This window comes from Streptomyces sp. NPDC047880, from assembly GCF_040706515.1.
Taxonomy (GTDB): domain Bacteria; phylum Actinomycetota; class Actinomycetes; order Streptomycetales; family Streptomycetaceae; genus Streptomyces.
The window spans coordinates 57,672-113,357 of record NZ_JBEZOK010000013.1; the positions used below are offsets into that span (position 1 = coordinate 57,672).

Below are 55,686 nucleotides of genomic sequence, written 5' to 3' on the forward strand. Positions count from 1 at the left end.
TCCGCCACCGGGCCCCGGGCACCCACACGGCCGCCGCACGCAGCCCGGCTACGACGAGCCCGATCAGCGCGACGCCTCCGACGGCCCCGACGAGCGGCCCGCCGGGAATCCCTGCCCGGGCCGCCTGCACGTCCACCCAGACCGCGGCCGATGCCGCCCACCCGGCGACCCCGGCGAGCCACCCGCCGCGCAGGGCCGCGCGGAAATCGGCGACGAACTCCCGCCAGCCACCGCCCTCGTGGGCGATACGGCGTCGCAAGTGCCGCGCCCCGGCGGCGAACGCGGCCGGGTAGGTGACGATTCCCAGCGAGGCCACCGCGATCCACACACCGGTCAGCAGGCACTCGGCGAACACCGCGAACCTTCCCCAGGCTCTCGACTCGGCTCGAGCAGGGGACGCCCCCATGGCCGGTGGCGACTCCCCCCGCGCCTTCACCTGTGTCCCGGCCATGCCCGCCTCAGCCCTTCAGGCCCGACGTGGCCATGCCGTCGATCAGATGGCGCTGGAAGGCGAGGAAGAAGGCCAGCACCGGCAGCAGCGCGACCAGCGACATCGCGATCATGCCACCGTAGTTGGCCAGGCCTTCCTGGTCGACGAACATCTTCAGGCCGAGCGAGACCGTGTACTTGTCGGGCTCGTTGAGGTAGATCAGCGGGCCCATGAAGTCGTTCCAGGAGTTGATGAAGGTGAAGATCGCGCTGGTGATCAGGGCCGGCCGGCTCAGCGGCAGCACGATCGACCAGTAGATCCGGAGGTGCCCGCCGCCGTCGAGGCGGGCCGCCTCGTCGAGTTCCCTGGGCATGCCGCGCATGAACTGCACCATCAGGAAGACGAAGAACGCCTCGGTGGCCAGGTACTTCCCGAGCAGCAGCGGCGTGTAGGTGTTGATCAGCTCCATGTTGCGGAACAGCACGTACTGCGGGATCAGCAGCACGTGGTACGGCAGCAGGAGTGTGCCGATCATCAGCGTGAACAGCAGATTGCGGCCCGCGAACCGGATCCTCGCGAAGGCGTAGGCCGTCAGTGAGCAGGACACCAGGACGCCGACGACCGAACCGACCGCGAGGAAGAGCGAGTTGAAGAAGAAGGTGGAGATCGGGATGTCGGCGATGCCGTCGGCGAGGCTCTTGTAGTTGCCGAGGACCGGGTCGCCCGGGAACAGGTCCAGGCTGCCGACGATGTCCTCGCTCTTCTTGAAGGACCCGCCGACGACCCAGATCACCGGGTAGAGGATCACCGCGAGGATCAGCAGGGACCCGATGTGCCAGGCGAGGGAGCCGGGCAGCTTGCGCCGGAGCGCCCCGGCCGCGGCGGAGGGCTTGATATCGGTAGCCTGCGCACTCATCGGGCGCCCTCCTCGTAGTGCACCCAGCGTTTCTGGGACCAGAACAGCACCGCCGTCACCAGGGCGACCGCGACCAGCAGCAGCCAGGCCATCGCGGAGGCCAGTCCCATGCGGCTGTTCTCGAAGCCCTGGACGTAGAGGTAGCAGGTGTAGACCATCGATCCGTCGGCGGGACCGCAGGCGTTGCCTCCGGCACCGCCGCCGACGATGTACGCCGAGCTGAAGATCTGGAAGGAGTGGATCGTCTCCAGCAGGACGTTGAAGAAGAGGACGGGGGAGATCATCGGCAGCGTGATGTTCCAGAACCGGCGGAACGTGCCCGCGCCGTCGACCTCGGCCGCCTCGTACAGCTCGCGCGGGACCTGCTTGAGGCCGGCCAGGAAGATGACCATGGGGGCGCCGAACTGCCACACGGTGAGCGCGACCAGGCTGTAGATGATCATGTCCGGGTCGCCGGTCCAGCCGCCGACCTCGACACCGAAGATCTTCTGGGTCCGGTCGACGATCGCGTCGTCCGAGAAGATCGCCTTCCAGACGACCGCGACGGACACGCTCGCGCCGATCAGTGACGGCGCGTAGAAGGCGGCCCGGTAGAAGGCCTGTCCGCGCCGGCTCTGGGCGAGCAGCAGGGCCACGCCGAGGGCGGCGATCAGCTTGAGCGGCGTGCCGACGGCCACGTACCAGAGCGTCACCCGCACCGAGTGACGCCAGCGCGGATCGCCGAACATCTCGGAGAAGTTGTCGAGGCCGATCCACCGCGGGGCGTCGAACAGGTTGTAGTCGGTGAAGGCGAAGTAGAGCGAGGCGCTCATCGGACCCGCCGTGAGCAGCAGGAACCCGGCGATCCACGGGGACATGAAGAGATAGCCGGCCAAGTTCTCCCGGCGCCGCCGCCGCTTGAGGGCGGCAGGGCGCGGGGGGTCCACCGGACCGTGCCGCGGCTCGGAGTCCTCGCCCCGGGGCAGGCCCTCCCTCGCGGGGGCGTGTGTCACGGTGGTTCCCATCAGGTACCGAGAGCCGTCTTCGACTCGGTGAAGAACTGCTTGACGGCCTCGCCCACCGAGCGCTTGCCCAGGCCGAGTTCCTCGCCGATGCGCAGGAAGGCGGCCTCGCAGACGTCCGCACCGTTCGGGTGCGGGGTGATCGGCTCCAGAACGCCCGCCTTGACGAGGGACTCCTCGTAGGCGGCGATCGCCTTGTTGACCTCGTCGGCCGGTTGGTACGCGTCGTACTGGGCCTGCGTCGCCGGCACGCCACGGTCGTAGCCCATGATCTCGGCGACCTCGGGGTCGTGCACCATGAAGTCGATGAACTGGGCGACCTCCTTGGGGTGCTGGGTGCGCTTGGACGCGCTCAGCATGAGAGAGCCGAGGTACTGGCCGGTCTTCTTGCCGTCCGTGGTCGGGATGGGGGCCAGGCCGTACTCGCTCCTGCCCTCGGAGGTGTAGCGGACGGTGAAGTTGTCCCAGGTGAACTCACCAGCGGAGATCTCCCCGGCGACCGCCGACTTGGGCTTGATCTGGGCAACCTTCTTCTGGTTGGCGTAGCTGCCGTCCTCGACGCCCCCCTCGGCCTTCGTCCACCAGTCCGTCAGATCCGCCTCGGTGAAGCCGAGCCCGTCCTCGGTGAAGAACGCCTTGCCGTTCTGGCGCAGGTAGAGGTCGTAGAGGTACATGACGTTGTACGGGCCGGTGTCACCGGCGCGCCCCGTCCGGTCGCGGATCTTCTTCATCGCCACGTGGTAGTCGTCCCAGGTCCAGCCCTGCTCCGGCTTCACCCCGGCCCGCGCGTATACAGGCTTGTCGATGACCAGGGCCATGGAGTTCGAACCGACCGGAACGCCGAGGAGCTTCCCGTCGATCTCGCCGAACTTCTCGAGTCCGGCGCGGAATCCGTCCATCCGGAGGTGGCCGGCCTCGGCCTGCTCGCTGAGATCGAGCAGCACGTTCTTCGCGTCGTATTTCCTGAGGAAACCGATCGCATTCTGGAACACGTCCGGCGGATTCCCGCCGGAGGCTTGGGTGTTGAACTTCTTCCAGAAGTCGAGATAAGGCTGGAAGTCCGTTTTCACCTTGATCTTCGGGTACTTCTTCTCGAACAAGGCGATGGTCTTGTTGATGCGCTGGGCACGGTCCTCCGCACCCCACCACGCGTAACGGATCGTCACCGTCCCGTCCGCGGAGGCCCCTCCGTCGCCCCCGCAGCCGGTCGTCGCGGCCAACCCCAACGTGGCTGCCGTGGCTCCGGCCGCCTTCAGGATCGTACGTCTCTCAACATTCCTGCCGTTCACCACGGTTGGGCCTCCCCGCACGTCGTTCCCGCTTGCATGAATCGTTTCAAGTAAGCGCTTGCTGGCACAAGGTACGGAGGGGCTGAGAGTGCGTCAATGATTCGGACAAGAATTTCTTGCCGGGGCAGTGGGTCACGGAGCGGGATGTGGAGGTGGGCCCAGGGGGCGGGGTCCGGCGACATCGCTGGTGACGATGACCTGACCGGGGTTGCCGAGCGGGGCGGGGTGAGCCGGACCGGATACCGACGTGACCGAAAAGCGACCCCGGGCGGCCGGGGAGGACGGTGGGGCCCAGGGGCGGGTTCCGGCCACGGGCCTGCCACAAGGGGGCGCTGCGGGTGCGGCGCCGACGGGGTCGAGGGCGACCGCGGGGCGACGGGGGGATGGACGAGGGCGAGCCGGGGCAGCGACGAGCCGAGCGGTGCTCGACACAGCGGGCGGGCTCGTGACGGCCGGCGCGAGGGCCGGGGCGGGCGCCATTCGGGCTTGGAGGACGTGAGAGCCCTCGACGGCGGAACGCGGCGTCACCGGTCGCCATGGGGATGCGCCGGCCATCGTCGCCGGCCGGCCGGCAGGGGCCACACTCGGGCCACTCGCCGGACGCTGGTGACCGCCGCGCGGGCTTCCCTCAGGAGGCCACGCGACCCCTGCCCCTAGCTGGGTACAACGACGGCGGCCCACCTGCGATGACGCAGGTGGGCCGCCGGTCCGGGTGGGCGATACTGGGTTCGAACCAGTGACCTCTTCGGTGTGAACGAAGCGCTCTCCCACTGAGCTAATCGCCCGGGCGCAGGAAGAACATTACCCCATGTCAGGGGGTGCCTGTGACGCTCACTGGTCCTTGATCTTCCACGGCATGGTGATGCCGAACTTCCACAGGTAGACGCCGACGAGGACGCCCACGATCACCAGCCCGACGGACGTCAGGATGATGTTGCGTCGCCGCACCTTGGGATCGAGGGCCCGCTGGGCCGCCTCCGTGACCTTCCGCTTGGTCCAGCGGAGCACCAGCTGGGCCCAGACGAACTCCGTCGCCCAGATCGCCATGCCGCCGAAGATCACGACCCAGCCCGGCCCGGGAAGGGGCAGCATGATGATGCCGGCCACGACGACCGCGAGCCCGATGACGAAGACCCCGACCTGCCAGCTCACGTGCAGCGCCCGACGGGCTTTGATGAACTCCGGCGCCCGCGAACCGAGCCCGCGGTCCTGCTCGCCGTGCACTTCGCCCGTCCCCGTCTCGTTCGATGCCACGGCCACCTCGCCCGGCTCGTCACTCCCCGTATTCATACGGCCAAACACTACCCGAGCGAAACCAGTCACCGGAATGGACGCACGACTCGAACGATCTCTCGGCCGGAAGAGTTACGTAAAGGCACGCAAAACACTCAGAGGGGTTTACAACGGCACCGTAGGTGGCATGTCGATTTCGCCGACGTGCGAATCCCCGAGCGCACACTGAGCGAAAGGCCCTGGCGCTTATGAACACCACGGTCAGCTGCGAGCTGCACCTGCGCCTCGTTGTGTCGAGCGAGTCCTCCCTGCCTGTCCCCGCAGGCCTGCGGTACGACACGGCCGACCCCTACGCCGTGCACGCCACCTTCCACACCGGAGCCGAGGAAACCGTCGAGTGGGTGTTCGCCCGCGACCTCCTCGCCGAGGGACTTCACCGCCCTACGGGCACCGGCGACGTCCGCGTCTGGCCGTCGCGCAGTCACGGTCAGGGCGTCGTGTGCATCGCCCTGAGCTCGCCGGAGGGCGAGGCCCTGCTGGAGGCCCCGGCACGGGCCCTGGAGTCCTTCCTGAAGCGGACCGACGCCGCCGTGCCGCCCGGCACGGAACACCGGCACTTCGACCTCGACCAGGAGCTCTCGCACATCCTGGCGGAAAGCTAGGGCGAAGCACCCACAAAGCCGCCCGGCGCCGTCGACTCGGGGAGACGGCTCGGGCCCGGACAACCGCATACGGCATGACACCGGCGCCGATACCGCGGCTCACGCGGTCCGGCGCCGGTTCGCGTGCGTACGCCCCCCCGGCCCGGCGCCCTCGCCCTCGCCCTCGCCCTCACACGCGGGAACCATGGCCGGTCCCCCGGCGTTGTATTCGAAGCCGTGTGCGGGCATGTGGGCGGTCCGGCGGTGGTGGAGCCGTTACCATCGGCCAGCATCGGCGGGCGCCCGCCCGACCCTCAGGCCAGGGAGCGAATCGTGCTGATCACCCACGACACCCGGTGCGCCCTCGACACCGTGGTCGATCTGGTGAACACCGCACCGGAGGACGACACGGCGGCGGACGGGCTGCCGGATGTGGTGACCCTCACGGACTTCGTGCGGAATCACGAGATCAGCGATGTCGGGGTGCTCTCGGAGAGCGACCTCTCCGCGGTGCGCAAGATCCGCTCACGCTTCGCCGCCGTCTTCGCCGCCCCCGACGCCCGGACCGCCGCCGGCCAGATCAACGACCTGGTCGCGGCCGCCGGCACCACACCCCGGCTCACGGACCACGACGGCTACGACTGGCATGTGCACTACTTCGCACCCGGTGCCTCCGTCGCCGACCACCTGGCCGCCGACTGCGGGATGGCCCTGGCGTTCTTCGTGGTCGCCGGCGAGCAGGAGCGGCTGCGGAGGTGCGAGGCGCCGGACTGCCGGCGTGCCTTCGTCGACCTCTCCCGCAATCGCTCGCGGCGCTACTGCGACAGCCGCACCTGCGGAAACCGTCTGCACGTGGCCGCGTACCGCGCGCGCCGCAAGGAGGCGGCGGGCTGACCGCCGTCCGGCCAGGGCCGCCGTCCGCCAGGGCCACCGGGCACGGAGGCCGTCGATGCGACGCGGCCCCGGCGGGTGGCGCCGGGTACCGCGGGTCAGGCTCACAGCAACAGCAGATCGTGCAACGAGGCCATGAGCAGCAGACTCCCGATGACCGCCAGGAAGATCATCAGCGGTGGCTGGGAGAGGGCGAAGAGGCAACCGCGCGGCTCGTCCTGCCGGGGACGTGGCTCGTCCCGTGGGAGAAGGGGCTCGTCCCGCGGAGGACGTACCTCGTCCTGCGGCGGTGCGGGGTGGCTCTGTTTCGTCGTGTGCGGCATCTCGCGGCGATGATGGCGCAGGCGCCCCGCCGAACGCGATCAGTGCCCTCGTAACGCGCGGGAGTGCGCCGATTGCGCGAGGTCCGGTTCGGGTTGTGATCACTTTCGCGCGGCGGCGGACCCACTGTGACGTTTCAGCCCCGGGCGGGGCTGCCGTCATATGCCGTGCTTCTTGAGGATGGCCTCGATGTCGCTGAAGTCGTCGTCACCCCGGGAGGCCGGCGCGGGCCGGGCCGCCGGGCGGGCGCCCTGGCCCAGGGAGGGCGCCGAGGCGGGTGCCACCGCGTCGGGCCCGCCGGCCGCGCGGGCCGCGGCCCTGCGCTCCTTGCGGGTGCCGCCGCGCCGCCGCTCCACGGCCCGTGTGGTCATGAAGAGCACCCAGGCCACGCCGAGCACCGCGAACCCGGCCCAGGCCGTCGGGCTGAACGCGGTGTCGGCCAGCCACTCGACGACGCCCGTCATCACCAGGCCGATCGGCACGAGGGAGTAGGCCGCGATACGGACCGCGGCGAGGTAGCGCTTGCGGTACGCGGTGACGACCGCGATGCCCAGGCCCGCCGCGGACACGGCGGAGCAGACGGTCTCGGCAATCATCCGGTCCTCCAGGCGTCACGCGGTCGGGGCGGGGCACTTCGTCCCTTCCATCCTGCACCCGCGGCACCCCGGCGGGCCATGCTCCGGGCCCGGCATCAGGGACATCTCCGGGTCTCCTCCTCCGCAGGTGCCGGTGCGGGCTGCGCCCCCGGCGGCACCTGCTGGAAGACTGTCGGTATGAGCGACTCCTCCTCCGACCGTTCCGCCGCCCCCGTCCTCGAGGTCTGGTGCGACCTCCAGTGCCCGGACTGCCGCACCGCGCTGGACGATCTCCGTGCCCTGCGTGCCCGCTACGGGGAGCGTCTGGAGCTGCGGCTGCGGCACTTCCCGCTGGAGAAGAACAAGCACGCCTTCGCCGCCGCCCAGGCCGCCGAGGAGGCGTGGGAGCAGGGCCGGGGGTGGCCGTACGTCGAGGCGCTGCTCGGCCGGGTCGAGGAGCTGGGACGTCAGGGAGAGTCCTTCCTGGTCGAGCTGGCCCGCGAACTGAACCTGGACGCCGAGGAGTTCGACACCGCGCTGATCGACGGCCGGCACATCCTGTTCGTGGACGCCGACCAGGCCGAGGGCAAGGCGATCGGCGTGACCGGCACCCCGACGTACGTCATCGGCGGTGAGCGGCTCGACGGCGGCAAGAGCCAGGAGGGGCTGCGGGAGCGGATCGAGGAGATCGCGGACCGGCTGCTGGCCGGGCAGGAACACTGACCTCCCGTTGCCCGGCCGTCGGCTCCCGGGCCGCTACAGCAGCGGCTTGTACATGGCGTACTGCGTGGTCGCGTAGCCGAGTGAGTCGTAGAGCCGCTCGGCCGGGGTGTTGCCGGCGAAGACGTTGAGACCGAGGGTCCGCCTGCCCTCGGTGATCGTCTGGGCCTCGGCGAGCAGCATGAGGGTGCGGCCGTGGCCCTTCCCCCGGTGGGCGGCGTCGGTCTCGACGTCGAAGACGAACGCGCTGCTCTCGCGCACCGCCAGCCACAGCGTGCCCACCGGTGTGCCCAGGTGCTCGACGACGCTGACGAGCATGCCGGAGGTGGCGAGCCCGTCGGGCAGGAGGGTGGCGTGGTCGCGCTCGGACTTGGCCCGGGCCTCGGCCTCCGGGACGCCCCGCTCCATCCAGCTGTGCGCGTAGTCCTCCGTGCCCTTCTCCAGCCAGGGGCCGAACTCCGCCTCGGTCATGGGCCGGGCGCGGCTGCCTTCCGGAAGATCCGGCGGGGTGTCGCCGAGGGCCTTCTCCATGCCGCGGTTGCGGACGACGTAGCCGAGTGCCGTGGCGGGCCGGAGCCCGGCCTCGGAGGCGGCCGGGACCGTGACTTCGATGCGGCGGCACCCCCAACCGCGCGCCACCTCCTCCGCGGCGAGCGCGGCGACCGTGGCCCGGCCCCGCCTGCGGTCCGGCTCCTCGATGTGCAGTTCCATGATCCGGGCCACCGCGTCGCCGAACACGGGATGCGTGCCGAGGTGTATCGCTCCCACGGGACGGCTGTTCACGCACACCTGGTAGCGGCGTGAGCGCGTCCCGTCGGCGTTCTGCTGAAGCGGCTCGGTCGGCCGCAGGGTCGTGGTCATCAGGGGTGTTCTACCCGCAACCACGGCCGTGGTCAGCCGAATTTGCGGGGGCTGTCAGGGGTCGAGGTCGTTCCCCGCCCGCTCCTCGAAGATCCGCATGGCCTTGGCGGTCACCGGGCCGGGCGCGCCCGGCAGCTCACGGCCGTCGACGCGGTGCACGGCCTGCACGTCCCGCAGGGTGGACGTCAGGAAGATCTCCTCGGCCCGTTCCAGGACGTCCAGCGGCAGGTCGGTCTCCTTCGCGCCGGTCCATTCGGCCGTCAGCGCGCGGGTGATGCCGGCGAGGCAGCCGGAGGCGAGCGGCGGCGTGTGGATCTCGCCGTCGAGGACGACGAAGACGTTCGACCCGGTGCCCTCGCACAGCTGCCCCACGGTGTTGGCGAACAGGGCCTCCGAGGCGCCCTGTTCGCGGGCACGGGCCAGAGCGACGACGTTCTCGGCGTACGAGGTGGTCTTCAGGCCGGTGAGCGCGCCGCGCTCGTTGCGGGTCCAGGGCACGGTGATCACGGCGGTGGAGTCGGGGCGCCGCGTCGTCTCGCCCAGGGCGACGACGAGGGTCGGGCCGTGGTCGCCACGGTCGGAGCCGAGGGGACCGTGGCCGCCGGTGTACGTGATGCGCAGCCGGCCGAGCGGTACGGGGCCGGCCTCCAGGACGGCGGCGCAGGCGCGGCGCACCTCGTCGTGGTCCGGGTCCGGCAGCCCGAGGCCGCGCGCGGAGCGGGTCAGCCGGTCGAGGTGCCGGGTGAGGGCGAACGGCAGGCCGTCCACGGCCTTCACGGTCTCGAAGACGCCGTCGCCCACGGTCAGCCCGTGGTCGAAGACGGAGACGCGGGCGGAGTCGATGTCCTGCAGTCCGCCGTCGAGCCAGATCTTCACGTCAGGTCCTCTCCACTCACCTCGTACGTTCCCGACGCTATCGCGAGCAGCCGGGACGCCTTGAGCTCGGTCTCCCGCCACTCCCCCTCGGGGTCGGAGCCCCAGGTGATGCCCGCTCCGGTACCGAAGCGCAGCATGCCGGCGGCCCGGTCGATCCAGAAGGTGCGGATGCCGACGGCGAGCTCGCCGGTCCCCCGGTCGGCGTCGACCCACCCGATCCCGCCGCAGTACGGGCCCCTGGGCGCCGTCTCCAGCGCGTCGATGATCCGCAGCGCGCTGGACTTGGGCGCGCCGGTGACCGAGCCGGGCGGGAAGGCGGCGCCGAGCAGCTCGGCCCAGCCCGCCCCGTCGGCCAGCTCGCCGCGGACCGTCGAGACGAGATGGACCAGCCCCGGGTGCTTCTCGACGGTGCACAGGTCGGGCACCGACACACTGCCCGTGGCGCACACCCGCCCGATGTCGTTGCGGACGAGGTCCACGATCATGACGTTCTCGGCGTAGTCCTTCTCCAGCAGGTCGGCCTCCGTCCTGCCGGTGCCCTTGATCGGTCCGGACTCGACGACCCGGCCGTCGCGCCGCAGGAACAGTTCGGGCGAGGCGGTGGCGATCTCCACGCCGTGCCGGGGCAGGCGGATCGTCCCCGCGTAGGGCGCCGGGTTGCCGCGGGCGAGCAGTGCGGTGAGGGCGTCCACGTCGGCGTGGGGCGGGACGGGCGCGGACAGCACCCGGCACAGGTTCGCCTGGTAGACCTCGCCGGCCGCGATGTGGTCACGGATCCTCCGTACCGCCGACGTGTACGCGGCGCGGTCGAGCGAGGACGTCCAGTCACCGGCGGCCGGGCCGTGCCATGCGCCGGGGACCGCAGCGGGCACGTCCGCCGTCCGGATCTGCGCGAAACGGGCGCAGGTCAGACGGCCTTCGAAGTCGGCGCAGACGGCCCAGAAGCCGCTGGACTCCAGGGCTTCGGGATCGTCGGTGACGTCGAGGAGCCCGGTGGCGACGCGGTAGCCGAAGCGGGCGAGAGGAGGGAGGTCGAGCACGCAGTCGAGTCTAGGGCGGGTGTCTCAAAGGTGACCGGGGGATGTCCCGTCGCGCGGCCCTGTGACCTCCCTGAGCAGGGGAGGCGCAGCACGCTGCACAAACGCGTTTTTGTACTGGCCCCGGAATCCGCTAGAGTTCAACACGTCGCCGGGCCGCGAGAGCGGACCGAAACGACAGGCGGACGTAGCTCAGTTGGTAGAGCGCAACCTTGCCAAGGTTGAGGTCGCGAGTTCGAACCTCGTCGTCCGCTCGAAGGAAGAGGGGGCTTCCCGGCCCCCTACACTCCTGGTGGAGTGGCCGAGAGGCGAGGCAACGGCCTGCAAAGCCGTCTACACGGGTTCAAATCCCGTCTCCACCTCCAAGGACGATTAGCTCAGCGGGAGAGCGCTTCCCTGACACGGAAGAGGTCACTGGTTCAATCCCAGTATCGTCCACTGGATCTTTCAAGATCCTTACCCGCGCGATTAGCTCAGCGGGAGAGCGCTTCCCTGACACGGAAGAGGTCACTGGTTCAATCCCAGTATCGCGCACGCAGTGCCCATGACCGGATGCAGTCCGTGTTCATGACCCCGAGGACGATTAGCTCAGCGGGAGAGCGCTTCCCTGACACGGAAGAGGTCACTGGTTCAATCCCAGTATCGTCCACATCACACAGGAGCCCCCGGCCGTTCGCGGCCGGGGGCTCCTGTCGTGCCATGACTCAGGACGAGAACAGCATGTGCCCGAAGCTCTTGTGACGGTGGTGTCCGTGGTGGCCGTGATGTCCGTGGCCTCCGTGCGGGGCGCCCCAGGCGGGGGCCGGCGGGGCGGGGTAGGCCTGCGGAGCGGGCGGGGGCGGCGGGGCGGCCTGGGACCACTGGGACTCCAGGCGGGTCAGGGACTCCAGTTCGCCGTAGTCGAGAAAGATGCCGCGGCAGCCGCTGCACTGCTCTATCTGTACGCCGTTGCGGTTGTACGTGTGCATCGGTGCGTGGCACTTCGGACACTGCATGGTCGTTCAACTCCTCGCCGGTCGGTCCTGCTTCAGGTGTCGCCAGGACAGACTCTGTCCCGCTGTGGTCGGTTGCACCCTACTTCGCGTGCTCCGGCGTCAACTGTGGCGGGACGGTAGCCATTCGGTCACAGGCGTCCACGACCGCCCGCTCCACCTCGTCCAGCGGCCGGCCGGCCTCGACCGCCTTGGTGACGGCCCGGGCCGCGGTCTGCGCGGTGAGGGCCCGGGCGGCGACATCGAGAGCGGGCCAGGGGTCGCCCTCGGCGGGTACGGCCGGGCCGCCGGCCTCGCGGTAGGCGGTGAGGAACCGGTCCCACTCCCCGGGCGGGAGCAGTCCGCAGGCGTACCAGGCGGCGGGGCGGGCGAGGTCCCAGGCGGGGACACCGGCTCCCAGGTCGTCCACGTCGATCAGCAGCCAGGGGCCGTCGGGCGCGGGGCGGCGTATGAGCTGGCCGAGGTGGAGGTCGCCGTGACAGAGGGCCCCGGAGCGCGGCATCGGCGCCTCTCCGCGGGCCCAGGGCGGGAGGGTGGCCCAGGCTCGCAGGACGGGGGCGGCGGCCGGATGCGGGCCGACGTCGCGGAGCCGGGCCATGGCCCGGGCCGCTTTGACGGGGCCGCGCATGGGGGGCAGGCCCTGCGGGACCGGGGTGCGGTGGAGGCGGGCGAGGAGGGTGGCGGCCGCTTCCCAGGGGGCGGCGTCCGGGTCGTCCGGGTCCACGGGAGTGCCGTACGGCCAGAACGTCACGACGCGGCCGCGCAGGGTGACCGGGGACGAGTCGAGCGGCGGCAGGAGGATGTCGGGAAGGCGGGCGGCCACACGGAGGCGGGCGCGCAGTTCGGCCGGGTCGCTGTCCGGCGGGTGTGCCTTGGCGACGGTGTCCGCGTGGCGCACGACGATGCCGTCCGGGCGGTCCGCGAGCGTGGCCGCGCCGCAGGGGCAGGCCGACGAGCGGGCGTGGGCGGCCGCTCGGGCCCGGAGGATGAGCGCGTGCACGAGGGGGGCGGGGGTCACGGGGTGAGAGTACGTGGGGCGGGGTGCGCGGTGTCAGGAACAACCGGAAGCGGGTTCCCGGCACGCCCGGACCGAGGAGCGGGTGAGGTGGGGGTGACCGGCTGCGGGAAGAGCAATGCCGGCGCAGCTCCCCAGCTGCGCCGGCATCTGTGCCGTCCGCCGCACCCCCGTCCCCACGGGGTTTCATGGGTGTGATGTCCCCGCCCGGACCGCTCTTCCGGGCCTGGGGTCGCCGCTCAGCGCCCCAGCATCTCGCCCACGGACGACGCCTGTGTGGCCACTGTCTCCCACCCGTCGAAGACGAGGAGGAGCAGGACCGCCAGGGGAAGGGCCATCAGCGTCGCCACCAGCGGGTGGCGGCGGCCCTGGCGGCGGGGGCGGAACGCGGCGGCGTGCGCCTTGCGTCCCTCCTCGCGGAGCAGTGTCCGCGGTGCCGTCTGGGCCATGGTCCCTCTCCTGACCGTTCTCAGTTGTCGTTGGCAGCGGCGGGCGTCTGACCTCGGGGGACGAGTGCTGCCACCCGCCGCTTGACCTCAAATCTAGGCGTCCGGCCCCTCCGCGGCGTCATGCCCTCGTACCGATTGCCGGGCCTCCCCGAGGATGAGCCGCGACCTGCGATGTACTCCCCTGGGTGGAGACGAGGGCGCGGGACTCGGGGTCTTCCCCGACGGGACGCCTGGATCACCCCACTTTGCCCGGGCCCTCCGCGCGCGGAACGGGCTGTTCCACCAGCGCGAGCACCCGATTCGCCATGAAGCGGACGGTGCGCACGACCGTCTCTCCCTCACTGCCTGAACGGTGCGGGGGACCCCCATCGGGTGACTTCGCTCACTTCCACGACGTCTCGGCGTACCGCCGTCTCCACCCTGCGGCCCGCTCTGCTCGCCGCGACCTCGTGGGTGCGCGTCGCGTCCCCCGCATCCCCGGCCATCTCCACGTGATCACCCTTCACAGGACCAATCCCCCTTCCGTGACGGGTGGTTGGGGTCACCCTTCACACGAAGTCCGCCTCTTCGCGCCCTCCCTGACCACTCTTCAAGTCTCCCGCCCACCACTGACAATCCATCACGCTGAGAGGGCGCGGCCTCTGCGCGCGGGCGGCCGTGGAAACGTAAGCTGTGGCTCGTCACAGGACCGGGCAGCGGGGATGAACATGGCGATGATGCGCCTGAGGCGCGAGGACCCGCGCGTCGTCGGCTCGTTCAAGCTTCACAGACGGCTCGGCGCGGGCGGGATGGGCGTGGTCTACCTGGGCTCCGACAAAAGGGGGCAGCGGGTCGCGCTCAAGGTCATCCGCCCCGACCTGGCGGAGGACCAGGAGTTCCGCTCCCGGTTCGCCCGTGAGGTCTCGGCGGCCCGGCGGATCCGCGGCGGTTGCACGGCCCGGCTGGTGGCGGCCGACCTCGACGCGGACCGCCCCTGGTTCGCCACGCAGTACGTGCCCGGCCCCTCCCTGCACGACAAGGTCGCGGCCGAGGGACCGCTCGGCGCGGCCGATGTCGCGGCCGTGGGTGCCGCCCTGTCGGAGGGCCTGGTCGCGGTGCACGAGGCCGGGGTGGTGCACCGGGACCTGAAGCCGTCCAACATCCTGCTGTCCCCGAAGGGGCCGCGGATCATCGACTTCGGCATCGCCTGGGCCACCGGCGCCTCCACACTCACCCATGTCGGCACGGCGGTCGGCTCGCCCGGCTTCCTCGCGCCGGAGCAGGTGCGCGGGGCCGCCGTCACCCCCGCCACGGACGTGTTCTCGCTCGGTGCCACGCTCGCGTACTCCTCGATGGGCGACTCGCCCTTCGGGCACGGCAGTTCCGAGGTGATGCTGTACCGCGTGGTGCACGAGGAGCCGCAGCTGCACGGTGTGCCCGACGCGCTGGCTCCGCTCGTGAGGGCGTGTCTGGCGAAGGACCCCGAGGAGCGGCCCACCACGCTCCAACTGTCGCTGCGTCTCAAGGAGATCGCGGCCCGGGAGTCACAGGATCTGGCCGGCGTGCGGCCGCCCGCGCCGCGCGGCGCCGAGGGCGACCGGCCCGTCGACACCTACCCCGAACGGGCCCGGCGTCCCCAGGGGCAGCACAGTTCCGGCACGTCCGGCGCCCAGCGGGGCAGGGGCACTCCCCCACCGCGGGGTTCCGCCCCCTCCCGGGACGGCCATGCGCCGGACGGTACGGCGTCCCAGAGCGGGTCCGGTACGCGGGGCGGGAACCGGTCGACGGGGAGCGGAAGCCGGAGCAGGACCCCGATGCGCGGGCCCGATGCCTCCCGGGGCGGCACCACGTCCCGGTCGGGGTCGCGGCCGACGCCCACCGGGCGTGACGGGACGCGGCCGGGCAGTGGACGCCCCGGCCCGCACAGCGGCACCGGGCGTCCGGCGTCCAGGAACACCGGGAGCCGGCTGCGACCCGCCAATCCGCGGTTGCTGCGGCAGCGGCTGTTCGTGTTCGTCGTGGTGACCTTGCTGGTGGCCGTCGGTATCGCCCTGGTGCAGGGCTGCCAGGGCCCGGCGCGGGGGCTCGGCGACGGGGGCGGCGTACGGCAGGAGCACGTCCAGCAGGTCGAACGCGCAGGGCACTTCGAGCCGTAGGAATCCGGGCCGCGCGACTGTGGCCGTGGGGCGAGGCCCTGCTTCAGCGGGGTGTCACAGCTGCGGCAGGATCCGTTCGAAGAACTCGCGGTCGCCGTCGAAGACCGGGTCCAGTGCCAGGAATTCGCGCGGGGTGACCCAGCGGGTCTCCGCCACCTCGCCCGGGTCGGGGAGCACGTCGCCCGAGTCCGCGCGGGCGGTCCACCAGTGGAGACGGAAACGATGGTCGTCGGTCTCCGACTCCCAGACCTTCGCCTCCGGTACTACGGTGAGGCCGACCTCCTCGTGGGCCTCCCGCACGACCGCCTGCTCCTGGGTCTCGTCCGGCTCGACCTTGCCGCTGACGGGCTGCCAGTAGCCGGGCCGGGCGACGGCCGGGCCGCGCCGGATCGCCAGGAGACGCTCTCCGCGCCGGAGTACGGCGACGATCGCGTCGCGCTGCTCCACGGCCGGCCCTAGACCGTGGGCCGGCCGGTGGCCACGGCGTAGAAGGCCACGGCGGCCGCCGCCCCCACGTTGAGGGAGTCGACGCCGTGGGACATGGGGATGCGGACCCACTCGTCGGCGGCGACCAGGGCCTGGGTGGACAGGCCGTCGCCCTCCGCCCCGAGCATGAGGGCCACACGGTCCATGGTGTGCGGAGCGGCCTCGTCGAGGGGCCGGGCCTTCTCGTCGGGGGTGAGGGCGAGCAGGGTGAAGCCCGCCTCCCGGACCGACTCCAGCCCCTTGGGCCAGGTGTCCAGACGGGCGTACGGGACGGAGAAGACGGCACCCATGGAGACCTTCACGCTGCGGCGGTAGAGCGGGTCGGCGCAGTCGGGCGACAGCAGGACGGCGTCCATGCCGAGGGCGGCGGCCGACCGGAAGATCGCGCCGATGTTGGTGTGGTCGTTGACCGACTCCATGATGACGACGCGGCGGGCGGTCCGCAGGAGGTCGGTGGCCGTGGGCAGGGGCTTGCGCTGCATGGAGGCGAGCGCGCCGCGGTGCACGTGGTAGCCGGTGACCTGCTCGGCGAGCTCCGGGCTGACGGCGTAGACCGGGGCGGGCAGTTCGTCGATGACGTCGCGCATGACGTCGACCCACTTGGCCGAGAGCAGCATGGACCGCATCTCGTAGCCGGCTTCCTTGGCCCTTCTGATGACCTTCTCGCCTTCGGCGATGAACAGGCCCTCCGCGGGTTCGCGCCTGCGGCGCAGCTCCACGTCGGTCAGGCCGGTGTAGTCGCGCAGACGCGGGTCGTCGGGATCCTCGACGGTGATGAGATCGGCCACAGGGTGATACTGCCTTGTCCTGGGTGTGGTGCCAACGGCTCTGGACGGGTTGGTTACCCGGGGTTACTCGCTTGTCGCGGGGGCCGGGGGGCCGACCTTCACGACATCGCCGATGACGATGACCGCCGGGGGCTTCACATCCTCGGTCCGTACGGTCTCCGCGACCGTCGCGAGGGTCGCGTTGACGCGGCGCTGGGCGGCGGTCGTGCCCTCCTGGACGAGGGCGACGGGGGTGCCGGCCGGCTTTCCGTGGGCGACCAGCGTCTCGGCGATCTTCCCGATCTTGTCGACGCCCATGAGGATCACCAGTGTGCCGGTCTGGTGGGCCAGGGACGGCCAGTCGACCAGGGACCGCTCGTCGTCGGGCGCGACATGGCCGCTGACGACGGTGAACTCGTGGGCGACGCCGCGGTGGGTGACCGGGATGCCGGCCGCGCCCGGGACCGAGATCGAGCTGGAGATGCCGGGGACGACCGTGCAGGGGATGCCGGCCTCGGCGAGGGCCTGGAGTTCCTCCATGCCACGGCCGAAGACGTACGGGTCGCCGCCCTTCAGCCGGACGACCGACTTGCCCTGCTTCGCGTGCTCGATCAGCGCGTTGTTGATGGCCTCCTGGGCCATGAAGCGGCCGTAGGGGATCTTCGCCGCGTCGATCACCTCGACGTGGGGCGGCAGTTCGGCGAGGAGGTCGCGCGGGCCGAGGCGGTCGGCGATGACCACGTCCGCCTCGGCGAGCAGGCGCCGGCCGCGCACGGTGATCAGGTCCGGGTCGCCGGGGCCGCCGCCGACCAGGGCGACTCCGGGGGTGCGGGTGCGGTAGTGCGGTGCGACGAGCGTGCCGTCCCGCAGGCCCTCGACGACCGCGTCACGGACGGCGGCGGTGTGGCGGGGGTCGCGTCCCTTGGCGTCGGTGGTGAGGACGGCGACCGTGACACCCTCGCTGTGGCCGGTGGCCGGGGTCCAGGCGGTCGCGAGGTCGGCGTCGTCGGACCGGACGCACCAGACGCGGTGGCGTTCCGCCTCGGCCGACGCCCTGTTGTTCGCTTCCGTGTCGCTGGTGGCGATCAGGGCGTACCAGGCGTCCGCGAGGTCGCCCTCCTGGTAGGGGCGCCTGTGCCAGGTGATCTCACCGGCGTCCGCCATGGCCTCGACCGACGGGGTGGCCTCCGGGGACACGAGGAGGAGGTCCGCGCCCGCCGCGATCAGTGCCGGAAGGCGGCGCTGGGCGACCTGGCCGCCGCCGAGGACGACCACACGACGGCCGGCGAGGCGGAGGCCTACGGGGTAGGCGGGGTGTTCGGCCATGAGGTGCGGCTCCTGTTGCGGCGGTGTTCAGTGCCCTGACGTGCGGATTTTAATGGGCGGGAGGGAGCGTGGCCCAGGTGGTCCAGTGGCTGGGCACCGGGGTGCCCCCCGACGGGCGTTTTGCGGGGTGTCGTGCAGGCCGGGCCGTGGGCGGCCTGGGGCGCGAGCCGGGGCCGGGCCATGAGGGTCCGTCGTGGTCCCCGGGGTGGGGATGCTTGGGGCGCAGGGTCCGCGGGGTGGGGGTCCTTGGCCGTGGGCGGGCGGCCCGGTCTGCGGAACGTCCGCCCACGGATCCACGGGGACGGCTGGAGCCCTACTTCTCCGTCACGCCAGCCGAATCGAACGTCGCCACCTCGTGCATCGCCCGGGCCGTGCTCTGGACCAGCGGGAGGGCGAGCAGTGCGCCGGTGCCCTCGCCGAGACGCAGGTCGAGGTCGACCAGGGGGCGCAGGCCCAGCTTGTTGAGCGCGGCGACGTGGCCCGGCTCGGCGCTGCGGTGGCCCGCGATGCACGCGGCCAGGACCTCGGGGGCGATCGCGCGGGCGACCAGGGCGGCGGCGCCGGCACTGACGCCGTCCAGGATCACCGGCGTGCGCAGGGAGGCGCCACCGAGGAGGAGACCGACGATGGCCGCGTGCTCGAAGCCGCCGATCGCGGCGAGCACGCCGATGGGGTCGGCCGGGTCCGGCTGGTGCAGTTCCAGGGCGCGGCGGACGACCTCGGTCTTGCGGGCGAGGGTCTCGTCGTTGATCCCGGTGCCCCGGCCCGTGACCTCCGCCGGGTCCGCACCCGTGAAGACGGAGATCAGAGCAGCGGACGCGGTGGTGTTCGCGATGCCCATCTCACCGGTCAGCAGGGCCTTGTTGCCGGCGGCGACCAGGTCGCGGGCGGTCTCGATGCCGACCTCGATGGCCTGCGTGGCCTCCTCGCGGGTCATCGCGGGGCCGGTCGTCAGGTCCGACGTGCCGGCACGGATCTTGCGGGGCAGCAGACCCGGGGTGGCCGGGAGGTCTGCGGCGACGCCCACGTCCACGATGCACACCTCGGCACCGACTTGGGTGGCGAAGGCGTTGCAGACGGCGCCGCCGCCCAGGAAGTTGGCCACCATCTGGGCCGTGACCTCCTGCGGCCAGGGGGTGACGCCCTGGGCGTGCACACCGTGGTCGCCCGCGAAGATGGCGACGGCCGCGGGCTCCGGGATGGGCGGCGGGCACTGGCGGGACAGGCCGGACAGCTGCGCGGAGATGATCTCCAGCATGCCCAGCGCACCGGCCGGCTTGGTCATACGCTTCTGGCGCTCCCACGCCTCGCCGAGCGCCTTGGCGTCCAGCGGGCGGATCTGCGCGACGGTCTCGGCGAGCAGGTCGTGGGGTTCCTCTCCGGGCAGGGCACGGCGGCCGTATGTCTCTTCGTGCACGACCCAGGACAAGGGGCGGCGCTTGGACCAGCCGGCCTGCAACAGCTCGGGCTCGTCCGGGAATTCGTCGACGTAGCCGACGCACAGGTAGGCGATGATCTCCAGGTGCTCGGGCAGGCCGAGGGCGCGGACCATCTCGCGCTCGTCGAAGAAGCTGACCCAGCCGACGCCGAGGCCTTCGGCACGAGCGGCGAGCCAGAGGTTCTCCACGGCCAGGGCCGCCGAGTAGGGGGCCATCTGGGGCTGGGTGTGACGGCCCAGGGTGTGACGGCCGCCGCGGGTCGGGTCGGCGGTGACCACGATGTTCACCGGCGTGTCGAGGATGGCCTCGATCTTCAGTTCCTTGAACTGCTTCGCCCGGCCCTTGGGGAGGGACTTCGCGTAGGCGTCACGCTGACGCATGGCGAGTTCGTGCATCGCCCGTCGGGTGTCGGCGGAGCGGATGACGACGAAGTCCCACGGCTGCGAGTGACCGACGGAGGGCGCGTGGTGGGCGGCCTCCAGGACACGGAGCAGCACCTCGTGCGGGATCGGGTCGCTGCGGAAGCCGTTGCGGATGTCGCGGCGTTCACGCATGACCTTCAGAACGGCCTCGCGCTCGGCCGGGTCGTAGCCGGGGGCCGCGGGGCCGGTGGACTGTCGGGCTTCTGCCACTGCGGCCGCGCTCTCTTCTCGGCGTTCCTGGTCGGCCAGGTCTTCCTGTTCGGCGCCCCGGGTGTCCAGGTCGTCGGCGTTCTGTGCGAGTTCGGCGTCGCCGTCGCGGGGTGCCGGGACGGCGATCGCGGGCGCGGGGGGCTCCGGCGTCCCGGGTGTGACCGGCTGCGACTGCTGCGGGCCCTGCACCGGCTGTTCGGGCTCTCCGGGCTGCCCCGGCTGCTCGTCCGCGGACGGGGCCGGGAGTACGACGGTGACGTCCTCGGGGGTGGGTGCCGGGGTGTCGGTGTCGGCCGCCTGGGGGGTCGGGTCGGACTCGACGGCTTCGGCGGCGGAGGTGGGAATGGGGGTGGGCACGGGTGCCTCGGGTGCCGGTGCGGGGGTTTCGGGTGCCTGTGCGGTGGGCTCAGGGGTCTCGGGGAGGGCCGTTGCGGGGCCGGGCTGAGCCGGTGCGGTCGCGTCCTGGACGGTGTCCGGGGCGGCCGGCACGGCGGGGTCGGCGGGGGCCGGTGCGTCGGCGGGCACGGCAGCCTGGGCCACAGGTTCCGGGGCCTGGGCCGGGTCCGGGGCGGCGACGGCCTCGGCGGCCGGAGTCGGCTCCGGGGCGGGGACCGCCTCGGCGGCCGGAACGGTTGCTTCCTGGCCGGCCGGTTCCGCGGCCTGGGCAGTCGCCTCCTGGCCGGCCGGTGCCGCGGCCGGGGCAGTCGCCTCCTGGCCGGCCGGTTCCGCGGTCGGGGCGACGGCTTCCTGCCCGGGCGCCTCAGGGGCCGGAGCGGTGGGTTGCGGCGCCGACGCCTCGGGTTCCTGCGCGGCTGGTACGGCGTCAGTTCTCGCCGGGGGCTGGGGCGCAGATGCTTCGGCCGTGACGTGCGGCTCCTGTGCGACGGGCCGGGGAGCGGGGGAAACGACGGCAGCCGGCGTGTGCGCAACCGCCTCCGGGGCGGGGGCTTCCTCGCTGACGGGCTGGGGCGCAGTGGCGGCGGCCTGCTCCGGGGCGGCGGCCTCGGGGAGCGGGACGGCCTCAGGGGCGTGGGCGGCCGCCGGGGCCGGGACCGCCTCAGGAGACGGGACCGCCTCAGGAGACGGGACCGCCTCAGGGGCCGGGACGACCTCATCGGACGGGACGACCTCAGCGGCCTGCCCGGCCTCAGCGGCAGGAGCCGGCGCCACGGCCTGTTCGGCGGCGGCCTCCGTGACCTGCTCATCGGCGGCCTCCGGCACGGAACCGTCAGGAGATCCAGCGGCCACCCCGGACTCACCACCCTGCACGGGGCTCTCCACGACCGGCCCGGCTTCCGAAGTGGGCTGCGCAGCCTGTTCCGGAGCGGCCACGGCCACGCTCTCGGCCGCGGTCACCGGGCCCGCGTCCGGACCGACGCCGGTCGCCGGAACCCCGTCCGGACCGACGCCGGTCACGACGGGGTCGCCCACGACGGCGGCGCCCTGCTCGGGGACCGGATACCCGACCACGGCCGCCCGGTCCTCGGCGACACCGGCGGGCTCACCGGCGGCGGCCAGTCCGGCCCGGGCAGCGCTCACCCGGCCCGCCGCCCCGTCCAGGCCCGGGTCCACGGCGTCTGCGCCCGCTGCGGGCATGACCTGCTCGGCGGCGACTTGAGCTCCGTCCGGGCCGGCACCCACAGCGGCGGGGTCACCCATCGGAGCCTGACCGGCGACGGCCTCGGCTGCCTGCGCCTGCGCCGACACCACGGCCTGGTCGACGGCAGGGGTCTGCACCGCCGGTGCCGGTGCCGCTGCGGGCGCCGACGCCGGAGCTTGCGGGGTCGCATGGCTCGGCTCCGTCGTCGCGGGGGTCGCGACCGCCGGGGCCGTGCCCATCGGTGCCGTCGCCGGAACAACCGTTTCCGCAGCCGCCGCCCCGGCGCCCACCGGGGCCGGGTGCGTGACCGGTGCCCAGGGCGCGGCGGGATACGTCTGCGTCTCGGGGGCGCGGGGGCCGTCGAGGTACTCGGGGCCCGCGGCGGCCGGCGCCGGCTGGCGTACCGGCGCGTCCGCGGGGCCGCGGTCGGCGAGGGAGCGGACCGGACTGGCCGAGCTGTCGGGCAGCGGCGGACCGAGGTGCAGGGGCCGGCGCGGAGTGATGGGCGGGATCGGCGGCGGGTCCGGCAGGCGGACACCGCCGAGGTCGACCGAGCCGCTGTCCCGGCCGGAGATCTCGTGCGGCCCGGGCTGGTGCACGGTCTCCTGGACCGGCTCCGGCGCGGGCGGGGGGACCTCGTTGCCCCAGGCGCCCTGGGCGCCCGGCAGCAGCAGCAGGTCGTCGTCCTCGGCGGGGGTCTCGGAGAGGTCGGCGTACGCACCGGGCGCGGGGGCGTCCGGCTGCTCCACCATGCCTGCGCTCTCCGGCAGCCCCTCGCCCGGGACCTGGCCGGTGTCGGTCATGCGTACCCCTCGCCCATCGGTTAGTGCTCCTACGACCAGCTCGCCCGGAACGGCGCACCGACCGCCCCGCAGTGAAGAACGAGCGTGCGTCCCCAGCGGCACGAACGGTCCGCCCGGAAAAGGCGACAAAGCCATTCACTGGCATTGTCGCGGTCGAACCACCCCCACGGCAGCTTGATCCGCGACGGTTCCGCTGTGGACTGCGCCACGTTGCGCGTCCTCCGGTTCTGCCGTACCACACACACCCCAAAACGGGCGGGTTTTCCGGACATTGACCGACGAAGCGCCGGGCGTCCTTGTGCGGTGCAGCGATCGGCCAGCCTACCGCGCGCAGTACGACAAACCGATCACGGGGACGGTCGTGGGGACGGACGCGGGGTCAGGCGCCGCGCTTCGGCAGGACGCCGCTGAGCAGGAACGCGACGCTCCGCTCCTTCTCCGTCCAGGCCTTGGTGTCGAGTTCGACGGACTGGAGCAGGGCGCACTCGACGTGGTAGCCGTGCTCGGTCAGGTCGCGGCCGATGAGTTCGGCGGCGTCGCGGGTGGCGGCGTGCGTGACGATGCGCTGCGGGCGGCGGTCGGCGACCGCCGAGACGACGGCCGCTCCCCCGCCGCCGACCCGGACGACATCCGGTTCGGGGAGGTTCTCCAGGACGTGCGGGGCGGTGCCGTGCACGATCTGGAGCTGGACACCGAGGCGGCGGGCCGTGGCGTCGGTGCGGGCGCAGGCGGTCCGGTCGCCGTCGACGGCGAGGACGGCCGCACCGGCACGGGCGGCCTCGACGGCGAAGGCGCCGCTGCCGCAGCCGATGTCCCAGACGAGGTCGCCGACGCGGGGCCCGAGGTGAGCCAGTTGGGAGGCGCGCAGCAACTGGGTCTCGCCCTCGCCGAGGTGCACGCCGTAGGCGTCGGCGGGCAGGGTCCAGCCGCGGGGTCCGGCGGACGGATCGCGGCCGGAGATCCAGCCGCCGGTCTCCCCCGCCGTGTCCGGCCGGGCCGGGCCGCCGAGGACGATGACGACGTTGGGGTCGCGCCAGGTGTGGTCGGCGGCCTTGTCGGAGGTGACGACGGAGACCCGCTCGCGGGCGGTGCCGAGTTCCTCGCAGATGACGAAGGAGCGGTGGACTCCTTCGAGGAGCAGGCCGAGTTCGGCGGGGCCTGCCCCGGGTGAGGTGAGAACCGCCACCTTGGTGTGGGCTCGGCATACGTTGACCGCCCGCCGCAGGGTGCGGGGGTGTGCGACGACCACCTGTGCGTCGTCCCAGGGCATGCCCGCGCGGGCGAAGGCGGCAGCGACGGAGGAGACGGCGGGGACGACCTCCACCTCGAGGCCGAACTCGGGGGCCCGGAGGGCGCGTACGACGCCGAAGAAGCCCGGGTCGCCGTCGGCGAGGACGACGGCCGTGCCGCGGTGGGCGGCGATGCGGCGGGCGGCGAGGGCGACACTGCCGAGGCGGATGCGCTCGGCGCCGGCGGGCACCTCGGGGAGCGCCAGGTGGTGGGCGGCGCCGGCCACGAGCGTGGCGGCGCCCAGGGCGGCCCTCGCCGCGGCGGTCAGCGGCGAACCGTCCCAGCCGATCACCGTGACCCGGTCGGCCATCGTCGTCAGTCTCCAGGGGTTTTCGCAGGTGGCCTGCGTGGCGTGGTGGGGAGCAGCCCGGGGGCGGGTTCCGTGAGGGTACCCGGTGGAGGTGTCGGAGGGAGCTTCGGTGTCGTCGTCACCGTCGTCCTCCGGGAGGTTCCGGTCAGTTCCAGTCGCCGAAGGACGTGAAGCCGTCGCGGAGCTGTTCGCCGACGCCTTCCAGGTCCTCGGGGAGCAGGCTCCAGACGATGAAGTCGGTGCGTACCTCGGTCCACGTGCCGTCCTCGGCACGGGCCCGGGCTATGCAGGCGTTGCGCAGCACGCCCTCGCTGATACAGCCGATCTTCTGAGCGACCTGCTGGGAGGCGGTGTTGTCGGCCGCCGTGCGCAGTTCGATGCGCTCGAACTTCTGGTCCGTGAAGAGCCACTGGGCGGTGACGAGGGCGGCCTCGGAGGCGTAACCCTCACCCCGCGCCCAGGGGGCGATGATGTACGACAGCTCGGTGGAGCGGACGTGCCAGTTGGTCTTGGTGAGCTGGATGACGCCGACCAGGCGCTGGGTGAGGAACTCGGTGACGGCGAAGTCGATGCCGTGTCCCTCGGTGCGCTGTGTGGGGGCGCAGTCGGTGATCCAGGTGCGGGCGCCGCTCTCCGTGAAGGGCTGGGGCACGGAGGTCCAGGCCGCCACCTGTTCGTCGTTCATCATCGCGGCCAGGGAGGCGACGTCGTCTTCGTCGAGGGGGCGCAGCACCAACCGCTCCGTGCTGATGGAGATGTTGGGGAAGGTGCTCGTCATGCGCCGCTCCGTAACCTTCGGTGAACCTTCAGGGCATGCTGAACTGCCCAGCATGCAGCATGAAAGCACTGATCCGCACCACGGGACCCTCCCCACCGAGTGGGGGGAAGGGCCCCGTGCGCGAGAGTGCCGGACGTGGGCTCAGAAGGACGCGAGCACGGAGCCGGCGTACTTGTCCTGGATGAACTTCTTGACCTCCGGCGAGGTGAGGAGCTTGGCGAGCTTCTTCACCCGCGGGTCGTCCTCGTTGCCCTTCTTCACGGCGAGGAAGTTGCCGTAGGGGTTGTTCTTCGGGGACTCCAGGACGAGGGCGTCCTTGGAGGGCTCGAGGTCGGACTCGATGGCGTAGTTGCCGTTGACCACGGCGGCGTCCACGTCGTCGAGGGAGCGGGGGGTCTGGGCCGCCTCCAGCTCCTTGAACTTGAGGTTCTTGGGGTTCTTGGTGACGTCGGAGGGGGTCGCCTCGTTGCCGACGCCCGCCTTGAGGGTGATGAGCCCGTCGGCGGCGAGGAGCTTGAGGGCGCGGGCCTCGTTGACCGTGTCGTTGGGGATGGCGACGGTCGCACCGCTCTTCAGGTCGTCGGCCTTCTTGACCTTGTGGGAGTACAGGCCGAGCGGCTCCAGGTGGACCGTGACGACGGGCACGATGTCGGTGCCGTTCTTCTTGTTGAAGTCGTCGAGGTACGGCTTGTTCTGGAAGTAGTTGGCGCCGACGGAGCCGTCCTGCGTCGCCGTGTTCGGCGTGACGTAGTCGGTGAACTCCTTGACCTGCAGGTCGAGGCCCTCCTTCTCCGCCAGGTTGTCCTTGACGAAGTTCAGGATCTCGGCGTGCGGGACGGGGCTGGCGGCGACGATCAGGGGGCCGTCGGTGTCGGAGCTGTCCGCGCCGCAGGCGCTGAGCCCGAGGGTGAGGGCTCCGGCGGCGAGGACGGCGGTGGTGATCTTGGCGGTGTTACGCACGAAAAGTGCCTTTCCTTATGACCTTGCGAGTGGTGCGACCCCGTCGTGGGTGGACGGGGGGTTCAGGAGGCGGCTTTGAGGAGCCGCAGTTTGGGGGCGGGGCCGGAGTGGGCGCCGCGGCGGTGCAGGGACCGGGCCGCGTAGTCGCCGGCGAACTGGATGCCCGAGATGACGACGGCGAGGATCGCGACGGTGATCCACATCAGCTGGGTCTCGAAGCGCTGGTAGCCGTAGCGGATGGCGATGTCTCCGAGTCCGCCGGCGCCGACCGTGCCCGCCATGGCCGAGTAGCCGATGAGGGCGACGATCGTGGTGGTGGTGCTGGAGATCAGCGACGGCAGGGACTCGGGGACGAGGACCTTGCGGACGATGGTCCAGGTGTTGCCGCCCATGGACTGCACGGCCTCGACGAGCCCGTGGTCCACTTCGCGGACGGCCGTCTCGACCAGGCGCGCGAAGAACGGGATGGCGCCGACGGCGAGCGGCACGATGGCGGCCTCGCGGCCGATGGTCGTCCCGGTGATCGAGCGGGTGAAGCCCATCAGCGCGACCATCAGGATGATGAAAGGCAGGGAGCGGGCGATGTTCACGACCTGCCCGATGACCTTGTTGGCGGCGAGGTTCTGCAGGAGGCCCCCACGGTCGGTGAGGACCAGCAGGACGCCGAGCGGCAGTCCGCCCACGACGGCGATGAGCGTGGACCAGCCGACCATGTAGAGGGTGTCCCAGCACGCCTGCTCCAGCAGGGGCTGCATCTCGGACCAGGTCACTTCGCACCTTCCTTCACCAGTTCGGACTCGTGGCCCGGGACGTCGATCTGGAGGCCCTGTTCACGCAGGAAGCCGATCGGCACGACGTTGTCCTCGTAACGGCCGGGCAGCTCGATGCGCATCCGGCCGACCTGGAGGCCGCCGACGGTGTCGATGGCGGCACCGAGGATCGATATGTCGATGTTGTAGGTGCGGGCGAGCTGTGAGATGACGGGCTGGGTGGCGCTCTCGCCCTGGAAGGTGACGTCGACGACCGTGCGGTCCTCGCCGGAGGCCTCGCCGTCGAGCGGGAACAGCGCGGCGGCCAGTTCGGAGCCCGGGGTCGCCAGCAGCTCGCTGACCGTGCCCGACTCGACGATGCGCCCGTTCTCCATGAGGGCGGCCGAGTCGCAGACCGACTTCACGACGTCCATCTCGTGGGTGATCAGCAGGACGGTCAGGCCGAGTTGCCGGTTCAGGTCGCGCAGCAGCGCCAGGATCGAGCGGGTGGTCTCCGGGTCGAGGGCGCTGGTGGCCTCGTCGGACAGCAGCACCTTGGGGTCGCCGGCGAGGGCGCGGGCGATGCCGACGCGCTGCTTCTGGCCACCGGAGAGCTGCGCCGGGTAGGACTTGGCCTTGTCGGCGAGACCGACCAGGTCGAGCAGCTCCAGCGCCTTGCGGGAGCGTTCCTGCCCGGACCTCCCGAGGATCTCCAGCGGCAGCTCGACGTTGTCCTGGACGGTCCGGGAGGACAACAGGTTGAAGTGCTGGAAGACCATGCCGATGCGGCTGCGCGCCTGCCGCAGTTCCCGGCCGGCGCGCGGGCCGCGGCCGGCCAGGGCGGTCAGGTCCTGCCCGGCGACGGTCACGGTGCCGGCGGTGGGTCGTTCCAGCAGGTTGACGCAGCGGATGAGCGAGGACTTGCCGGCGCCGGACTGGCCGATGACGCCGTACACCTCGCCTTCGCGGACGTGCAGGTCGACGCCGTCCAGGGCGGTGACCTCGCGGCCGCGTGCACGGTAGACCTTGGTCAGGCCCGAGGTGGTGATCACTGGGATTCCGTCACTGTCGAGTGCGCGGGCGTGGGTGTGCCCGGGCACAGGTGCATTCGGTCAGGGACGCGACACGGTTCTCGCTGGGGAGTGGAACCGGGAGAACATGTGCGCGGGGCGGCCTCGGGTCACGCAGCGCTCAGGGCGTGCGGACGGGCCGCGTCTCGCTTCGGGGCGCGAGCTCAGGGGTGGTGCAGGGGCCCTCTAGAAGGCGCACATTCGACACATACAACGAGCACCGGGCGTCAGGGTCGCCTCGGTCGCGGGGATGCGGTCGCTCGTCGTGGTCATGTCGTCAGTAAAACACGCGTACGGTCCTGACCAGCCCTCCGCTGTCCACATGCTGGACAGCGGTGGACGGAGTCCGGGCCATCAGTGGCGCACGGAGATCTCCACGCCCTGCTCGGTGACCAGTGCCGACAAGGCGGACAGGTTCTCGACGACCAGATCGGCCCGGAGTTCGTGGGCGTGGTGGGTTGTGGTCAACGCCACGGTGGTCATGCCGGCGGCGCGACCGGCCGCCAGACCCGCGGGGGCGTCCTCGAAGACGACGCAGTGGGCGGGGTCGACGCCGAGGGTGCGGGCGGCGAGCAGGTAGGGCTCCGGGTCGGGCTTGCCGCGGGTGATGTCGTCGGCGGCGACGAGCGTCTTGGGCAGGATGCCGACGGCGTCGAGCCGGGCCTCGGCGAGGCGCCGGGTGGCCGAGGTGACGACGGCCCAGCGTTCGGCGGGCAGCGCGTCGAGGAAGGCCCGGGTGCCCGGCAGCAGGTGCACACCGCCGTTGGGTACGTCCTCCACCTCCAGATCCTCGATCCGCGCGACGGCGGCCGGTACGACCTCGGCGGGCAGCAGGTCGGCGGCTATCTCGGCGGCCGGCCGCCCGTGCAGTTCGATGCGCGCGAACTGCTCGGCCGTGATCCCGTACTCCGCGGCCCACCGCGTCCAGCAGCGGTCCACCGAGGCGAGGGAGGAAACGAGGGTTCCGTCGTTGTCGAACAGCAGGGCCCGGGCGTGGATCGTCATGCCCTCGACCCTACGACGCAGGCCAGGGCCGGAAGCAGGGGGCCTTTTCGGCCGTAATAAGGTCGCTGCATGCTGAATGCCCTGACGCTGGTGACCGGCGTCGCCGCGCTGCTGCTCGCCGCCTGGTGCGGCTGGGCGGCCTACCGCGACCAGCCGACGAAGGACTGGCACTTCATCGGGATGGCCGTGGTCACAGTGCTGTCGCTGATCCAGCTGGCCGTGGGGATCGTGCTGCTCGCGCAGGGCGAGAAGCCGGAGCAGGGCACGACGATCTTCGTGGCGTATCTGCTCGGGGCGTTCGCGTGCGTCCCGGCGGCGGGGTTCATGTCGCTGGCCGAGCGGACCCGGTGGGGTTCGGTGACGGTGGCCGCCGGCGGTGTGGTGCTGGCGGTGCTGGAGGTGCGCCTCTATGACATCTGGGGAGGCTGAGGTGAGCCGGCGCCGGCTGATCAGCGGACCGGGCACGCTGCTGGTGTGGCTGTACGGCGTGATGGTCGTGGGGGCGGTGTCGCGGTCCGCGTATCAGATCGCGACGGAGTTCGACCGGGCGCCGCTGGCGTACTCACTGTCGGCCGTGGCCGGTGTCGTGTACGGGTTCATCACGTACACGCTGGTGCGGGGCGGGGAGGCGGCCCGGAGGGTCGCGCTGGCGTGCTGTGTCGCCGAGTTGGTGGGGGTGCTGACCGTGGGGACCTGGACCCTCGTCGAGCCGTCCGCCTTCCCGGACGCGACCGTGTGGTCGGACTTCGGGATGGGGTACCTCTTCATTCCCGTGCTCTTGCCGTTGTCCGCCATTTACTGGCTGCGGGCTTCGCGTCCGCGGGACGGGGATGCCGCCTGAGGTGATCAGGCGGCTGCGGGCCCTCTGCGGCTCGTCGCGCAGTTCCCCGCACCCCTAGAGAAGGCCGATCATCACGCCGTCGCCGCGTACGTGCTCGCCGGCTTCTCCAGGATGATCATCGGTACGCCGTCGGCGCCCTGGGACCTGCCCACCGTCTCGTAGCCGACCTTGCGGTAGAGGCGGAGGTTGCCCTCACTGCGGTGGCCCGTGTGGAGGCGGAAACGGGTGGCGCCATGATGGTCGGCGAGGGCCGACTCGGCCGCCCGGAGGAGACGGGCTCCGATGCCGTGACCCTGGAGGCGCGGGTGGACGCAGAGCTTGCCGATCGCCGCGGCGCCGTCCTCCGTGACGGAGCCGCGGACCGAGCCGACGACCTCCTCGCCGAGCCGGGCCACGAAGACGCAGTCGTGGGTGACCTCCTCGCGGACCGAGTCGAGGGTTTGGACGAGCGGGTCGATGCGGTAGTTCCCGTACAGCGCCGCCTCCGACTGGAAGCACAGGTACTGCAGTCTGAAGATCTGCTCCGCGTCCTGCTCGGTCGCCGCAGAGATGGTCACGCTCATGCCCATGTGCGCACGCCTCCCGCTCATCTGATCACCTGTCGTCCCCACTCCTATCCCCGTCCTCAGCAGGCCGCAACCTCCGGTGTCAGCAATCTCCTGAGACATCCCAGGCATCTGGAACGTTCCGGGCCAAGACTCCCCTGTGAGATACCCAACTCCCCTGCGATTTCCCGGTATGTCAGGTCCTCCGGCGAGAGCAGCGCTTCCATCAGCCGGGGGCAGCGACCCGGGAGGCGGCGCACGGCCTCGCGCAGGGCCCGGCCGCGGGCCATGGCGAGAGCGAGCTGTTCGGGGTCGCGCTCCTGGTCGTCGACCGGTTCTCCGGCGTACGGCCGTTCGATGCGGTGCCTGCGGCGGGTGCGGCGCACCTCGGAGCGGACGGCGCGGCGCAGCCACTGCTCGGGGTCGAGCGGCGGATCCTCCGCGTCGAGGCGCTCCAGCAGGCGGAGCCAGACCGCCTGCTCCAGGTCGCCCGGCTCGGTTCCGTTGGAATATGCCTCGGCGGAGGCCTCGGCGGTGAGCAGCGGGCGCAGGGCGGTGACCAGGTCGTGCGTCATATGCGAAGCGACGCGGCCGCCCGGGCGACGGGTTGCCCGGGCGGCCGAAGCTCACTCGACCGGGGGGTGCGGCCCCGGCTGTTGACGGGGGGTCAGCCGTTGAAGTCCTCGCGGGCCAGCAGGCCCGTGTCGGGCTGGTCGGTGAAGACGCCGTCGATGCCGGTCGCGAAGTACGCCTTGTAGGCGCCGAAGACGTCACCGTAGGCGTCCGCGTCCGTGCCCTTGCGGAAGTCGGCGGGCAGGAAGGGGTTCTCGTTGCGCATGGTGTACGGGTGCAGGACCAGACCGACCCGGTGCGCGTCGGAGACCAGGGTCGTCGGCTTGGTGAGTCTGCCCTGGGCGTCGCGCGGGATGACCAGGTCCAGGGTCGGGCCGATGCCCTGCGCGTAGGAGGCGATCTCGCGCAGGCCGGCCGGCTTGACCAGGTCGGCGACCGTGCGCGGGTCGCCGGTCTCGACGAAGTCCCAGGGGCGGGAGCCGGCCGAGGACAGCAGGACGACCAGCGGGTTGTCGACGATCTTGTGCAGGCGCTGGATGCTGGTCGGCTCGAAGGACTGGAGGATGACCGGGGAGGTACGCCGGTCCTTGCGGTACGTGCGCAGCAGCTTGGCGACCCGCTCCTCCAGGGGCAGGCCCTGCTTGCGGAAGTAGGTGGGGTGCTTCAGCTCGGGGTAGATCCACACCTGCCTGCCGCGCTTGCGGGTCTGCTCGTCCTGCCACCTGAGGACCTCTTCGAAGGTGGGGATCTCCCAGCGGCCGTTGTAGAGCGTGTTGTGCGGGCGGTTGGCCGGGATGCGCTCGACCGCGCGCAGGGTCTTCAGCTCGGCGAGCGTGAAGTCCTCGGTGAACCAGCCGGTGGTGGAGACGCCGTCGAGCAGCTTGGTCTTCCTGCGTCCGGCGAACTCGGGGTGGTCGGCAACGTCCGTGGTGCCGCCGATCTCCGGCTCGTGGCGGCAGACCAGGTGCCCGTCCCTGGTGGGCACCAGGTCGCCCGCCTCGACGATGTCGGCACCCAGGTCGAGGGCGAGCTGGTACGAACCGAAGGTGTGCTCGGGGCGGTAGCCGCTGGCACCGCGGTGGCCGATGATCGTCGGCTTGGGCAGGCCCTTGACGCCGCCGTGGCCGCCGCCGTGCCGGGCTCCGTCGGCGCGTGCCGTGCCGGCCATGCCGAGGACCGCTCCGCCGGCCCCGAGGACCGCGGCGCCGAGCAGGGCCCGCCGTCCCGTACCGCTCGTTTCTTCGTTCGACTCCTGTGTTCCCATGAGCGCCCTCCCTGCCGTCGCGGCTCGTCCGTGCGGGCCGATCGTAGGGGCGCGTACATGACCGTTGGGAGACCCGGGGTGGAACACGCGGGTGACGCGGGATGTCGTAGTGCCTGGTGAGGAGGATGAATTGACGGCTCGTCGCATCATGTTCGATTCGGGCGTGCCGTTCTGGGAACGCGTGCGGTGGACTCCGGGGCGATGTGCGTCACAGCATGTCCATCGCGTTACGTACCGTCTGCGGCACACCACCGCAGGTAAACACGCGTCAACAGTGCGTAAGGCCTCGGTGAAGTCGCCGTGCCCGATGTGCGCGACACCCGGGGCCACGAGTATCGTCCTCTATCGTCCTCACCTGCACAGACTCATACAGAACCCCTTGACACCGGAGGGTCCGTTGTCCCGCTTCGTGCTCATCAAGGCAGTGCTCGGCCCGATCATGCGCCTGATGTTCCGCCCTCAGGTGGAGGGTGCGGAGCACATTCCCGGCGACGGCCCGGTCATCCTGGCCGGCAACCACCTGACGTTCATCGACTCGATGATCCTGCCGCTGGTCTGCGACCGTCAGGTCGTCTTCATCGGCAAGGACGAGTACGTGACCGGCAAGGGCCTCAAGGGCCGGCTGATGGCCTGGTTCTTCACCGGCGTCGGCATGATCCCGGTGGACCGGGACGGTGGCCGGGGCGGTGTCGCCGCGCTGATGACCGGGCGGCGCGTGCTGGAGGAAGGCCGCATGTTCGGCATCTACCCGGAGGGGACGCGGTCGCCCGACGGCCGTCTGTACCGAGGGCGGACGGGGATCGCCCGGCTGACCCTGATGACGGGGGCGCCGGTGGTGCCGTTCGCCATGATCGGTACGGACAAGCTTCAGCCGGGTGGGGCGGGGCTGCCCCGTCCGGGGAAGGTCACGGTGCGGTTCGGCGAGGCCATGGAGTTCTCCCGGTACGAGGGGATGGACCGGGACCGCTATGTGCTGCGGGCCGTGACGGACTCGGTGATGGCCGAGGTGATGCGGCTGTCGGGGCAGGAGTACGTGGACATGTACGCGAGCAAGGCGAAGGAAGCGGCGTAGGTTTCTCGGGGCGCGGGTGGGCTCGGGGTGCCGGGTCCGTGAGCGGCTGCGGGTTGTGGGGGCGCTGGTCGTGCAGTTCCCCGCGGCCCTTCGGGCATCGCTCCCAGGGCGTGGTGGGGTGGAATCCCGTGCCCGTTTCGCGAAAATCCCCGCCCCCCCTTCAGGGCGTGACCTTCAGGGCGTCGCCGTGTGCGGGCCCGTGCCGGTTCTTGCGCGGTTCCCCGCGCCCCTGAGGGCATTGCCTCACGGGTGCTTCGTTGCGCCGTCTTCCAGTTTCTGGCCCCGCAGCAGGAACCAGGCCGCCACCGCCGCGGCCAGCAGGACGGCCGCGCCGACGCCCGCCGCGAGCGCAAGGCCGTCGACGAAGGACGCGCGGGCCGCGTCCAGCATCGTCCCCGCGCTGTGAGCCGGCATGTGCGCCGCCGCCTCGACCGCGCCGCCCAGCGATTCGTGGGCCGCGGCCGGTGTGCCCGCCGGGCCGGTGAAGTCGCGGTAGACGCCGGTGACGATGGAGCCCAGCGCGGCGATACCGAGTGCGGCACCGAGCTCGTACGCCGTCTCGGACACGGCGGACGCGGAGCCCGCGTGCTCCTTGGGCACGCTGGAGAGGATCACGTCGGCGGTCACGGTGAACGAGAAGCCGGCCCCGACGCCGACCACCAGCAGTGCCGCCCCGAGCAGCGGGTAGCCGGTGGACTGGCCGAGCATCGTGAGCACGGCCAGCGCGACGCCGATCGCCGCGAGACCCCCGCAGACCACGGCCCGCACCGAGAAGCGCCGGGCCGCACGCCCCGCGACCAGTCCGGCCGCCACCGCACCGACGGCCGCGGGCAGTTCGGCGAGCCCGGCCTCGAACGGCCGCCTTCCCTGGACGAGTTGCAGGTACTGGGACAGGAAGAACACCAGTCCGGACAGGCCGAGGATGGTCAGCAGATCGGCCAGCACCGCCCCGCTGAAGCCGCGGTGCCGGAACAGCCGCATGTCCAGCAGCGGGGCCGGCAGCCTGAGCTGACGGCGTACGAATCCGTACAGGGCGGCCGCGCCCAGCAGGCCGGCCGCCAGGGTGCTCCATCCGAAGCCGTGGGTGGCGGCCTCCTTGATCGCGTACACGACGCCGATCATGCCGACCAGCGACAGGACGACGCTGACCAGGTCCCAGGGGCCGGGGTCGGCGGTGCGCGACTCGGGCAGCAGCTTGATGCCGACGAGGACGAGGACGGCCATCACGGGCAGGTTGATCAGGAAGACCGAGCCCCACCAGAAGTGCTCCAGCAGGAACCCGCCGACGATCGGTCCGACCGCCGTACCGGCGGAGGCGGTGGCGCCCCAGATGCCGACGGCCAGACTGCGTTCGCGCGGGTCGTGGAAGAGGTTGCGGATCAGGGCGAGCGTCGCCGGCATGAGGGTCGCTCCGGCGACGCCGAGCAGCGCCCGTGCGGCGATCAGCATCTCGGGCGTGGTGGCGTAGGCGTTGACGACGGATATCGCGCCGAACGCCGTGGCCCCGACCAGCAGGATCCGCTTGCGGCCGATCCGGTCGCCGAGGCTGCCCATGGACACGAGGAGACCGGCGATGACGAACGAGTAGACGTCGCCGATCCACAGCAGCTGGGTGCCGGAGGGCTTGAGGTCCTCGCTGATGTAGGGGGTCGCGAGACCGAGGACGGTCGCGTCGACGGCCACCAGCAGCACGGCGAGCACGAGGACGCCGAGCGCGAGCCAGCGGCCCGGGCGCTTCACCGCCTCGGTCGTCTCCGCCGCCTGCAGGGTGCTGGTCATGATTCCTCTCTTCTGAGTGCGCCGCCGAGCAGCAGCTCGACGATCATGTGCTGGAAGTCCTTGGGTGCGCCCTTGCCGCTGTGCACCATCCAGGCGCCGGAGGCCATGAGGCCGTAGAGCGCCTCGGTGAGCCAGGCGGGTGTGAGGTCGATGCGGAATTCGCCGCCGAGCTGGCCGCGGCGGAACAGGGCGGAGATCCGGTCGTCGATCGTGGCCCAGCCCGCGTTCTGCTCCTCGCCCTCGAACAGCTGGTTCTCCGTATAGAGGAACGCGAGCAGTCCGGCGGCGGGCTCCATGGCCCCGACCAGTCGGCGTACCGCCTCGCTCGCCGTGCCCTCGTCGAGCCGGGCCGCGTCCAGCGCCGCCTCGCACTCCGCGATGCCGAGTGCCTCCAGTGCCAGGACGAGGGCGTCACGTCCGGCGAAGTGACGGTGCAGCGTGGCCCGGCTGATTCCGGCGGCCTTGGCGACCTCGTCCATGGTCGCGGTGGATTTGCGGGTCAGCAGGGCGGCGGCGGCGCGCAGCACGTGCTCAGGATCGACAGCCATGAGACAAGCCTAATCCATATGAGACAGGATTGTCTCACTCGGGGCATGCGTGACTCACCACTGTCGTGGTGGTGCAGGTGACGGTGTGATCAGTGCCAGGGCAGCTGCGCGCGCCGCTGCCAGTACGCCTGCGGCTCCTCCACCAGCGTGGCGAGGCGGGTCAGTTGGTCGTCGTCGAGGTCGACGACCGCCGCGTGCAGGTTCGAGGCGAGCTGGCCGGTGGTGGCGGCACCGGAGAGGACGACACCGGCCCAGGGCTGCCGCAGGACCAGGGCCAGGGCGACCGCGTCGCAGCCCAGCCCGGTCTGCTCGGCGATCTCCCGCAGGACGACCGGGGCGTGCGGCCCGGCGAGCCGGCCGTTGGCCATGCCCTCCTTGACGATCACGGTGAGCCCGGCGTCGTGGGCCTCGGCGAGCGCGGGGGCGGCGGAGGTCTCCAGGGCGTTGTACGTGGACTGCACGGTACGGAACAGGGGTTCGCCGTCGACCGTCACGGCGAGGGCGGCGCGGATCGCGTCGGCCTGGGCGGGGCCGCTGGTGGAGAACCCGACGGTGAGACCCCGCGCGGCTGCCTCCGCGAGCTTCGCGTGCAGCTCCTTGTCGGTGAGGGCCGGACTGTCCGGGGTCACCGAGTGGATCTGGTAGAGGTCGAGCCGGTCGCCGAGCAGGGCGTCGCTCTCGGCGCGCTGGCGTTCGTAGGTGGCGAGGCCGTGGTCCTTGACCTCGTGCTCCTCGGCGTCGGTGGACCAGTCGGCGGTGTAGGTGTAACCCCACTTGCTGCCCACGACGATGTCGTCGAGGCCGGGCCGGTCCTTCAGCCAGCCGGCGAGGAACTCCTCGGAGCGGCCGTAGGAGCGGGCCGCGTCGAAGTAGCGGACGCCCTGGGCGTAGGCGGCGTCGAGGAGTTCGTGCGTGCGGGTGCGGAGCGTCTCGACGCTGCGGTCCTCTCCGAGGTCTTCGTCCCGGCCGAGGTTGATGTAGCCGGGGCGTCCTACGGCGGCGAGGCCCAGTCCGATGTGACAGGTGGGGGTCGTGGCGTTTGCGAGACGGGCGAAGGGCATCGCTGGCTCCGTTCGGTCGGCGGCTGACGACCAACGTAACCCGCGATGACCTTCGCCCCTGAGCTCGGCCGTTGCGGTGTTTCGGCGGGTGCGGTCGCCTGCGCTCGCTCGCGCAGTTCCCCGCGCCCCTGAGGGCGATCCCCCTCAGGCCTGCTTCTTGGCCACGGCCCACTCGTGCTGGGCCGCCACGTCCGCCTTCACCTCCGCCAGCTGGACGGCGACCGCGCTGGGGGCCGTGCCGCCCCTGCCGTTGCGGGAGGCCAGGGCGCCGGGGACGTTGAGGACCGTGCGGACCTCGGGGGTGAGGTGGGCGGAGATCTTCGCGAACTGGTCGTCGGTCAGCTCGTCCAGCTCCTTGCCCTCGGCCTCGGCGACCTTCACGCACTCGCCCGCCACCTCGTGGGCCACACGGAACGGCACGCCCTGCTTCACCAGCCACTCGGCGATGTCCGTGGCGAGGGAGAAGCCGGCCGGGGCCAGTTCCTCCATGCGCTCGCGGTGGACGGTGAGGGTGGCCATCATGCCGGTGAAGGCAGGCAGCAGGACCTCCAGCTGGTCGATGGAGTCGAAGACCGGCTCCTTGTCCTCCTGGAGGTCGCGGTTGTACGCGAGCGGGAGGGCCTTGAGCGTGGCCATCAGACCCGTGAGGTTGCCGATCAGGCGACCCGACTTGCCCCGGGCCAGCTCGGCGATGTCCGGGTTCTTCTTCTGCGGCATGATCGACGAGCCCGTCGAGAACGCGTCATGGAGGGTCACGAAGGAGAACTCCTTCGTGTTCCAGATGATGACCTCCTCGGCGATCCGGGAGAGGTTGACGCCGATCATCGCCGTGATGAAGGCGAACTCGGCGACGAAGTCCCGGGAGGCCGTGCCGTCGATGGAGTTGCCGGCCGAGCCGTGTTCGAACCCGAGGTCCTTCGCCACCGCCTCCGGGTCCAGCCCGAGGGAGGAACCCGCCAGGGCGCCCGAGCCGTAGGGCGAGACCGCGGTCCGCGCGTCCCACTGGCGCAGCCGCTCCGCGTCCCGGGAGAGGGACTGGACGTGCGCCAGGACGTGGTGGGCGAAGAGGACGGGCTGGGCGTGCTGAAGGTGCGTGCGGCCGGGCATCGCCACGTCGGGGTGGGCCTCGGCCAGACCGATCAGCGCCTCCTGGAGCTCGGCGATCAGGCCGCCGACGATCCGGGCGTGGTCGCGCAGGTACATGCGGAACAGGGTCGCGACCTGGTCGTTGCGGGAGCGGCCCGCGCGCAGCTTGCCGCCGAGGTCGGGGCCGAGGCGCTCCAGGAGGCCGCGCTCCAGGGCGGTGTGCACGTCCTCGTCGGCGATCGTGCCCACGAAGGAGCCGTCGGCGACGTCCGCCTCCAGCTGGTCGAGACCGGCGATCATGCGGGTCAGCTCGTCCTCCGTGAGCAGGCCCGCCTTGTGCAGCACGCGCGCGTGGGCACGCGAACCGGCGATGTCGTACGGCGCGAGCCGCCAGTCGAAGTGGACGGACGCGGACAGCTTCGCCAGGGCCTCGGCGGGACCGTCGGCGAACCGGCCGCCCCAGAGCCGGACGTCACCGCTGTTGCTGCTCACCTGCTGCGCTCCTCAAGGGGTGGTGGAAGTACCTCACCGTCATGCATGAGTATGCAGACCGCTGCATGATTCGTCAATCCAGCAGGGCCGAGGGGCTGTTTCCGGTCACGTGAGAGGAATTTAAAGATCCTTTGAACGGAGGAAACCGCTTACCCGTACCTCTCGCCGAACGCAGGCGCCGCGTTACGAAACCCGACGACACCCCCAACCCCCTAGTGAGGCATCCGCATGTCCAGGGCTCTTCCGAAGTACAACAAGCGTCGCGTCACGCTCATCGGCGGCGCCGCCGCGGTGGCGCTGTCCGGCACGGTGATCGCCGGCTTCGCCCTCGCCGGGGAGACGCCCGACAGCGGCGCCAAGAACGCCCGGACGCTGGCCGGGCCCGGCACGATCACCTGCCCGGACGTCCGCAGCAAGCTCCCGGCCGTCCCCGCGTCCGCCAAGGCCGAGGTCGACCGCAACCTCACCCTGCTCAACACGCAGATCCAGGAAGCCAACAAGCGCCTGGCCGACACCGTCGGCCAGGGCGGCCCCAACTTCGTCCAGAACGCCATCCTCGGCCCCCTCAAGGACAAGCGCGTCTCGACCGTCAACCGCATCGCCACCGCCATCGGACGCACCGCCGCCAAGCCCCAGGGCCTGGACTCCCTGGCCGCCTGCACGCTGAACGGCGCGGGCACCAACGCGGGCGGCGGCGCGGCCGGCAAGCCGCAGGCGGGCGGCAACGCAGGGAACGCGGGCAACACCGGCAATGCAGGGAACGCCGGTAACGCAGGCAATGCGGGCAACGCCGGCGCCGGCACGATCACCTGCCCGGACGTCCGCAGCAAGCTCCCGGCCGTCCCCGCGTCCGCCAAGGCCGAGGTCGACCGCAACCTCACCCTGCTCAACACGCAGATCCAGGAAGCCAACAAGCGCCTGGCCGACACCGTCGGCCAGGGCGGCCCCAACTTCGTCCAGAACGCCATCCTCGGCCCCCTCAAGGACAAGCGCGTCTCGACCGTCAACCGCATCGCCACCGCCATCGGACGCACCGCCGCCAAGCCCCAGGGCCTGGACTCCCTGGCCGCCTGCACCCTCAACAAGTGAGGTGACAGGCACTGTGGCCGCCCCGTGGGAGCGCCGGCCGGGGCGGCCACGGACGACGCCTGCCGGCGGGGTCCGGCAGAGGTGACCGGACCCCGCAACTCCTTAGACACTCGAAACATTTACGGCCATAATCGTTCGTCGTGGGAAAGACTCATGAGCGCATAGACGGCCGGCTCCGCACGTTCATCGAGGGGCAGCCGGTCTTCTTCACCGCGACCGCGCCCCTGGCCGCCGACGGCACGGTCAACCTCTCCCCCAAGGGCCTCAAGGGCTCGTTCACGGTGCTGGACGAGCACACCGTGGCCTACCTCGACTTCGCCGGCTCCAACGCCGAGACCATCGCCCACCTGCGGGAGAACGGGCGGATCACGCTGATGTGGTGTGCCTTCCAGGGCCCGCCGAACATCGTGCGCGTGCACGGCAGGGGCGAGCCGGTCTTCCGTGACGACCCCCGCTTCGGTGAGCTGCTCGGGCACTTCCCCGACATCGACCCGGCACAGCACGGCCTGCGCGCCATCATCGTCGTCACCGCCGAACTCATCCGCGACACCTGCGGTTACGCGGTCCCCTTCATGACGTACGAGGAGGAGCGGGACCTGCACGGCAAGCGGTTCGCCCGGGAGGACGACGCGTCCCTCAGCGCGTACTTCAGCAAGAAGGAGCACATCGCCACCAGCCTGGACGGACTACCCGGGCTGCCGTTGCCGCTGCCGCCCTCTACGGTCTGAGGCATGCGCCCCGGTGCCGTCGCCCTCGCCGTCTCCTCCCTGATCGCGCTCGGCGCCGGGCCGCCCGCACCCCCGCCGCCGTTGCCCGCCCGGATGGCGCACACCGGCGGTGGCACCCAGCTCATCACCGCGGTGGCCCCAGAACGGGCCTCGACGACGGGGACCGTCACCTGGTGGGACCGCTCGGACGGGCGCTGGGTCAAGCGGGGTTCCGCGCCCGCGCGCTTCGGAGCGAACGGGCTCGTCGCGGGCGCCGGCCGCAAGCAGGGCACGAACACCACACCGACCGGCCTCTACGGGCTGCCGTACGCCTTCGGGATCAAGGCCGCGCCGCGCGGGACGGCGTACCCCTACCGCCGGGTGCACCAGGACTCCTGGTGGTGCCAGGACAACGACTCCCGCTCCTACAACCGCTGGAGCGAGCCGCGCGCGGCGGACTGCCAGGCCGCCGAGTCCGAGCACCTGATCGGCTATCCGGCGCAGTACGCGCACGCGCTCGTCGTCGGCTTCAACTACGAGCGGCCCGTCCGGGGGCGCGGCGCGGGCATCTTCCTCCACGTCAACGGGCGCGGGGCGACGGCCGGTTGCGTGTCGGTGCCCGACGAGGCGATGCGGCGGATCCTCGTCTGGGCCGACCCCGCACGGCGGCCGCACATCGCGGTGGGCACGCGCGGCGGGAGTACGTCCGTCACCCGCGTGTGACGGGGTGACGGACGTGTGAGTGTTACCAGCGGTCACTCCTGTTCGCGCCCGAGTCGGCGCGCGGCTGAACGCTCCCGTGCCCCGGCACGTATGTGTGGGCCAAGGGTCAAGTCCCCACGGAGGAACCGTGACCACCACGCTCGCAGGCGGACGTGCCGCCCGCCGCCAGACGATGCGCCGCATCCGCCCGCGCCGCTCACCCGCCGTCCCGCTGCTGATCGGCCTGTGGGCCGGTGCGGCGGCCGTGCTGTGGTTGTGGTGGGACAACACGCCGTCCCTCGCCGACAACACGAGCAAGATCCTGGCCGCGGGCCGGATCACCGGCCTGCTCGCCGGGTACCTCATGGCGCTCGTGGTGCTCCAGATGGCCCGGGTGCCCGCGCTGGAGCGCCGGGTGGGCACCGACCGGGTGGCGCGCTGGCACGCCATGACCGGCCGCTACACGCTCTGTCTGGTGCTGGCCCATGTCTTCCTCACCATGTGGGGCTACGCGCTCCAGGCGGGCAAGGGGCTCGGTGACGTCGTCCAGCAGACGGTGGACTCCGTCAACCAGCTGCCGGACATGGGCAAGGCCGCCATCGGCACGGGCCTGCTGTTCCTCATCGGGATCCTGTCGATCGGCGGGGTGCGGCGCCTGATCGGCTACGACACCTGGTACCACGTGCACCTGCTCACGTACGCGTCGGTGTACATGACGTTCTGGCACCAGATCACGACCGGCAACGAGTTCGCCGTCGAGCCGGCCGCGAAGACGTTCTGGTACGGGCTGTACGGCGTGGTGACCGCGCTGGTCGTCTGGTACCGGATCCTCACCCCGATCCGGCTGAACCTGCGTCACCGGATGCGGGTCGCGGCGATCATCGAGGAGACGCCGGGGATCGTGTCCGTGCTGATCAGCGGGCGCAAGCTGCACCGGATGGGCGCGGAGGCCGGGCACTTCTTCCGCTGGCGGTTCAAGGCACCGGGCATGCGCTTCAGTTCGCATCCGTACTCGCTGTCGGCGGCGCCGCGCCCCGACATGCTGCGGATCACGGTCAAGGCGATCGGTGACCACACCTCCCGGCTGCGCGACCTCGAGCCCGGCACCAAGGTGTGGGCCGAGGGCCCGTACGGCGCGATGACCGCGCAGCGGCGCAGCCGCGGCAAGGTCCTGCTGGTCGCGGGCGGTGTCGGCATCACCCCGATGCGGGCGCTGTTCGAGACGCTGCCGGGCGCGTCCGGCGACATCACCCTGCTCTACCGCGCCAACACCACCCAGGACCTGGCGCTGTGGGGCGAACTCGCCAAGATCGCGGACGAGCGCGGCGCCCGGCTGATGTACGCGGTCAACAGCCCGGAGGGAGAGCGCCCCGACATCTCGGCGGAGTCCCTCCAGCGCAAGATCCCGGACATCGGCGACCACGATGTCTTCATGTGCGGGCCTCCCGGCTTCGCGCAGTCGGTCTACGAGGCACTGCGCGGCGCGGGAGTACCCGCCCGCCGTATCCATCACGAGTCGTTCGAGATGTGAGCGACGGGACACCAACGGCCCTTCAGGAGTTTGGGAAACGATGAGGAAGTCTCACCCCGTCCGGCGTGCCGTGCTCGCCGGCGCAGCCACCGTCTCCGGGATCGTGCTGCTGCTGTCCCTGAAGCCGGCCTCCGACCCGGGGTCGGCGCAGGCGGCGGGGCAGGCTCCGCCCGCGGCGGCCGGGCAGGCACCGCAGGGCGGTGTGAACGGAGCGGTCACCGGTGACGCGGCGCAGACGCAGTACGGCGCCGTGCAGGTCCGCCTGACGATGAACAACGGCAAGATCACCCAGGCCGAGGCGGTCCAGGCACCCAAGGGCGGCCGCAGCGACCAGATCACGGCCAGCTCGGTGCCGCGGCTGAACCAGGCGGTGGTCGCGGCGCAGAGCGCGGAGATCGACGCGGTCTCCGGGGCGACGTACACCAGCGCCGGCTACAAGAAGTCCCTCCAGTCGGCCCTCGACAAGGCGAAGGCGTCGGGCGGGGCGCAGCAGGGGGCGGGCGGCGCGCAGACGCTGACCGGCGATGTCGCGCAGACGCAGTACGGGCCGGTGCAGGTGCGGGTGACCGTGGCCGGCGGGAAGATCACCAAGGCAGAGGCGGTCCAGGCCCCCAAGGGCGGCCGCAGCGACCAGATCACCTCCTCCTCCGTCCCCCGCCTCAACCAGGCGGCCGTGGCAGCCGGAAGCGCCGACATCGACGCCGTCTCCGGAGCCACCTACACCAGCGCCGGCTACAAGAAGTCCCTCCAGTCGGCCCTCGACAAGGCTCCGGCCGGGGGCGGCTCCTCGCAGGCCGCGGGCTCGGGAGGCGGCCAGGCCGCGACGCAGACCCTCACCGGCAGTGTGGCGCAGACGCAGTACGGCCCGGTGCAGGTGCGGGTGACCGTCGCAGGCGGGAAGATCACCAAGGCAGAGGCGGTCCAGGCCCCCAAGGGCGGCCGCAGCGACCAGATCACCTCCTCCTCCGTCCCCCGCCTCAACCAGGCGGCCGTGGCAGCCGGAAGCGCCGACATCGACGCCGTCTCCGGAGCCACCTACACCAGCGCCGGCTACAAGAAGTCCCTCCAGTCCGCGCTGGACCAGGCCGGTGGCTGACACGGTGGCCGACTCCGCACAGGCTCCCGCCGCGGTACGTCATGCCGAGGAGACGATGGGGACCGTCTTCTCCTTCGACGTCCGCGGCGGGGAACCGGCCGCCGTGCGTGCGGCCCTGGACGAGGCCGTGGCCGGGCTGCACCGGGTGGACGAGGTGTTCAGCACGTACCGCGAGGACAGTCAGATCTCGCGGCTGCAGCGCGGTGAGGTGAGCGTCGCGCAGTGCGATCCCGAGGTCGCCGAGGTGCTGGAACTGGCCGCGGAGGCGGAGCGGCTGAGTCACGGCTGGTTCAGCACGTCGTACCAGGGCCGCCTCGATCCGACCGGCATCGTGAAGGGCTGGGCGGTCGAGCGGGCGGCGCGGCGGCTGTCGGAGGTGCCCGGGGTGTGCGGGGTGAATCTGAACGGCGGCGGCGATGTGCAGCTGCTCGGCACACCGGGTGGGCAGCGGCCGTGGCGCGTGGGGGTGTCCGATCCGTTGCGGCCGGGTGGCCTGGCGGCGGTCGTATCGGCGGCCGGTGTGGCGGAGCTGTCCGTGGCCACGTCCGGTACGGCGGAGCGGGGGGATCACATCGCCGACCCCCGGACGGGGCGTTCCGCCGTGACGGACCTGGTCTCCGTGACGGTGGTGGGGCCCCGGCTGACGTGGGTCGACTGCTGGGCCACGGCGGCGTTCGCGATGGGGTCGCGGGAGGGTCTGGCGTGGCTGGAGTCGCTGCCGGAGGTGGAAGCGCTGCTGATCACGGCCGGGGACGAGGTGCGGTGTACGGGGGGCTTGGCCGCGAGGCTGGGGTGAGTTGCGGCCGGGGCCGGGTGGGTCCGCGGCCCGGCGGCGCGGGGTGCCGCTGCGCCCACCCGTGCCGCCCCTGGGGTCTGCCGTCCGGATCACGCCGCAGACGCGAGGACCGGCACGCATGCTCGCAGCAGGGAGGGACACCCCTCAGGGGCGCGGGGAACTGCGCGATCAGCCACAGTCCTCCCGCACCCGGACGACCACCACTCAGTGGCCGTTCTGGGCCAACCTCAGCAAATGGTCGGCCAGGGCCTGCCCACCCGTCGGCTCCCTGCTGATCAGCAGCAGCGTGTCGTCACCGGCGATCGTCCCCAGGATGTCGTGCAGCTCGGCCTGGTCGATCGCCGAGGCCAGGAACTGCGCCGCCCCCGGAGGCGTCCGCAGAACCACGAGGTTCGCCGAGGCCTCCGCGGAGATCAGCAGCTCCTGTGAGAGCCGCCGCATCCGCTCCTCCTTCGCCGACCCTCCCAGCGGTGCCCGGGGCGTGCGGAACCCGCCCTCGCTGGGCACCGCGTAGATCAGGTCGCCGTCGGCGTTGCGGATCTTCACCGCGTTCAGCTCGTCCAGGTCCCGGCTGAGCGTCGCCTGCGTGACGCTCAGCCCGTCGTCGGCGAGCAGCTTCGCCAGCTGGCTCTGCGACCGGACCGGCTGCCGGTTGAGGATGTCCACGATCCGGCGGTGGCGGGCGGTGCGGGTCTGCGGCACGGCGGGCCCGTTCGCCCCCGGCTGCTCGTGGTCCTGCGCCTGGCTCATCGTCGTCTCATTCCCCGGATCGTCCGTCCCCGCTGACTGCCTGGAGGATGCCGGGCAGCGCCCCGAGGAACGCATCCGCCTCGTCGTCGCGAAGATTCAGCGGCGGCATCAGCCGGACGACGTCGGGGGCGGGCACGTTCACCAGGAATCCGGCCTCCTGAGCCGCCTGCCGCACCTGGGGCGCGAGCGGCTCGGTGAGCACGATACCCAGGAGGAGTCCCCTCCCCCGGACGAAATCGATCAACGGATGGCCGAGGGCCTCGATTCCGTCCCGCAACTTCTCGCTCTGCCGCTTGACGTTCTCCAGCAGCCCCTCGTTCCCGATGGTGTCGAGGACCGCGAGCCCGGCGGCACAGGCCACGGGGTTACCGCCGAAGGTCGTGCCGTGCTGGCCGGGCTGGAGCAGGTCGGCGGCCCGCCCGAAGGCGACGGTGGCGCCGAGCGGCAGCCCGCCGCCGAGCTGCTTGGCGAGGGTGACGACGTCGGGCAGGACGCCCTCGTGCGCCTGGTACTCGAACCAGTGCCCGGTCCGGCCGATGCCGGTCTGCACCTCGTCGAGGACGAGGAGGGCCCCGGTCGCGGCCGTGATGGCCCGGGCGGCCTTGAGGTAGCCGGCGGGCGGGACGACCACGCCGAGCTCGCCCTGGATCGGTTCGAGGATGACGAGCGCGGTCTCCTCCGTCACCGCCGCGGCCAGGGCCTGCGCGTCTCCGAACGGCACGTGCGTGACGTCGCCGGGCAGCGGCAGGAACGGCTCGCGCTTGCCGACCTGGCCGGTGAGCGCCAGAGCGCCCATGGTCCGCCCGTGGAAGGCGCCCTCGGTGGCGACGACGTGGGTCCGGCCGGTCAGCCGGCCGATCTTGAAGGCGGCTTCGTTGGCCTCGGCGCCGGAGTTGCAGAAGAAGACCTTGCCGTCCCGGCCGAACAGGTTGAGCAGCCGTTCGGCGAGGGCGACGGTCGGCTCGGCCATGAAGAAGTTGGAGATGTGGCCGAGGGAGCCGATCTGCCGGGTGACGGCCTCGACGACCGCCGGGTGGGCGTGGCCGAGGGCGTTGGTGGCGATGCCGCCGACGAAGTCGAGGTACGCGTTGCCGTCGGCGTCCCACACCTTGGTGCCCTCGCCGCGTGCCAGGGGCAGCAGCGGGGTGCCGTAGTTGTTCATGAGCGCGCCCTGCCACCGCTCGGCGTACTCCTGGTGGGCGGTCATACGGCGTCCCCCTCCTGCTCGTCGGGCACGACCATCGTGCCGATGCCCTCGTCGGTGAAGATCTCCAGCAGGATCGAGTGCTGGACCCGGCCGTCGATGACGCGGGCGGTGGTGACGCCGTTGCGCACGGCGTGCAGGCAGCCCTCCATCTTCGGCACCATGCCGGACGACAGGTCCGGCAGCAGCCGCTCCAGTTCGGCGGCGGTGAGGCGGCTGATCACCTCGTCGCTGCGCGGCCAGTCCTCGTAGAGACCCTCGACGTCCGTGAGGACCATGAGGGTTTCGGCGTCCAGTGCAGCAGCGAGTGCCGCAGCAGCCGTATCAGCATTGACGTTGTAGACATGTCCGTCGTCCTGGGAGCGGGCGATCGACGAGACGACCGGGATGCGGCCGTCGGCGAGCAGGGCCTCGATGGCGCCCGTGTCGATCGCGGTGATCTCGCCCACGCGCCCGATGTCGACCAGCTCGCCGTCGATCTCGGGCTGGTGCTTGGTGGCGGTGATGGTGTGCGCGTCCTCGCCGGTCAGGCCGACCGCGAGGGGCCCGTGCTGGTTGAGCAGCCCGACCAGTTCGCGCTGGACCTGCCCGGCCAGCACCATCCGTACGACGTCCATGGCGTCCTCGGTGGTCACCCTGAGGCCGGCCTTGAACTCGCTGACGATGCCGTGCTGGTCGAGGGCCGCGCTGATCTGCGGGCCTCCGCCGTGCACGACGACGGGCTTGAGGCCGGCGTGGTGCAGGAACACCACGTCCTGGGCGAAGGCGGCCTTGAGGTCCTCGTCGATCATGGCGTTGCCGCCGAACTTGATGACGACCGTCTTGCCGTTGTGCCGGACCAGCCAGGGCAGGGCCTCGATGAGGATCTGCGCCTTGGGCAGCGCGGTGTGCTTGCGGGTCGGTGTGGTCATGAGCTGTAGGCGCTGTTCTCGTGGACGTAGTCGGCGGTGAGGTCGTTGGTCCAGATGGTGGCGGTCTCGGACCCGGCGGCGAGGTCGGCGACGATGTGCACCTCGCGGTAACGCATGTCGACCTTGTCGCGGTCCTCGCCGACCCCGCCGTTCTTGCAGACCCACACGCCGTTGATGGCGACGTTCAGCCGGTCGGGCTCGAAGGCGGCGGAGGTGGTGCCGATCGCGGAGAGCACCCGGCCCCAGTTGGGGTCCTCGCCGTGGATGGCGCACTTGAGGAGGTTGTTGCGGGCGATGGAGCGGCCCACCTCGACGGCGTCGTCCTCGGTCGCGGCGCCGACCACCTCGACCTTGATGTCCTTGCTGGCGCCCTCGGCGTCCCGGATGAGCTGCTGGCCGAGGTCGTCGCAGACCTGCCGTACGGCCTCGGCGAACTCCGCGTACTCCGGGGTGACCTCGGCCGATCCGGAGGCGAGCAGCAGCACGGTGTCGTTGGTGGACATGCAGCCGTCGGAGTCGACCCGGTCGAAGGTCGTGCGGGTGGCGGCGCGCAGGGCCTTGTCGAGGACGTCGTCGTCGAGGGCGGCGTCGGTGGTGAGGACGACGAGCATGGTGGCGAGGCCGGGGGCGAGCATGCCCGCGCCCTTGGCCATGCCGCCGACGGTCCAGCCGTCCCTGGTGACGACGGACGTCTTGTGGACGGTGTCGGTGGTCTTGATGGCGATGGCGGCCTTCTCACCGCCGTGCTCGGAGAGCTGGGCGGCGGCCGTCTCGATGCCCGGGAGCAGCTTGTCCATGGGGAGCAGGACGCCGATGAGGCCGGTGGAGCAGACGGCCACCTCGATGGCGCCCCGGCCGAGGACCTCGGCGGCCTTCTCGGCGGTCGCGTGGGTGTCCTGGAAGCCCTTGGGGCCCGTGCAGGCGTTGGCGCCACCGGAGTTGAGGACGACGGCGGACACCTGGCCGCTCTTCAGCACCTGCTCGGACCACAGGACCGGGGCGGCCTTGACGCGGTTGGAGGTGAAGACGCCCGCGGCGGCGCGGCGGGGGCCGGTGTTGACCACGAGGGCCAGGTCGGGGTTGCCGTTCTCCTTGATCCCGGCGGCGATGCCCGCCGCCGTGAATCCCTTTGCTGCCGTCACACTCACGGCGCAACTCCGATCGTCGTCAGTCCGGTGGTCTCGTCGAGACCCAGGGCGATGTTCATGCTCTGGACGGCACCGCCCGCGGTGCCCTTGGTGAGGTTGTCGATGGCGCTGATCACGATGATCCGTCCGGCGTCCGCGTCATACGCGACCTGCACCTGAACGGCGTTCGAGCCGTGGACGGACGCCGTGGCGGGCCACTGGCCCTCGGGGAGCAGATGCACGAACGGCTCGTCGGCGAAGGCCTTCTCGTAGGCGGCGCGCAGCGACTCGCCCGTGACGCCGTCGGCGGCCTTGGCGCTGCACGTGGCGAGGATGCCGCGCGGCATCGGCGCGAGGGTCGGGGTGAAGGAGACGGATACCGGCTGCCCGGCGGCCGCGCTGAGGTTCTGGGTGATCTCGGGGGTGTGCCGGTGCCCGCCGCCGACGCCGTACGGGGACATCGACCCCATGACCTCGCTGCCCAGCAGGTGCGGCTTGGGCGCCTTGCCCGCGCCGGACGTGCCGGACGCGGCGACGATCACGGCCTCGGGCTCCGCCAGGCCCGCCGCGTAGGCCGGGAAGAGGGCCAGCGAGACGGCGGTCGGGTAGCAACCGGGCACCGCGATGCGCGTGGACCCCGCAAGCCGCACGCGGGCGCCCGGCAGTTCGGGAAGGCCGTAGGGCCAGGTGCCTGCGTGCGGGGAGCCGTAGAACCGCTCCCAGGCGGCGGCGTCCGTCAGGCGGAAGTCGGCTCCCATGTCGACGACGAGCACGTCCGGGCCGAGCTGTTCGGCGACGGCGGCGGACTGCCCGTGCGGCAGCGCGAGGAAGACGACGTCGTGGCCGGCGAGCACGTCCGGGGTGGTCTCCTGGAGGACTCGGCCGGCCAGGGGCAGCAGGTGCGGCTGGAGCGCACCGAGCTTTTGTCCCGCGTTCGAGTTGCCGGTCAGGGCACCGATCTCGACCTCGGGGTGGGTCAGGAGCAGACGCAGCAGTTCCCCGCCCGCATACCCGCTCGCTCCGGCCACTGCCGCACGCACCGCCATGGAACCTCCTCCTTAGAGGGCATGACTATACGTTTCCTTGCACGTTTATGCAATCCCTTGCGGGGGCGGCGTGACCGTCCTCCTGTGACTGAGCGGCTGAGTTGGCCCTTTAGCGCCTGAGTTGGCCCCGCTGAGCGCTCTTGTTGGCCCACCAGATGGGGTGGACGCTGCTGACCTGGTCATTTCGGGGTCGGCCCGGGTGAAGCTCAGCTGCCGCGTGCTGGGAGGACAACGTTCCGTAGCTATGGCGCTGGAGCAGCACCGAAAGTGGACGGCCGTGACGTCGTCGGCCGCTGCGACAGAGGTGGGGTACTGCTGCGGAAACCGGGCCAGGAGGTCCGCTGTCCCTCGTCGGTGGACGGTGATCAGCCCAGGACCCCTCCGCCCCGCAGGCCGCTGACGCGGCGCCCCAGGAAAGATCCGTCATCGTGCGTCGCGTAGCTGAAGAAGGTATGCCGCAGTCAGCGCAACGGCACGGTCCTCGTCATGCGACAACTCCACGAGGGCACGCGACGCCCTCGTGCCCGGGATGCCCGCAAGCGCCTGGGTCAGCCGTCCGCGTGCAGGCGCTTGGGTGGTGTCGTGGGCGAGGTGGTCGACGAGCCTGGTCGCGATCTGATCCGCCCTTGCGGTGTCGCTCGCCAGCACGCTCAGCGCATCGGCCGCGTCGGTGTCGTTCCTTCCCTCCACGATCATGTCGATGAGCATCGGGACCGCATCTGCCTCACCACGTGCCCCAAGCGCCAGAGCCGCATACCTGCGGACCACGATGTCGGGGTTCGCGAGTGCATCCCGCAGGTGCGCGGCAGCCTCACCGCCGGGCATCTCGGCGAGGGACTGAACGGCACGTTCCCGCACCGCGGCCGCCGGTGAGCCCAGTCCCTTCGACAGCAGTGCCGCGCCGCGGTCGCCGGATCGCGCCAGCGCCCATCGAAGGGCCCCGGCGACGTTCGGCTCCCTCTCGCTCAGTACCGCCTCGACCAGCGCCTCCACCGGCACCGGTGCTTCGTCGGCCGAGGAGAGGGCCGCGCGCTGGCGCGCTTGGGCGCTCTTCGACCCCAGTGCTTGGAGGAGCGAAACGACTTGGAGGACGCCCTCCCAGCCTGCGGGGTCTGCGGCATCGATCCGGCGCAGCCGCGTGAGCAGTTCGGTCTCCGCCGCGATGCGTTCGCGCGTCTGGCGGATGAGGTCGTCGACGAGCGCTGAGGGCGTGAAGCTGGGATCGTCGAGCGCGCGTCCGATCTCGCGCAGCGACAGACCCAGCGACCGCAGGCTCTCGATATGGAAGATCCGCCGGATGTCCTCCCCGGAGTACTCCCGGTAGCCGGAGCCGGTACGACCCGAAGGACGCACCAGACCGAGCGATTCGTAATGCCGGAGCATGCGGGCACTGACCCCGGACCGTCGCGCCACCTCACCGATCAACACGTCCTATCGTCCCTCCTGGCCGGACCTGCCGAGGGCCACGACGCGTTTCGCCTCCTCGATTGCGGACTCGAATCCGGTGTCCGGTTCGCGCAGCAGCCGTTGTGTGGCGAGCGCGTGCGCGCGCATGCGCGGGTCAGGGGCTGTCGTCGCAGCAAGGAGAGCCGGCACCATCAGTTCACCCAGCGCGACCAGCGCCCGGCTGAGACTCAGCTGCATCTCTCGCCCACCGCGCCCGAGCTGCGTCGCCAGCACCGCGGCCAGCGCGGACTCCTCGCCTTCCGGCACGAGTATGACCGCGGCTCGCCAGGCGCTCCGCGCCACCTCGTCGTCGGCGTCGGACAACAGCGCCCGTGTGATCGCCGGCCACGCCTGCCGGTCCCCGATCTTGGACAGCGTGTGCAGCGCCTGGCTCCGTGCCTGCGCACGCTCCGACCGGGCTTCGCGGACCAGCTTGGGAAGCGTCATGGACACCGGGTGGCGGGTGAGCGCCCAGGTCAGCATGTCGCGAACGAAAAACTCGGGCTCGATCGCGCATCGCTCGATGAGCTTGTCGATGAAGCGCGGGTCAGGCGTCGTGCCGCCCGCCAGAGCAGCCCGCAGTCGCACGGACGAACGGCCGTCCTCCAACCCTTGAAGCACTCGTATCGCATCCGTGTCCTGTCTCGTGATCGTCATCGAGACCACCTCCTTGGCAAGCAGTGAAGGCCCTGTCACCGTGTCAAGGTCAATTCGATGTCTGCGACGAGCTGGTGAGCGTAATCGGTGAGTGTTTTCCGCAGGTCAGCGTAGTGACCCATCGGATCGGGGCGGGTGAGTTGGAACCAGGCGGTGTTCCGGCGTCGCGCCCAGTCTTGCTGGATGTGCAGTGGTTGCTCGGCTTCGATGGGGCGAGGGGCGAACAGGTGCTCACCACGCGTGACGTGGACCCAGATGAACACGGACGCGTCCTGGCGCTTGCGATCGTCGAGGGCGGGTTGCTTGCCGCGCAGAGGCGCCAGTCGGCCGGTCAACTCCTGCCAGGTGCTGGGATCGAGGCACCAGTCGCAGAGGGCTTCTCGGCGGTACTGATAGTCGATGAGTCCGTCGGCTCCGCTGCTGAGTTCCGCGGCGAGGCCCTGTAGGGCGATACCGAACTCCTGCACTTCGCGGGTGGATTTCAACCAGATGTGAGTGTTGTCTTCGGTGTAGAGCGCCTTCTCAGCTTCGAGACCGAGGTAGCGGGCGGCTTCGGGGATTGAAGCTTGAGTGGCCCACTGGACGAGTTGGATGGCTGCGATCCGACGGAGGATCTTGTGGTCGGTTGGGCCGTCGAGTTTCTGGAAGTGGCGGGCATACCAGTCCGGTTCCAGGTGGGAGGGAATGTTTTCAGCCCGGTAGCCGGCGGTGCGGGTGGAGCGTGGGGCGGGCCACCCAGGAGAGGGGGAGGTGCGGATGAGGGGTGCTGCGGCAGTACGCAAACGCCGTGAGCAGGATTTTTCGTACTTGGTGAAGATCTGGGCCCATCCCGCGCGGGCGGGGGCGCCGGTGAGGGCCGAATCGAAGAATTCAGCGAGGACATCACGAAGACTGTCGATCTGTAGCAAGGAGTGGGCAGCGTCGAGGATCGCACCGCAGGCAATGGGGTCTATAGGGGAAGTTTCGTGGACTCGGATGCCGCCAAACGTCCTTCGGGTGTCGGTCTCGATGTCGACAATCGGGGCGAATATGGAGTCGACTCGACGCCTGCTGTGGGGCCACGAGAAAGTGATCAACGCAGCGAGCAGATGCAAGTCACTGAAATATTCGCGGACTTCGTGATCAACGTCGCGGGTTTTGAGCAGGCCGAGAAGATGATGTTGCAGTGCCAGCAGCCGGGGGCCAGGGCGCAAGGCAGGGGGTGGAGCCTGGTCGAGTTGGGCCCGGCAAGGAGGTCGTCTGAGCTTTCGAGCAGCTGCCGCGCAGCGGCCATCAGGCCCTCCCTACTGGGTAATCCACGTGGCATCGTCCAGCGGCTGAGTCAGGTCCATCGCCAGTCGGCGGTGCCAGAGCAGGTGAACCGCATGTACGCGGGCGACCGCAGGCAGCGACGTCTCCTCCGTCAGCTCTCCGAACCGCCGAGGACGTTCCCGTACCAGCCCCAGCAGTTCTCCCTGAAGCCCGAGCCGGTCAGCCATCGGGCGCCTCCGCGCGGACAAGGCGTCAAGGCCGGTCAGCACCTGGCGGCGCCAGCCGGACGCCACCAGGTAGTTCCATCCCACCGCACTGGCCGCCCGGTCCGCCGCGGCGAACTTCACCAGATCCTTTTCCTTGATCAGATGGGCGGGCCGGACATCGACCACCACCGCCGTCCCGGGCAGCAACACAAGGAAATCCGGGGTGTGGTCCTCGCTGCCGTCCGCAGTGGTGAACTTCAGCTTGAACGGCTGCGACAACACCTCGGTCACGGCGCCGGTGAAGTCCAGGGCAAGCAACAGATTCCGCTCGGCCAGGCTCTCGAAGCCATGCATCCGCCCCGTGGCCAGCAGGTACTCCAGACCGGGACGGTGTCGCTGCCCCGCCCGCCAGGTGAATCCACGTACCGGCACTGACGCGGACGCCGGGACACTGGCCAGTTCCCGGACAGGACAGATCACGTCCGCACTCGCGGTCTTCCACCTCGCCGTCCACCGCCGGGCCCAGTCCGGCCCCGTGTCTAGCCTCTCCCTCACAGCTGCATCGATGGCGTACGGAGCAACGAGTTCATCCAAGGTGCAGCTGTGCGACCAGATCGGCCGGGATTCGATCTCCGGAGCATGGACCGTAACCGTCATGCCCCACAACAGCGCGCTTGCACCGCTTCCCGTACAGCTTCTCTCGAAGTCCCAGCAGGTCAGCACACCAGCCGCTACCCTACGGGCCAACACCGACGCTCAGGCGGGCCAACTCAAGCGCTAAAGGGCCAACTCAGCCGCTCAGTCACACGTCCTCCCGGTACCAGGAAATCGACTTTGTCCTGACCATGACCACAGGTTAAGGTCCGCGGGCACATCTCAGGGGATGACGGCGGGTGGGGGAACATGACCGGGGAGATCGACGCGCCCATGAAGAGCGCGAACGCCTGGGGGCAGGCGCTCGCGGCGGTGGCGCTCGTGGGGGCGCTCAGTGCGGGCTTCTGGGGGCTCGCGCAAACGTCGTCCGAGGAGAGCGAGCCGAAGCCGGCCACCTGCTCCGAGGGCGAGACCCCGGCCGCGAAGGGCAAGCACCTCTCCGGCGCGCAGTTGTGCGAGGCGCTGAACCGGTCCGACCTGGCCGCCCTGCTGGGCACGCCGACGGAGATCGCGAAGACGGCCTCCGGCAGCGACAGTTCCTTCGGGAAGATCGCCACCCCGCAGGCGCAGGTCGAGTTCGAGACGTACACCGTGACGCTCTCGGCGACCTACGACGGCATGCCGGTGGCCGGATCGGAGGCTCTCCTCGGAAGCGACGCCCGCCCGCGGAAGACGCTGGGCCGCCCCGGCGTCCTCTACTCGGACCGCACCATCAGCATCAGCTTCCGGCTCGACGGCGAGGACGTCGACAGCGGCCCCGGCGTTCCGGCCCGGGCCCTGACCGTGGCGCAGGACGCGAAGGACCGCGGCGGTTCCCTCGACGTCACCCTGTGGCGCGCGGACGGAGTGGTGCCGGACGACGCGGTGCTGCTGCGCGTCGCGGAGAAGGTGCTGCCGACGGTCCCCGGGTGGAGGCCCGGCGGGTGACACGCACGCGGTGACGGCGCTGCGCGGCCACCGCCCCCGGGACGGCGGCCGCGCAGCGGCGTGTCACCTCTGCTTGATCCGCAGGAACGTCACGGAATGGGCGGGGAAGGTGTAGGTGAACTTCTCCGCCACGCCGCGGAACGTGGACGTCACCGGCGTCACCGGGGTGTCCGTCTCGGTGTTCATGGCGTCCTCGTCGGCGGCCAGCGTGGTGACGCGGGCGGCGGACGCGACCTTCGCACCCCCCAGGTCGACGGCCGTGCGGGCCTCGGCCGCCTGGGCGTTGACGACCTTGACGATCAGGTCCCCGGTCGTCGCGTCCTCGGTGACGACCTGGCGGAACGGCTCGGCCGGCTTGCCGTCGGTGAAGCTCCCCCACTCCTCGCCGTCGAGGAACAGGGTGACCTGGCGGCCGCGCACCTTGATGTCGATGTCGTAGGCCCGGCCGGTCTCGATCGAGCCGGCCTTCGTCATCAGGGTGCCCTTGCCGCCGTCCACGGCCTGCTCGATCGCGGACTGGGTGTTGTTCCAGCCGCCCAGGTTCCACCAGTAGTAGTTGCCGGTGTCCTTGACGCCGAAGGCGACGAGGAAGCCCTCCTTGCCGGACTTCTTGGTGGCCTTCACATGCAGGTCGTAGTCCTTCCAGGCCGGGTCGCCCGCCGTCACCATGGTGTTCTCGGCGGCGGTGTCGGTCTGGACGTACTGGCCGTCCTGGATGCTCCAGCCGCCCGTACCGGTGTGCTTCCACTTCGAGGCGTCACCGGAGAAGTCGTCGCTCAGCAGCGTCGAGCCCTCGGCCGAGGTGACCTTCACGTCGTCGTACGCGGCGCTGGTCGCCCACGTCGACAGGCCGACGGCACCGGTGATGGGGCCGCTGACGTCCGGCGTGGTGGTGGCCCTCGAGGGCACGACACGGTCGCCGACGTTGTTCATGAACAGCTTCTGGACCTCGTAGTTGGCCGAGTTCCAGGACGCCCGGTTGTTGAACCAGATCAGGTCCGGCCGCCATTGCACGTAGTCCTCGTTGGCGAGCAGCGGGGCGTACGAGGCGAGCTTGACGACGTCGGCGTTGCGCTCCAGGCCGGTCATGAAGGCGGCTTCGGACAGGCCGTTCTTCCAGGCGTTGCCCTGCGAGGCGTACTCGCCGAGGAAGACCTTGGGGCCCTCGCGGTCGTAGGAGTCGTAGCGGTCGTTGTTCTGCAGGAACCAGTTCGGGCTGTTGTAGTAGTGCTCGTCGACCATGTCCACCTTGGCGTCGCGGTTGAGCTGCCATGCGGTGTCGAAGGTCGAACCCGCGTCGTCGGGGCCCGAGTTGGAGACGACGGTGATGTCCGGGTACTTCGCCTCGACGGCGGCCCGGAACTGCTGGAAGCGGGCGAAGAACTCCTTGGGGAGGTTCTCCTCGTTGCCGACCTCGATGTGGGTGAGGTGGAAGGGCTTGGGGTGGCCCATCCGCGCACGGACCTTGCCCCACTCGGAGGTCGCCGGGCCGTTGGCGAACTCGATCAGGTCGAGGGTGTCCTGGATGTGCCGCTTGAGCAGCGCGTCGTCGTCGACGGCCTGGTTCTGGCCACAGCCGGTGACCAGCGCGGGGACCACGGGCAGCGGCATGGCGCCGATGTCCTCGGAGAAGCGGAAGTACTCGTAGTAGCCGAGGCCGTAGCTCTGGTTGTAGCCCCAGAAGTTGGCGTTGGTGGCGCGCTCCTCGACCGGACCTATGGTGTCCTT

General features: G+C 71.1%; 54 protein-coding genes, 6 tRNA genes and 1 pseudogene (2 of these 61 running past the window's edge). 19 read left to right on the forward strand and 42 right to left on the reverse strand.

The features are described 5' to 3' along the window. From AB0937_RS20515 to AB0937_RS20540, 6 genes are all read right to left on the reverse strand, one after another. Nucleotides 1-451: the 5' portion of a hypothetical protein gene (locus AB0937_RS20515; RefSeq protein ID WP_366713500.1), read on the reverse strand. Its footprint begins 179 nt before the window's first position; only the first 451 of its 630 coding nucleotides appear in the window; its start codon is at nt 449-451; its stop codon lies off the left edge, out of view. 7 nt (nt 452-458) lie between these two features. Continuing rightward, nucleotides 459-1,346: a carbohydrate ABC transporter permease gene (locus tag AB0937_RS20520; protein WP_366713502.1), complete on the reverse strand. Its 888-nt coding sequence runs from the start codon at nt 1,344-1,346 to the stop codon at nt 459-461. After that, nucleotides 1,343-2,350, reverse strand: coding sequence for a sugar ABC transporter permease (locus AB0937_RS20525; protein ID WP_366713504.1), 1,008 nt, complete (start codon nt 2,348-2,350; stop codon nt 1,343-1,345). The genes AB0937_RS20520 and AB0937_RS20525 overlap by 4 nt, the downstream gene beginning before the upstream one ends. Next, nucleotides 2,350-3,639 (reverse strand): extracellular solute-binding protein, encoded by a 1,290-nt coding sequence (locus tag AB0937_RS20530; RefSeq protein WP_366713506.1) that lies wholly within the window; start codon nt 3,637-3,639, stop codon nt 2,350-2,352. The genes AB0937_RS20525 and AB0937_RS20530 overlap by 1 nt, the downstream gene beginning before the upstream one ends. A gap of 710 nt (nt 3,640-4,349) precedes the next feature. Then, nucleotides 4,350-4,421, reverse strand: a tRNA-Val gene (locus AB0937_RS20535). A gap of 46 nt (nt 4,422-4,467) precedes the next feature. Next, on the reverse strand, nt 4,468-4,926 hold the full coding sequence (locus AB0937_RS20540) for a TIGR02611 family protein (protein ID WP_366713507.1): 459 nt from the start codon (nt 4,924-4,926) through the stop codon (nt 4,468-4,470). 191 nt (nt 4,927-5,117) lie between these two features. Here AB0937_RS20540 and AB0937_RS20545 point away from each other — a divergent pair, with 191 nt between their 5' ends. Together AB0937_RS20545 and AB0937_RS20550 are read left to right on the forward strand one after the other, a co-directional pair. Next, nucleotides 5,118-5,531: an SsgA family sporulation/cell division regulator gene (locus AB0937_RS20545; protein WP_004002642.1), complete on the forward strand. Its 414-nt coding sequence runs from the start codon at nt 5,118-5,120 to the stop codon at nt 5,529-5,531. A 312-nt stretch (nt 5,532-5,843) separates the two neighbouring features. After that, complete coding sequence (locus AB0937_RS20550; RefSeq protein ID WP_366713509.1) at nt 5,844-6,404, forward strand: CGNR zinc finger domain-containing protein; 561 nt, start codon at nt 5,844-5,846, stop codon at nt 6,402-6,404. Between the two features lie 101 nt (nt 6,405-6,505). Here the strand turns inward: AB0937_RS20550 and AB0937_RS20555 are convergent, their stop codons facing one another. Next, nucleotides 6,506-6,724, reverse strand: coding sequence for a hypothetical protein (locus AB0937_RS20555; protein ID WP_366713685.1), 219 nt, complete (start codon nt 6,722-6,724; stop codon nt 6,506-6,508). Nucleotides 6,725-6,880: 156 nt separating this feature from the next. Continuing rightward, nucleotides 6,881-7,318, reverse strand: coding sequence for a hypothetical protein (locus AB0937_RS20560; RefSeq protein WP_366713510.1), 438 nt, complete (start codon nt 7,316-7,318; stop codon nt 6,881-6,883). A 177-nt stretch (nt 7,319-7,495) separates the two neighbouring features. Between AB0937_RS20560 and AB0937_RS20565 the strand changes: the two genes are divergently transcribed. Continuing rightward, entirely contained in the window at nt 7,496-8,020 is a 525-nt protein-coding gene (locus AB0937_RS20565) for a DsbA family protein (protein ID WP_366713512.1), read from the forward strand. Nucleotides 8,021-8,053: 33 nt separating this feature from the next. Here AB0937_RS20565 and AB0937_RS20570 read toward each other — a convergent pair whose 3' ends face one another. The 3 genes from AB0937_RS20570 to AB0937_RS20580 are packed head-to-tail and all read right to left on the reverse strand — an operon-like array spanning nt 8,054 to nt 10,794. Further along, the gene (locus tag AB0937_RS20570) at nt 8,054-8,878 is read right to left on the reverse strand and encodes a GNAT family N-acetyltransferase (RefSeq protein WP_366713514.1); all 825 of its coding nucleotides are present in this window, start codon (nt 8,876-8,878) and stop codon (nt 8,054-8,056) included. 54 nt (nt 8,879-8,932) lie between these two features. After that, on the reverse strand, nt 8,933-9,754 hold the full coding sequence (locus tag AB0937_RS20575) for an aminodeoxychorismate lyase (RefSeq protein ID WP_366713515.1): 822 nt from the start codon (nt 9,752-9,754) through the stop codon (nt 8,933-8,935). Then, the gene (locus AB0937_RS20580; RefSeq protein WP_366713517.1) at nt 9,751-10,794 is read right to left on the reverse strand and encodes a chorismate-binding protein; all 1,044 of its coding nucleotides are present in this window, start codon (nt 10,792-10,794) and stop codon (nt 9,751-9,753) included. Before AB0937_RS20580 ends, AB0937_RS20575 begins: the two co-directional genes overlap by 4 nt. 178 nt (nt 10,795-10,972) lie before the next feature. On the opposite strand from AB0937_RS20580, the gene AB0937_RS20585 reads away from it, so the two are divergent. The 5 genes from AB0937_RS20585 (at nt 10,973) to AB0937_RS20605 (ending at nt 11,440) form a co-directional block, all read left to right on the forward strand. Continuing rightward, a tRNA-Gly gene (locus AB0937_RS20585) sits at nt 10,973-11,045 on the forward strand. A gap of 37 nt (nt 11,046-11,082) precedes the next feature. Continuing rightward, nucleotides 11,083-11,156, forward strand: a tRNA-Cys gene (locus AB0937_RS20590). 1 nt (nt 11,157) lies between these two features. Continuing rightward, nucleotides 11,158-11,229 (forward strand) — tRNA-Val (locus AB0937_RS20595). 24 nt (nt 11,230-11,253) lie between these two features. Further along, nucleotides 11,254-11,325, forward strand: a tRNA-Val gene (locus AB0937_RS20600). Between the two features lie 43 nt (nt 11,326-11,368). Then, nucleotides 11,369-11,440 (forward strand) — tRNA-Val (locus AB0937_RS20605). Between the two features lie 55 nt (nt 11,441-11,495). Here AB0937_RS20605 and AB0937_RS20610 read toward each other — a convergent pair. The 4 genes and pseudogenes from AB0937_RS20610 to AB0937_RS20625 form a co-directional block, all read right to left on the reverse strand. Continuing rightward, nucleotides 11,496-11,786 (reverse strand): zf-TFIIB domain-containing protein, encoded by a 291-nt coding sequence (locus AB0937_RS20610; RefSeq protein ID WP_344368180.1) that lies wholly within the window; start codon nt 11,784-11,786, stop codon nt 11,496-11,498. Between the two features lie 79 nt (nt 11,787-11,865). Next, complete coding sequence (locus AB0937_RS20615) at nt 11,866-12,801, reverse strand: aminoglycoside phosphotransferase family protein (RefSeq protein ID WP_366713518.1); 936 nt, start codon at nt 12,799-12,801, stop codon at nt 11,866-11,868. A gap of 236 nt (nt 12,802-13,037) precedes the next feature. Then, on the reverse strand, nt 13,038-13,247 hold the full coding sequence (locus tag AB0937_RS20620) for a hypothetical protein (RefSeq protein WP_366713520.1): 210 nt from the start codon (nt 13,245-13,247) through the stop codon (nt 13,038-13,040). A gap of 235 nt (nt 13,248-13,482) precedes the next feature. Continuing rightward, a pseudogene (locus tag AB0937_RS20625) lies at nt 13,483-13,753 on the reverse strand (hypothetical protein). Between the two features lie 195 nt (nt 13,754-13,948). Here AB0937_RS20625 and AB0937_RS20630 point away from each other — a divergent pair. Next, the gene (locus AB0937_RS20630; RefSeq protein WP_366713521.1) at nt 13,949-15,382 is read left to right on the forward strand and encodes a protein kinase; all 1,434 of its coding nucleotides are present in this window, start codon (nt 13,949-13,951) and stop codon (nt 15,380-15,382) included. Nucleotides 15,383-15,436: 54 nt separating this feature from the next. Here the strand turns inward: AB0937_RS20630 and AB0937_RS20635 are convergent, their stop codons facing one another. From AB0937_RS20635 to AB0937_RS20680, 10 genes are all read right to left on the reverse strand, one after another. Beyond that, nucleotides 15,437-15,829 carry an NUDIX domain-containing protein gene (locus AB0937_RS20635; RefSeq protein WP_366713523.1) on the reverse strand — a complete coding sequence of 131 codons (393 nt, stop codon included), beginning with the start codon at nt 15,827-15,829 and terminating at the stop codon, nt 15,437-15,439. Between the two features lie 8 nt (nt 15,830-15,837). Then, nucleotides 15,838-16,656: an RNA methyltransferase gene (locus AB0937_RS20640; protein ID WP_366713524.1), complete on the reverse strand. Its 819-nt coding sequence runs from the start codon at nt 16,654-16,656 to the stop codon at nt 15,838-15,840. A gap of 63 nt (nt 16,657-16,719) precedes the next feature. Next, nucleotides 16,720-17,961, reverse strand: a complete 1,242-nt coding sequence (gene cobA / locus AB0937_RS20645) for a uroporphyrinogen-III C-methyltransferase (RefSeq protein ID WP_366713526.1) — start codon at nt 17,959-17,961, stop codon at nt 16,720-16,722. Between the two features lie 313 nt (nt 17,962-18,274). After that, on the reverse strand, nt 18,275-22,435 hold the full coding sequence (cobT, locus tag AB0937_RS20650) for a nicotinate-nucleotide--dimethylbenzimidazole phosphoribosyltransferase (protein ID WP_366713528.1): 4,161 nt from the start codon (nt 22,433-22,435) through the stop codon (nt 18,275-18,277). A 379-nt stretch (nt 22,436-22,814) separates the two neighbouring features. Continuing rightward, nucleotides 22,815-24,035 carry a precorrin-6y C5,15-methyltransferase (decarboxylating) subunit CbiE gene (gene cbiE, locus AB0937_RS20655; RefSeq protein ID WP_366713529.1) on the reverse strand — a complete coding sequence of 407 codons (1,221 nt, stop codon included), beginning with the start codon at nt 24,033-24,035 and terminating at the stop codon, nt 22,815-22,817. Nucleotides 24,036-24,180: 145 nt separating this feature from the next. Further along, on the reverse strand, nt 24,181-24,813 hold the full coding sequence (locus tag AB0937_RS20660; protein ID WP_366713530.1) for a GNAT family N-acetyltransferase: 633 nt from the start codon (nt 24,811-24,813) through the stop codon (nt 24,181-24,183). A 141-nt stretch (nt 24,814-24,954) separates the two neighbouring features. Further along, entirely contained in the window at nt 24,955-25,773 is an 819-nt protein-coding gene (locus tag AB0937_RS20665; protein WP_366713532.1) for a MetQ/NlpA family ABC transporter substrate-binding protein, read from the reverse strand. Between the two features lie 62 nt (nt 25,774-25,835). Continuing rightward, entirely contained in the window at nt 25,836-26,543 is a 708-nt protein-coding gene (locus AB0937_RS20670) for a methionine ABC transporter permease (RefSeq protein ID WP_366713533.1), read from the reverse strand. Next, the gene (locus AB0937_RS20675) at nt 26,540-27,574 is read right to left on the reverse strand and encodes an ATP-binding cassette domain-containing protein (RefSeq protein WP_366713535.1); all 1,035 of its coding nucleotides are present in this window, start codon (nt 27,572-27,574) and stop codon (nt 26,540-26,542) included. Before AB0937_RS20675 ends, AB0937_RS20670 begins: the two co-directional genes overlap by 4 nt. Before the next feature lie 372 nt (nt 27,575-27,946). Continuing rightward, the gene (locus tag AB0937_RS20680) at nt 27,947-28,597 is read right to left on the reverse strand and encodes an HAD-IA family hydrolase (protein WP_366713536.1); all 651 of its coding nucleotides are present in this window, start codon (nt 28,595-28,597) and stop codon (nt 27,947-27,949) included. A 69-nt stretch (nt 28,598-28,666) separates the two neighbouring features. On the opposite strand from AB0937_RS20680, the gene AB0937_RS20685 reads away from it, so the two are divergent. Further along, entirely contained in the window at nt 28,667-29,026 is a 360-nt protein-coding gene (locus AB0937_RS20685; RefSeq protein ID WP_366713537.1) for a hypothetical protein, read from the forward strand. Next, the gene (locus AB0937_RS20690; RefSeq protein ID WP_366713539.1) at nt 29,007-29,438 is read left to right on the forward strand and encodes a hypothetical protein; all 432 of its coding nucleotides are present in this window, start codon (nt 29,007-29,009) and stop codon (nt 29,436-29,438) included. The genes AB0937_RS20685 and AB0937_RS20690 overlap by 20 nt, the downstream gene beginning before the upstream one ends. Before the next feature lie 71 nt (nt 29,439-29,509). Here AB0937_RS20690 and AB0937_RS20695 read toward each other — a convergent pair whose 3' ends face one another. From AB0937_RS20695 to AB0937_RS20705, 3 genes are all read right to left on the reverse strand, one after another. Then, the gene (locus AB0937_RS20695; protein WP_366713677.1) at nt 29,510-30,007 is read right to left on the reverse strand and encodes a GNAT family N-acetyltransferase; all 498 of its coding nucleotides are present in this window, start codon (nt 30,005-30,007) and stop codon (nt 29,510-29,512) included. A gap of 56 nt (nt 30,008-30,063) precedes the next feature. Beyond that, nucleotides 30,064-30,558 (reverse strand): sigma-70 family RNA polymerase sigma factor, encoded by a 495-nt coding sequence (locus AB0937_RS20700; protein WP_366713540.1) that lies wholly within the window; start codon nt 30,556-30,558, stop codon nt 30,064-30,066. Nucleotides 30,559-30,650: 92 nt separating this feature from the next. Then, nucleotides 30,651-31,820: a glycerophosphodiester phosphodiesterase gene (locus AB0937_RS20705; protein ID WP_366713542.1), complete on the reverse strand. Its 1,170-nt coding sequence runs from the start codon at nt 31,818-31,820 to the stop codon at nt 30,651-30,653. Nucleotides 31,821-32,217: 397 nt separating this feature from the next. On the opposite strand from AB0937_RS20705, the gene AB0937_RS20710 reads away from it, so the two are divergent. Further along, nucleotides 32,218-32,892: a lysophospholipid acyltransferase family protein gene (locus AB0937_RS20710; protein WP_344454500.1), complete on the forward strand. Its 675-nt coding sequence runs from the start codon at nt 32,218-32,220 to the stop codon at nt 32,890-32,892. Nucleotides 32,893-33,135: 243 nt separating this feature from the next. Here AB0937_RS20710 and AB0937_RS20715 read toward each other — a convergent pair whose 3' ends face one another. The 4 genes from AB0937_RS20715 to argH all read right to left on the reverse strand — a co-directional run bounded on the left by AB0937_RS20715 (nt 33,136) and on the right by argH (nt 37,858). Next, on the reverse strand, nt 33,136-34,671 hold the full coding sequence (locus tag AB0937_RS20715) for an MFS transporter (protein ID WP_366713545.1): 1,536 nt from the start codon (nt 34,669-34,671) through the stop codon (nt 33,136-33,138). Beyond that, nucleotides 34,668-35,219: a helix-turn-helix domain-containing protein gene (locus AB0937_RS20720; protein WP_366713547.1), complete on the reverse strand. Its 552-nt coding sequence runs from the start codon at nt 35,217-35,219 to the stop codon at nt 34,668-34,670. Before AB0937_RS20720 ends, AB0937_RS20715 begins: the two co-directional genes overlap by 4 nt. Nucleotides 35,220-35,308: 89 nt before the next feature. Then, nucleotides 35,309-36,280 carry an aldo/keto reductase gene (locus AB0937_RS20725; RefSeq protein WP_366713549.1) on the reverse strand — a complete coding sequence of 324 codons (972 nt, stop codon included), beginning with the start codon at nt 36,278-36,280 and terminating at the stop codon, nt 35,309-35,311. A 144-nt stretch (nt 36,281-36,424) separates the two neighbouring features. After that, on the reverse strand, nt 36,425-37,858 hold the full coding sequence (gene argH / locus AB0937_RS20730; protein WP_366713551.1) for an argininosuccinate lyase: 1,434 nt from the start codon (nt 37,856-37,858) through the stop codon (nt 36,425-36,427). Nucleotides 37,859-38,086: 228 nt separating this feature from the next. On the opposite strand from argH, the gene AB0937_RS20735 reads away from it, so the two are divergent. The 6 genes from AB0937_RS20735 to AB0937_RS20760 all read left to right on the forward strand — a co-directional run bounded on the left by AB0937_RS20735 (nt 38,087) and on the right by AB0937_RS20760 (nt 43,779). Next, nucleotides 38,087-38,947, forward strand: a complete 861-nt coding sequence (locus AB0937_RS20735; protein WP_366713552.1) for a hypothetical protein — start codon at nt 38,087-38,089, stop codon at nt 38,945-38,947. A gap of 140 nt (nt 38,948-39,087) precedes the next feature. Then, nucleotides 39,088-39,675, forward strand: a complete 588-nt coding sequence (locus tag AB0937_RS20740) for a pyridoxamine 5'-phosphate oxidase family protein (protein WP_366713554.1) — start codon at nt 39,088-39,090, stop codon at nt 39,673-39,675. 3 nt (nt 39,676-39,678) lie between these two features. Continuing rightward, nucleotides 39,679-40,377: a L,D-transpeptidase family protein gene (locus AB0937_RS20745; protein WP_366713556.1), complete on the forward strand. Its 699-nt coding sequence runs from the start codon at nt 39,679-39,681 to the stop codon at nt 40,375-40,377. Nucleotides 40,378-40,504: 127 nt separating this feature from the next. Next, on the forward strand, nt 40,505-41,887 hold the full coding sequence (locus AB0937_RS20750) for a ferredoxin reductase family protein (protein WP_366713558.1): 1,383 nt from the start codon (nt 40,505-40,507) through the stop codon (nt 41,885-41,887). 40 nt (nt 41,888-41,927) lie between these two features. Further along, a complete protein-coding gene (locus AB0937_RS20755) occupies nt 41,928-42,983 on the forward strand; it encodes an FMN-binding protein (protein ID WP_366713559.1) in 1,056 nt (351 codons plus the stop codon). Next, complete coding sequence (locus tag AB0937_RS20760; RefSeq protein WP_366713560.1) at nt 42,976-43,779, forward strand: FAD:protein FMN transferase; 804 nt, start codon at nt 42,976-42,978, stop codon at nt 43,777-43,779. The genes AB0937_RS20755 and AB0937_RS20760 overlap by 8 nt, the downstream gene beginning before the upstream one ends. A 204-nt stretch (nt 43,780-43,983) precedes the next feature. Here AB0937_RS20760 and AB0937_RS20765 read toward each other — a convergent pair whose 3' ends face one another. From AB0937_RS20765 to AB0937_RS20805, 9 genes are all read right to left on the reverse strand, one after another. Further along, nucleotides 43,984-44,529 (reverse strand): arginine repressor, encoded by a 546-nt coding sequence (locus tag AB0937_RS20765; RefSeq protein WP_033311957.1) that lies wholly within the window; start codon nt 44,527-44,529, stop codon nt 43,984-43,986. A 7-nt stretch (nt 44,530-44,536) separates the two neighbouring features. After that, a complete protein-coding gene (locus AB0937_RS20770; RefSeq protein ID WP_366713561.1) occupies nt 44,537-45,736 on the reverse strand; it encodes an acetylornithine transaminase in 1,200 nt (399 codons plus the stop codon). After that, on the reverse strand, nt 45,733-46,644 hold the full coding sequence (argB, locus tag AB0937_RS20775) for an acetylglutamate kinase (protein ID WP_366713563.1): 912 nt from the start codon (nt 46,642-46,644) through the stop codon (nt 45,733-45,735). Before argB ends, AB0937_RS20770 begins: the two co-directional genes overlap by 4 nt. Continuing rightward, nucleotides 46,641-47,792: a bifunctional glutamate N-acetyltransferase/amino-acid acetyltransferase ArgJ gene (gene argJ / locus AB0937_RS20780; RefSeq protein ID WP_366713564.1), complete on the reverse strand. Its 1,152-nt coding sequence runs from the start codon at nt 47,790-47,792 to the stop codon at nt 46,641-46,643. Before argJ ends, argB begins: the two co-directional genes overlap by 4 nt. Next, entirely contained in the window at nt 47,789-48,817 is a 1,029-nt protein-coding gene (gene argC, locus AB0937_RS20785) for an N-acetyl-gamma-glutamyl-phosphate reductase (RefSeq protein WP_366713565.1), read from the reverse strand. Before argC ends, argJ begins: the two co-directional genes overlap by 4 nt. 423 nt (nt 48,818-49,240) lie before the next feature. After that, nucleotides 49,241-50,245 carry a MerR family transcriptional regulator gene (locus AB0937_RS20790; protein WP_366713566.1) on the reverse strand — a complete coding sequence of 335 codons (1,005 nt, stop codon included), beginning with the start codon at nt 50,243-50,245 and terminating at the stop codon, nt 49,241-49,243. A 3-nt stretch (nt 50,246-50,248) separates the two neighbouring features. Continuing rightward, nucleotides 50,249-50,920 (reverse strand): HEAT repeat domain-containing protein, encoded by a 672-nt coding sequence (locus AB0937_RS20795; RefSeq protein ID WP_366713567.1) that lies wholly within the window; start codon nt 50,918-50,920, stop codon nt 50,249-50,251. Between the two features lie 35 nt (nt 50,921-50,955). Continuing rightward, nucleotides 50,956-52,113 carry a hypothetical protein gene (locus AB0937_RS20800; RefSeq protein ID WP_366713569.1) on the reverse strand — a complete coding sequence of 386 codons (1,158 nt, stop codon included), beginning with the start codon at nt 52,111-52,113 and terminating at the stop codon, nt 50,956-50,958. 90 nt (nt 52,114-52,203) lie between these two features. Beyond that, nucleotides 52,204-53,034 carry a TnsA-like heteromeric transposase endonuclease subunit gene (locus AB0937_RS20805; protein WP_366713570.1) on the reverse strand — a complete coding sequence of 277 codons (831 nt, stop codon included), beginning with the start codon at nt 53,032-53,034 and terminating at the stop codon, nt 52,204-52,206. Between the two features lie 246 nt (nt 53,035-53,280). Here AB0937_RS20805 and AB0937_RS20810 point away from each other — a divergent pair, with 246 nt between their 5' ends. Further along, on the forward strand, nt 53,281-53,958 hold the full coding sequence (locus tag AB0937_RS20810; RefSeq protein WP_366713571.1) for a DUF6215 domain-containing protein: 678 nt from the start codon (nt 53,281-53,283) through the stop codon (nt 53,956-53,958). 63 nt (nt 53,959-54,021) lie between these two features. Here the strand turns inward: AB0937_RS20810 and AB0937_RS20815 are convergent, their stop codons facing one another. Then, nucleotides 54,022-55,686, reverse strand: partial view of an alpha-L-arabinofuranosidase C-terminal domain-containing protein gene (locus AB0937_RS20815; RefSeq protein ID WP_366713573.1) — the 3' portion only. Its footprint extends 822 nt past the window's final position; only the last 1,665 of its 2,487 coding nucleotides appear in the window; the start codon falls outside the window, past its right edge; its stop codon occupies nt 54,022-54,024.

Coding starts and splice junctions, on each gene's coding strand:
- AB0937_RS20520 (WP_366713502.1), bottom strand. CDS start 1,346: ATGAGTGCGCAGGCTACCGATATCAAGCCCTCCGCCGCGGCCGGGGCG.
- AB0937_RS20525 (WP_366713504.1), bottom strand. CDS start 2,350: ATGGGAACCACCGTGACACACGCCCCCGCGAGGGAGGGCCTGCCCCGG.
- AB0937_RS20540 (WP_366713507.1), bottom strand. CDS start 4,926: ATGAATACGGGGAGTGACGAGCCGGGCGAGGTGGCCGTGGCATCGAAC.
- AB0937_RS20545 (WP_004002642.1), top strand. CDS start 5,118: ATGAACACCACGGTCAGCTGCGAGCTGCACCTGCGCCTCGTTGTGTCG.
- AB0937_RS20555 (WP_366713685.1), bottom strand. CDS start 6,724: ATGCCGCACACGACGAAACAGAGCCACCCCGCACCGCCGCAGGACGAG.
- AB0937_RS20560 (WP_366713510.1), bottom strand. CDS start 7,318: ATGATTGCCGAGACCGTCTGCTCCGCCGTGTCCGCGGCGGGCCTGGGC.
- AB0937_RS20565 (WP_366713512.1), top strand. CDS start 7,496: ATGAGCGACTCCTCCTCCGACCGTTCCGCCGCCCCCGTCCTCGAGGTC.
- AB0937_RS20570 (WP_366713514.1), bottom strand. CDS start 8,878: ATGACCACGACCCTGCGGCCGACCGAGCCGCTTCAGCAGAACGCCGAC.
- AB0937_RS20610 (WP_344368180.1), bottom strand. CDS start 11,786: ATGCAGTGTCCGAAGTGCCACGCACCGATGCACACGTACAACCGCAAC.
- AB0937_RS20620 (WP_366713520.1), bottom strand. CDS start 13,247: ATGGCCCAGACGGCACCGCGGACACTGCTCCGCGAGGAGGGACGCAAG.
- AB0937_RS20630 (WP_366713521.1), top strand. CDS start 13,949: ATGAACATGGCGATGATGCGCCTGAGGCGCGAGGACCCGCGCGTCGTC.
- cobA (WP_366713526.1), bottom strand. CDS start 17,961: ATGGCCGAACACCCCGCCTACCCCGTAGGCCTCCGCCTCGCCGGCCGT.
- cobT (WP_366713528.1), bottom strand. CDS start 22,435: ATGACCGACACCGGCCAGGTCCCGGGCGAGGGGCTGCCGGAGAGCGCA.
- cbiE (WP_366713529.1), bottom strand. CDS start 24,035: ATGGCCGACCGGGTCACGGTGATCGGCTGGGACGGTTCGCCGCTGACC.
- AB0937_RS20660 (WP_366713530.1), bottom strand. CDS start 24,813: ATGACGAGCACCTTCCCCAACATCTCCATCAGCACGGAGCGGTTGGTG.
- AB0937_RS20680 (WP_366713536.1), bottom strand. CDS start 28,597: ATGACGATCCACGCCCGGGCCCTGCTGTTCGACAACGACGGAACCCTC.
- AB0937_RS20685 (WP_366713537.1), top strand. CDS start 28,667: ATGCTGAATGCCCTGACGCTGGTGACCGGCGTCGCCGCGCTGCTGCTC.
- AB0937_RS20690 (WP_366713539.1), top strand. CDS start 29,007: ATGACATCTGGGGAGGCTGAGGTGAGCCGGCGCCGGCTGATCAGCGGA.
- AB0937_RS20695 (WP_366713677.1), bottom strand. CDS start 30,007: ATGGGCATGAGCGTGACCATCTCTGCGGCGACCGAGCAGGACGCGGAG.
- AB0937_RS20700 (WP_366713540.1), bottom strand. CDS start 30,558: ATGACGCACGACCTGGTCACCGCCCTGCGCCCGCTGCTCACCGCCGAG.
- AB0937_RS20705 (WP_366713542.1), bottom strand. CDS start 31,820: ATGGGAACACAGGAGTCGAACGAAGAAACGAGCGGTACGGGACGGCGG.
- AB0937_RS20715 (WP_366713545.1), bottom strand. CDS start 34,671: ATGACCAGCACCCTGCAGGCGGCGGAGACGACCGAGGCGGTGAAGCGC.
- AB0937_RS20720 (WP_366713547.1), bottom strand. CDS start 35,219: ATGGCTGTCGATCCTGAGCACGTGCTGCGCGCCGCCGCCGCCCTGCTG.
- AB0937_RS20725 (WP_366713549.1), bottom strand. CDS start 36,280: ATGCCCTTCGCCCGTCTCGCAAACGCCACGACCCCCACCTGTCACATC.
- AB0937_RS20735 (WP_366713552.1), top strand. CDS start 38,087: ATGTCCAGGGCTCTTCCGAAGTACAACAAGCGTCGCGTCACGCTCATC.
- AB0937_RS20745 (WP_366713556.1), top strand. CDS start 39,679: ATGCGCCCCGGTGCCGTCGCCCTCGCCGTCTCCTCCCTGATCGCGCTC.
- AB0937_RS20755 (WP_366713559.1), top strand. CDS start 41,928: ATGAGGAAGTCTCACCCCGTCCGGCGTGCCGTGCTCGCCGGCGCAGCC.
- AB0937_RS20765 (WP_033311957.1), bottom strand. CDS start 44,529: ATGAGCCAGGCGCAGGACCACGAGCAGCCGGGGGCGAACGGGCCCGCC.
- AB0937_RS20770 (WP_366713561.1), bottom strand. CDS start 45,736: ATGACCGCCCACCAGGAGTACGCCGAGCGGTGGCAGGGCGCGCTCATG.
- argB (WP_366713563.1), bottom strand. CDS start 46,644: ATGACCACACCGACCCGCAAGCACACCGCGCTGCCCAAGGCGCAGATC.
- argC (WP_366713565.1), bottom strand. CDS start 48,817: ATGGCGGTGCGTGCGGCAGTGGCCGGAGCGAGCGGGTATGCGGGCGGG.
- AB0937_RS20795 (WP_366713567.1), bottom strand. CDS start 50,920: ATGACGATCACGAGACAGGACACGGATGCGATACGAGTGCTTCAAGGG.
- AB0937_RS20805 (WP_366713570.1), bottom strand. CDS start 53,034: ATGACGGTTACGGTCCATGCTCCGGAGATCGAATCCCGGCCGATCTGG.
- AB0937_RS20810 (WP_366713571.1), top strand. CDS start 53,281: ATGACCGGGGAGATCGACGCGCCCATGAAGAGCGCGAACGCCTGGGGG.